The 57,671-nt window shown below is 45.0% G+C and carries 42 protein-coding genes; 22 read left to right on the top strand and 20 right to left on the bottom strand.

What is annotated here, in order from left to right:
• Positions 1–247: 247 nt before the first annotated feature.
• Positions 248–622, top strand: coding sequence for a tetratricopeptide repeat protein (locus LAY57_RS14335; RefSeq protein ID WP_249067457.1), 375 nt, complete (start codon positions 248–250; stop codon positions 620–622).
• 5 nt (positions 623–627) lie between these two features.
• Positions 628–2,001: a sensor histidine kinase gene (locus LAY57_RS14330; protein ID WP_249067456.1), complete on the top strand. Its 1,374-nt coding sequence runs from the start codon at positions 628–630 to the stop codon at positions 1,999–2,001.
• Between the two features lie 2 nt (positions 2,002–2,003).
• Here LAY57_RS14330 and LAY57_RS36250 read toward each other — a convergent pair whose 3' ends face one another.
• Positions 2,004–2,369, bottom strand: a complete 366-nt coding sequence (locus tag LAY57_RS36250) for an S-layer homology domain-containing protein (RefSeq protein ID WP_338022415.1) — start codon at positions 2,367–2,369, stop codon at positions 2,004–2,006.
• Positions 2,370–2,399: 30 nt separating this feature from the next.
• On the opposite strand from LAY57_RS36250, the gene LAY57_RS14320 reads away from it, so the two are divergent.
• Positions 2,400–3,389: a DMT family transporter gene (locus tag LAY57_RS14320; RefSeq protein WP_249067455.1), complete on the top strand. Its 990-nt coding sequence runs from the start codon at positions 2,400–2,402 to the stop codon at positions 3,387–3,389.
• 729 nt (positions 3,390–4,118) lie between these two features.
• On the opposite strand, the gene LAY57_RS14315 is transcribed toward LAY57_RS14320, so the two are convergent.
• Entirely contained in the window at positions 4,119–4,955 is an 837-nt protein-coding gene (locus tag LAY57_RS14315) for a DUF1838 family protein (RefSeq protein ID WP_249067454.1), read from the bottom strand.
• A 118-nt stretch (positions 4,956–5,073) separates the two neighbouring features.
• Here LAY57_RS14315 and LAY57_RS14310 point away from each other — a divergent pair, with 118 nt between their 5' ends.
• The 6 genes from LAY57_RS14310 to LAY57_RS14285 all read left to right on the top strand — a co-directional run bounded on the left by LAY57_RS14310 (position 5,074) and on the right by LAY57_RS14285 (position 10,758).
• Complete coding sequence (locus tag LAY57_RS14310) at positions 5,074–5,616, top strand: sll1618 family protein (protein ID WP_249067453.1); 543 nt, start codon at positions 5,074–5,076, stop codon at positions 5,614–5,616.
• 97 nt (positions 5,617–5,713) lie between these two features.
• The gene (locus LAY57_RS14305; protein WP_249067452.1) at positions 5,714–7,207 is read left to right on the top strand and encodes an aldehyde dehydrogenase family protein; all 1,494 of its coding nucleotides are present in this window, start codon (positions 5,714–5,716) and stop codon (positions 7,205–7,207) included.
• A gap of 24 nt (positions 7,208–7,231) precedes the next feature.
• A complete protein-coding gene (locus tag LAY57_RS14300) occupies positions 7,232–7,699 on the top strand; it encodes a DUF29 domain-containing protein (protein WP_249067451.1) in 468 nt (155 codons plus the stop codon).
• Between the two features lie 4 nt (positions 7,700–7,703).
• The gene (locus LAY57_RS14295; RefSeq protein WP_249067450.1) at positions 7,704–8,162 is read left to right on the top strand and encodes a DUF29 domain-containing protein; all 459 of its coding nucleotides are present in this window, start codon (positions 7,704–7,706) and stop codon (positions 8,160–8,162) included.
• Between the two features lie 353 nt (positions 8,163–8,515).
• Positions 8,516–9,832, top strand: coding sequence for an acetyl ornithine aminotransferase family protein (locus tag LAY57_RS14290; protein WP_249067449.1), 1,317 nt, complete (start codon positions 8,516–8,518; stop codon positions 9,830–9,832).
• Between the two features lie 17 nt (positions 9,833–9,849).
• The gene (locus LAY57_RS14285; protein ID WP_249067448.1) at positions 9,850–10,758 is read left to right on the top strand and encodes a DUF1338 domain-containing protein; all 909 of its coding nucleotides are present in this window, start codon (positions 9,850–9,852) and stop codon (positions 10,756–10,758) included.
• A gap of 9 nt (positions 10,759–10,767) precedes the next feature.
• Here the strand turns inward: LAY57_RS14285 and LAY57_RS14280 are convergent, their stop codons facing one another.
• The 11 genes from LAY57_RS14280 to rbsK form a co-directional block, all read right to left on the bottom strand.
• Entirely contained in the window at positions 10,768–11,562 is a 795-nt protein-coding gene (locus LAY57_RS14280) for an adenylate/guanylate cyclase domain-containing protein (protein ID WP_338022414.1), read from the bottom strand.
• 65 nt (positions 11,563–11,627) lie between these two features.
• Positions 11,628–12,527, bottom strand: a complete 900-nt coding sequence (locus LAY57_RS14275) for a hypothetical protein (protein WP_249067447.1) — start codon at positions 12,525–12,527, stop codon at positions 11,628–11,630.
• A 218-nt stretch (positions 12,528–12,745) separates the two neighbouring features.
• Complete coding sequence (locus LAY57_RS14270; RefSeq protein WP_249067446.1) at positions 12,746–16,024, bottom strand: CHAT domain-containing protein; 3,279 nt, start codon at positions 16,022–16,024, stop codon at positions 12,746–12,748.
• A gap of 20 nt (positions 16,025–16,044) precedes the next feature.
• The gene (locus tag LAY57_RS14265; RefSeq protein ID WP_249067445.1) at positions 16,045–18,066 is read right to left on the bottom strand and encodes a trypsin-like peptidase domain-containing protein; all 2,022 of its coding nucleotides are present in this window, start codon (positions 18,064–18,066) and stop codon (positions 16,045–16,047) included.
• Positions 18,063–19,718, bottom strand: coding sequence for a WD40 domain-containing protein (locus tag LAY57_RS14260; protein WP_249067444.1), 1,656 nt, complete (start codon positions 19,716–19,718; stop codon positions 18,063–18,065). Before LAY57_RS14260 ends, LAY57_RS14265 begins: the two co-directional genes overlap by 4 nt.
• Positions 19,715–21,235, bottom strand: coding sequence for a WD40 repeat domain-containing protein (locus LAY57_RS14255; protein ID WP_249067443.1), 1,521 nt, complete (start codon positions 21,233–21,235; stop codon positions 19,715–19,717). Before LAY57_RS14255 ends, LAY57_RS14260 begins: the two co-directional genes overlap by 4 nt.
• Before the next feature lie 5 nt (positions 21,236–21,240).
• Positions 21,241–21,807, bottom strand: a complete 567-nt coding sequence (locus LAY57_RS14250; RefSeq protein WP_249067442.1) for a COP23 domain-containing protein — start codon at positions 21,805–21,807, stop codon at positions 21,241–21,243.
• A 40-nt stretch (positions 21,808–21,847) separates the two neighbouring features.
• Positions 21,848–24,346, bottom strand: coding sequence for an ATP-binding protein (locus tag LAY57_RS14245; protein WP_249067441.1), 2,499 nt, complete (start codon positions 24,344–24,346; stop codon positions 21,848–21,850).
• 575 nt (positions 24,347–24,921) lie between these two features.
• Positions 24,922–29,409 (bottom strand): alpha-2-macroglobulin family protein, encoded by a 4,488-nt coding sequence (locus LAY57_RS14240; RefSeq protein WP_249067440.1) that lies wholly within the window; start codon positions 29,407–29,409, stop codon positions 24,922–24,924.
• Between the two features lie 57 nt (positions 29,410–29,466).
• Positions 29,467–30,474 carry an ADP-ribosylglycohydrolase family protein gene (locus tag LAY57_RS14235; protein ID WP_249067439.1) on the bottom strand — a complete coding sequence of 336 codons (1,008 nt, stop codon included), beginning with the start codon at positions 30,472–30,474 and terminating at the stop codon, positions 29,467–29,469.
• 114 nt (positions 30,475–30,588) lie between these two features.
• A complete protein-coding gene (gene rbsK / locus LAY57_RS14230; protein ID WP_338022413.1) occupies positions 30,589–31,527 on the bottom strand; it encodes a ribokinase in 939 nt (312 codons plus the stop codon).
• A 230-nt stretch (positions 31,528–31,757) separates the two neighbouring features.
• On the opposite strand from rbsK, the gene LAY57_RS14225 reads away from it, so the two are divergent.
• Positions 31,758–32,132, top strand: coding sequence for a DUF1823 family protein (locus tag LAY57_RS14225; protein ID WP_249067438.1), 375 nt, complete (start codon positions 31,758–31,760; stop codon positions 32,130–32,132).
• A gap of 119 nt (positions 32,133–32,251) precedes the next feature.
• Here the strand turns inward: LAY57_RS14225 and LAY57_RS14220 are convergent, their stop codons facing one another.
• Both LAY57_RS14220 and LAY57_RS14215 read right to left on the bottom strand, forming a co-directional pair.
• Positions 32,252–34,447 carry a putative bifunctional diguanylate cyclase/phosphodiesterase gene (locus LAY57_RS14220; RefSeq protein ID WP_249067437.1) on the bottom strand — a complete coding sequence of 732 codons (2,196 nt, stop codon included), beginning with the start codon at positions 34,445–34,447 and terminating at the stop codon, positions 32,252–32,254.
• Positions 34,448–34,530: 83 nt separating this feature from the next.
• On the bottom strand, positions 34,531–34,695 hold the full coding sequence (locus tag LAY57_RS14215) for a hypothetical protein (protein ID WP_249067436.1): 165 nt from the start codon (positions 34,693–34,695) through the stop codon (positions 34,531–34,533).
• Between LAY57_RS14215 and LAY57_RS14210 the strand changes: the two genes are divergently transcribed.
• Complete coding sequence (locus LAY57_RS14210) at positions 34,694–34,912, top strand: hypothetical protein (protein WP_249067435.1); 219 nt, start codon at positions 34,694–34,696, stop codon at positions 34,910–34,912. The genes LAY57_RS14215 and LAY57_RS14210 overlap by 2 nt on opposite strands.
• A gap of 17 nt (positions 34,913–34,929) precedes the next feature.
• The gene (bioF, locus tag LAY57_RS14205) at positions 34,930–36,096 is read left to right on the top strand and encodes an 8-amino-7-oxononanoate synthase (RefSeq protein WP_249067434.1); all 1,167 of its coding nucleotides are present in this window, start codon (positions 34,930–34,932) and stop codon (positions 36,094–36,096) included.
• Positions 36,097–36,383: 287 nt separating this feature from the next.
• On the opposite strand, the gene LAY57_RS14200 is transcribed toward bioF, so the two are convergent.
• Together LAY57_RS14200 and LAY57_RS14195 are read right to left on the bottom strand one after the other, a co-directional pair.
• On the bottom strand, positions 36,384–36,899 hold the full coding sequence (locus LAY57_RS14200; protein WP_249067433.1) for a BON domain-containing protein: 516 nt from the start codon (positions 36,897–36,899) through the stop codon (positions 36,384–36,386).
• A 130-nt stretch (positions 36,900–37,029) separates the two neighbouring features.
• On the bottom strand, positions 37,030–37,689 hold the full coding sequence (locus tag LAY57_RS14195) for a DUF1269 domain-containing protein (RefSeq protein WP_249067432.1): 660 nt from the start codon (positions 37,687–37,689) through the stop codon (positions 37,030–37,032).
• A gap of 463 nt (positions 37,690–38,152) precedes the next feature.
• On the opposite strand from LAY57_RS14195, the gene LAY57_RS14190 reads away from it, so the two are divergent.
• The 7 genes from LAY57_RS14190 (at position 38,153) to LAY57_RS14160 (ending at position 50,901) form a co-directional block, all read left to right on the top strand.
• Entirely contained in the window at positions 38,153–39,721 is a 1,569-nt protein-coding gene (locus LAY57_RS14190; protein WP_249067431.1) for a sensor histidine kinase, read from the top strand.
• Between the two features lie 555 nt (positions 39,722–40,276).
• On the top strand, positions 40,277–42,937 hold the full coding sequence (locus tag LAY57_RS14185; protein WP_249067430.1) for a CHAT domain-containing protein: 2,661 nt from the start codon (positions 40,277–40,279) through the stop codon (positions 42,935–42,937).
• Between the two features lie 37 nt (positions 42,938–42,974).
• On the top strand, positions 42,975–43,133 hold the full coding sequence (locus LAY57_RS14180) for a hypothetical protein (protein ID WP_249067429.1): 159 nt from the start codon (positions 42,975–42,977) through the stop codon (positions 43,131–43,133).
• A gap of 263 nt (positions 43,134–43,396) precedes the next feature.
• Positions 43,397–45,886: a two-partner secretion domain-containing protein gene (locus LAY57_RS14175; RefSeq protein ID WP_249067428.1), complete on the top strand. Its 2,490-nt coding sequence runs from the start codon at positions 43,397–43,399 to the stop codon at positions 45,884–45,886.
• A gap of 77 nt (positions 45,887–45,963) precedes the next feature.
• Entirely contained in the window at positions 45,964–48,465 is a 2,502-nt protein-coding gene (locus LAY57_RS14170) for a two-partner secretion domain-containing protein (RefSeq protein WP_249067427.1), read from the top strand.
• A gap of 200 nt (positions 48,466–48,665) precedes the next feature.
• Positions 48,666–48,884, top strand: a complete 219-nt coding sequence (locus LAY57_RS14165) for a hypothetical protein (RefSeq protein WP_249067426.1) — start codon at positions 48,666–48,668, stop codon at positions 48,882–48,884.
• Positions 48,885–48,951: 67 nt separating this feature from the next.
• Positions 48,952–50,901: a CHASE2 domain-containing protein gene (locus LAY57_RS14160; protein ID WP_249067425.1), complete on the top strand. Its 1,950-nt coding sequence runs from the start codon at positions 48,952–48,954 to the stop codon at positions 50,899–50,901.
• On the opposite strand, the gene LAY57_RS14155 is transcribed toward LAY57_RS14160, so the two are convergent.
• A complete protein-coding gene (locus tag LAY57_RS14155) occupies positions 50,887–51,111 on the bottom strand; it encodes a hypothetical protein (protein ID WP_249067424.1) in 225 nt (74 codons plus the stop codon). The two genes, LAY57_RS14160 and LAY57_RS14155, sit on opposite strands and share 15 nt — an antisense overlap.
• A 258-nt stretch (positions 51,112–51,369) precedes the next feature.
• Between LAY57_RS14155 and LAY57_RS14150 the strand changes: the two genes are divergently transcribed.
• Positions 51,370–52,173: a DUF928 domain-containing protein gene (locus LAY57_RS14150; RefSeq protein ID WP_249067423.1), complete on the top strand. Its 804-nt coding sequence runs from the start codon at positions 51,370–51,372 to the stop codon at positions 52,171–52,173.
• Positions 52,174–52,265: 92 nt separating this feature from the next.
• Here the strand turns inward: LAY57_RS14150 and LAY57_RS14145 are convergent, their stop codons facing one another.
• Both LAY57_RS14145 and LAY57_RS14140 read right to left on the bottom strand, forming a co-directional pair.
• Positions 52,266–53,744, bottom strand: a complete 1,479-nt coding sequence (locus LAY57_RS14145; protein WP_249067422.1) for a UDP-N-acetylmuramoyl-L-alanyl-D-glutamate--2,6-diaminopimelate ligase — start codon at positions 53,742–53,744, stop codon at positions 52,266–52,268.
• A gap of 87 nt (positions 53,745–53,831) precedes the next feature.
• Positions 53,832–54,113, bottom strand: a complete 282-nt coding sequence (locus tag LAY57_RS14140) for a glutaredoxin family protein (protein ID WP_249067421.1) — start codon at positions 54,111–54,113, stop codon at positions 53,832–53,834.
• 350 nt (positions 54,114–54,463) lie between these two features.
• On the opposite strand from LAY57_RS14140, the gene LAY57_RS14135 reads away from it, so the two are divergent.
• Entirely contained in the window at positions 54,464–56,605 is a 2,142-nt protein-coding gene (locus tag LAY57_RS14135; protein ID WP_249067420.1) for a Calx-beta domain-containing protein, read from the top strand.
• A gap of 253 nt (positions 56,606–56,858) precedes the next feature.
• Positions 56,859–57,590, top strand: a complete 732-nt coding sequence (cysH, locus tag LAY57_RS14130; protein ID WP_249067419.1) for a phosphoadenosine phosphosulfate reductase — start codon at positions 56,859–56,861, stop codon at positions 57,588–57,590.
• The last annotated feature ends 81 nt before the right edge of the window (positions 57,591–57,671 follow it).

Below are 57,671 nucleotides of genomic sequence, written 5' to 3'. Positions count from 1 at the left end.
GTATTGCTGAGCTTTTTTAAACAGGTTAATCAGATGTAGATGCTTTGATTCAGATGAGCCTTGCTCATAGCATACCATTTTCCAACCAGAACTAACTAAAAATATACATTCTCTTAATGTAAGAAAAGCCTTCTGTGTAAACATACCACTGATAAATCCAGAGGCTTGAGCCAGAGGGGTAGAGTCCGCTATAGTGAAGTTCTTACCACTCTACTAAATAATCTTTCACGAAAGCTTACTCATACTAATGGCTAGTCAAACTTCACTTGTTGATGAACTGTCTTGGTGGAACAACTTCATCCGTTCTCACCATTTTGACCCAAAGGCTTACATTCGGCGCGGCGCGGTCAATTTTAAACTCGCTAAAATTGATGAGTCTATTCAAGATTTTGACACAGCAGAAAAGCTCGACCCAAAGGTCGCGCCATACCTGTGGCAGCGGGGCTTGTCCTTCTATTATGCCGAGAAATTTGAGTCAGGTGCCAAGCAGTTTGAGTTAGACTTGAGCGTGAATTCTCAAGACGTGGAGGAGACTGTATGGCGATATCTTTGCATTGCTCGACTTAAGGGTGTAGCCCAAGCGAAAAATTCACTCCTTACGGTAAAAAACGATCGGGAATAGTCTTTATGGCATCCGAAGAGAGGAAGTGGATACTGATTCGCAGGATGAAAGAGGCTCTAGCTAGCAAAGTGCAAGCTATATTTATACAGTTGAAACCTGCCTCGGAGTCAGCAGAATACAAGTTATGGAGACACCGATTTTTGCTAGAACGTCTGCACTTAGGTTTATGGGTAGCATTGATTTGCTTGTTCACATTTATTATCCGCGATCTTTACAACGCTGTATTTCCTCTGAAGGAGTTGCAAAACATTCCCCACGAACTAAAAGATTTTTGGATTGTTTTAGATATTACCATAACGCTGCTCTTACTTACCTGCCTTTTCTTGCTCAGAACTCAGTTCGGTCGTCGTTACCCGATCGCAATTTTTTTGGGATTATCTTGGTCGATCACATTATTACCGCAAGTTCTCGCGACATTTCGGGGTTCGCCGCTTCCCGATCTTCTGGCTTGGACTATGGTTTTCCTGGTTCAAGCGACGCTGATTCCCGTTCGCTGGCGGCTGCATTTGCTGTCGCAGTTGGGTGTATTAGTTTATTATGTGGGCGTCAATTTAGCGCTGGGTTTGACGACTATGCAGGGGAAGCCAATCTACAATGTGACGATTTTTTTGTACTTGTTTTGGTTTTGTTTTGTCTGCGATTTGGCAGTGTATTTGTACGAACGCTTACAACGAGAAGAGTTTGAATCGCGTCGGGAATTACGTGCTTTTTTGCACGCTGTTTCTCACGATTTGCGAAATCCGGTAACGGGAATGTCGATGGTGTTGCAAAACCTGTTGAATAAATCGGACGATCGCATAACTGTTAGACGTTCTATTTTGGAACGGATGCTTCAGGGGAGCGATCGCCAACTCAATTTGATCAATTCGCTGCTGGAAGCTCACAGCAGCGAAGTACAAGGAATTGTGCTGCACTGCGAACCGCTTCATCTCAGTAGTATGGTGCAAGCAGTGTACTCAGATTTGGCACCTATCTTGAATAAAAATCAGGTTAATTTTAGCAATCTGGTAAGTGAGGATTTGCCGCCAGTCAATGCCGATTCAACTCAGTTGTGGCGCGTGTTCGGCAATTTAATTACTAATGCAGTTACACACAATCCACCTGAAATTACTATTACCATCAATGCTGTAGTTGAAGGCAAAATGATTCGCTGTAGCGTTCGAGATAATGGGGTGGGGATGAGTCAAGAGCAATGTCGCCGAATGTTTCAATTGTATGCGCGAGGTTCTCGTTCTCGCTATGTGCCGGGACTCGGTTTGGGGTTGTACCTTTGTCGGCAAATTATCAACGCACACGGCGGACAGATTGATGTTAATAGTAGCGTTGGATCTGGGACAATGTTTTGGTTTACTTTACCCATCTTTGAGAAAAAGCGATAATGTTATTTTTTGTCAGAGTCAAGATTATCTAGGCGATCGCTCAAGTTTTGCAATTCCTGGCGATCGCGGTTTATGCGATCGGTTAGCTCAACTAAGTCTTCTTTTGTGGCCCGATCGGCTGGATTATTTTCCAGTTGCCGATCGATTTGGTTTAGGCAAGCATTCATGGCGGCGGCAAATTCGTAGCGAGTTATGGGGCGATTCCCTTGATAGGTGCCGTTGCTATATCCGCTGATGCAACCGTAATTGGGCCCGGTTGAGGGTGTAGTTTGACCAGTTTCGGCGCTAGGAAGTGCTACAGCCGCTAGAGGACTAATTATTATTGCTGCAAATAGCAATAATATACTTGGTAATCTATTTTTGGACATGGTTAAACTTTCACTCATTTTATTCATGGAATGACCAATCAACTGGAATTACCAGCGCAAAAGTTGTTTAAAGCACCAGCCTTTATGGCTAGCGCCGCTCTATTGGTAGCCAATATTGCCATATCTTTCGCTGCTATTTTGATCAAATTGAGCGAAAAGGAACTTGGCCCCAATGCCACTATATTTTATCGTCTTGCGATCGCTGGTGTAGTTTTCGGACTGTGGAAGGGAGTACTGGCTATACGCTGCCGACTTTCTGAAAACCAATCCGAACAACCCGAACCTTACACCCGTCGGGATATAGGACTATTGCTGGTGGTAGGAATATTTTTCCTTAGCGAGCAAGTGTTTTGGGCTTTGTCTCTCACTCAAACCAGTGCTGCCATTTCTACCCTACTGCACAATTTGATTCCCCTGTTCACCAGCTTAGGGCTGTGGTTGTTATTTCGTCAGCGCTTTGATAGCAAATTCCTTGTCGGGATGGTGGTAGCGATAGGGGGAGCGATCGCGATCGGACTAGAAGATGTGCAAATCGCCTCTGTCCAAGTGCAAGGTGATGCAGTGTCCTTATTATCTGCGCTGTTAGCAGCTGGATACCTGATAGCTTCAGAACAGCTCCGAAGCAAGTTTTCCACTATAACTATTGTGCTTTGGGCTTGTGCTAGCGGGGCTGGGCTGGGTCTACTGATTACCCCGCTCGTCGAAGATAGATTGTTCCCCAATTCTTGGCAAGGGTGGCTGGCAGTCATTTCTTTGGCTCTTATTGCCCAAGTTATAGGTCAAGGACTTCTACTCTATAGCCTTAACTGGTTGTCTTCAGGAGTTGTTGCTCTATCCAATCTGCTCATTCCAGTCCTTACTGCCATTTGGGCTTGGGTAATCTTCTCAGAAACGTTGAGTTTGTCCAAGTGGCTCGCTTTTGCCGCAATTTTGCTGGGCCTATATCTGGGCATATCTAGCAAATATGCCGTTAAGACAGAAATTAGTACTGAGGCAAGTGAGCGTGTCGATGTCGAGTAGATAATGATGGCTGACTAACGCTTTTATCTTTTATTTTGTCAGGATGCGATCGCCTTTAATTTACCCAGTATTTCGCTGATATTTCTTTTAGCGGCGTTACTATAATAACGGCAAGTTGCATTTTTACATTAAGTAGGGTGCGTCAGAGCGATAAAATTAGCGATCATCTTGCAAATTTTTTGGTTCTGACGCACCCTTCAACTGTCAGGATGCGATCGCCTTTGATTCACCGGGCATTTCGCTGATATTTATTTTAGCGGATTTAATATAATAGTCTTTATACGGTACAACCTGTAATTATTTAATACTTTATTTATAAATCACTCTCACTATTAATATTACGGGCTAGGAAACTCCATCTACTGGCTGAATATAATTACGCCTGTAGGACGATCGAATTAAAGCTGGCAAATAGTTATTGTATTGAAAGAAAGAAACAGCACTGGATGGGTGTTATGCCGCTGTAACTCCATGTCAGATCTATAATAAAGCGACTGTAGATTCTGAACAGTGCTTGCCTAATGGCGTAGACGGTGTGGAGTTTTTGTCGCCTACTCCCCTTTATTATCACCCCTGCGAGGCGAAATCCTCAACAGTAGCGGTCTTGGGTGATAAACGTCGAGTGTTCTCATAAAATACATATTCTTAGCACCCAGACCGTCTTGGCTCAGTTTGATTATGACCCAGGACGGATTGGCTGCATCTTGACAAATTCAACTAAATATAATATTACAGGCAAGGCTCATCCTTCATTGGTGCTGGCAAAGGAAATTCCTCGCCTCGTAAGTAAGCATCAAACTGTTCTTCAAAACGACTCCAACTGGTGGCGATCGAACGGTCTAATCTACAAGAAGGAGCTTCGCGAAATAAAGGCATCCTCTCTTCAATTATTGTTTTTATAGTTGGATCTAACTCCTCAAATAGATCTGTTTTGCTACCAGTATAATTCAAAACGAGAAATCCAGGCTTACCCTTCATTTTCATCCAAGGTTCCCACGGCCCCATGCGATAATAAGATAGCGCTACGGAACGATTTTCACTTGGACTAACTTCGGCATCATCAAGCATCTTGGTCGGAAAAATGAATTTGTATGAATCTGACGCTCGCAGATATTCTTCAGGTGAATAATCGGCATATTTAGGATTGTTTGCTAACTGGTTAGGCAGTTTAGCGTTAAAGTCTAGTGATATATAAGAGATTTCGGAAGCTATGTAAGCTATTAATTTTTGGGGAATTTGGAACTCCTGGTAGTCGTAAGAACGGTGCAAGACGTTAAGTGTCTCGCCAGTCCAGGGATTTTGCCAAGACTTTAAAATTGCACCTGTTTGGCGATCGAGATAAAGAGTTATTTTACGACTCACCAAAGTCCAACGCGAAGTCGCCTCATCCTTAATGCAGCGCGAGATATCCACACCGAGAAAATCAAACAAGTGTAGCGGTTCATCATCGTCCATCGGTTGGGCGTACATGGAACCTGTAGCCTCAAAATAGTGAGTTCTACCGTCAGTGCTGCAACGTACCTTGACAAACTGCTCATCAGTAATAGTCGATTTGGCTAAGCTCATATTTTGTACCTGCATATCTTGAAACTATCGCTCAAAATAGACGATTAAGCTGCAAAAAGAAACTTTCTTTGGTTAGAATCTGAAAATAGGGCTGCATTATTGACAATAGGGAGTTGAAATGCTTGAATCTATACAAGTTCCATCAGATGTAACGTTTGAGAAGGCGATCGCACTCTCTGGGTCTTTGCTGAAGAAGATGGAGGCGGGTGAATTATCGCCATCAGAGATAGAAACGATCGTTTCAGATTTAGCTAAAACTCAAAACGGTGCTAGAGGGTTTTTCGTCACCTACTTGACATCTGACCAAACTTTTGCAGACAATCCCTCGCCGGAAGTCGTGCAGGCATTGCGATCGCATTGTGATACGGTAGCAGAACTATTGGCGAAGAATGTAGCGATGTCGGCGGCTATGGCACTTACCCATCGGCGCAATGGGAACGAAGAGATGGCAGAGTCTAGTGAGAGAGTACGCGATCGCACATCCCATCTGATTAAATTGATCGATCGTCCTGGCGTCTACTCCATCTGCCGGGAAATATTGGAAAGTGCCATGACAGGAGAGGGAAACTATAAAGCTTTTCTGGAACGTTGGGGTTACGATACCGAACAACGACTGCTAATGTCTCAGGCATTGCAAAAAGTTATAAGCGATAGGGGCTAAAAAAGTCAAAAGTCAAAAGTCAAAAGTAAGCCTTTTTACTTGCCAGTACCTAATCCCTAGTTTTCCCCAATCCAAAATCTAAAATCCAAAATCCAAAATGACTACTCCAAAAGATTGCCTTAATTACATCAACGGACAGTGGTTGCCAGCGCGATCGAAAGCTACCCTGGAAAGTCGTAACCCAGCCGACTGGCGGCAACTTGTAGCCACATTTCCACGTTCCGAAGCTGCCGACGTGGATGCAGCGGTGGAAGCAGCCCGAAAAGCTTATTCTACTTGGCGTCTTGTGCCAGCGCCAGCGCGTGCCGACTTTATTTATCGGGTGGGAGAGTTGTTACTGGAACGCAAAGAAGAACTCGCCCAACTGATGAGTCGGGAAATGGGGAAAGCGATCGCAGAAGCGCGTGGAGATGTGCAAGAAGGAATAGACTGCGCCTTATATTATGCAGGAGAAGGTCGCCGATTGTTTGGGCAAACAACCACATCAGAAATGCCCAACAAATTCGCCATGACAGTGCGAATGCCCATAGGAGTTTGCGCCTTAATTACTCCGTGGAACTTTCCCCTTGCCATCCCCTGCTGGAAAGCTTTACCAGCTTTGGTGTGCGGCAATACCGTCATCCTCAAACCAGCAGGAGACACCCCCGCCTGTGCTACTTTACTGGTGCAAATATTCCACGATGCAGGTTTGTCAAAAGGAGTAATAAATTTAGTTCATGGCTTTGGTTCAGAAGTAGGAAAAGCCTTAGTCGAACATCCCGGTATTGACTTAGTATCTTTTACCGGATCTTCTGAAACTGGTGCAGAGATAGGTGCTACTTGCGGACGCACCCACAAGCGCGTTTGTCTGGAACTGGGCGGCAAAAATGCTCAAATTGTGATGGAAGATGGGGATTTAGAATTAGCTTTAGAAGGTGCTGTTTGGGGAGCATTTGGCACAACTGGTCAGCGCTGCACAGCTACCAGTCGGCTTATTCTACATCGCGATATCAAAGATAAATTTACCGCCATGCTTTTAGAGCGTACCGCCAAGTTACGTCTCGGTGCTGGCATAGACCCGAATACCGATCTGGGTCCATTAGTAAATGTGGCTCAACTTCAGCGCGTCAGCGGTTATTTGGAAGTAGCTCACGTTGAAGGATCAAAGGTTTTAATCGGTGGAAAAATAGCTAACGATGGAGATTTAAAACACGGTTTCTTTTTTCAGCCGACTATCCTCGACAATGTTACCCCAAATATGAGTATTGCCCGCGAAGAAATTTTTGGGCCTGTAGTATCTTTGATTAAAGTTAACTCGTTTGAAGAAGCAATTAAAGTAGTTAACGACACGCCATACGGTTTATCTTCCTCGGTTTATACTCGCGATGTGAACCGCGCTTTCCAAGCGATGCGCGATATCGAAGCGGGGATTACTTATATTAATGGCCCGACGATCGGTGCAGAAGTGCATTTACCTTTTGGTGGTGTGAAGCAAACGGGTAACGGACATCGGGAGGCGGGTAGTGCTGCGTTGGATGTGTTTACAGAATGGAAGAGTGTTTATGTAGATTTTTCGGGTCGTTTGCAACGCGCACAAATTGATAACCATTAAATAGCTTATAGGAGGCATTGCGATATGACGGTATCTCAGTCGGAAAATCAAACTTCCAAACTTTACGATCGCGATTACTATTTATGGACGGAAGAAACTGCTAAAATATTGTGCCAATGCAGATTTGCAGATTTAGATGTGAAAAATTTGCTCCTCGAAATTGAAGAGATGGGAAAGCGTGAGAAGCGGGCAGTTGAAAGTAACTTGGTTGTGGTTTTGATCCACCTACTTAAATACAAATATCAAGCCGAAAAACGTTCTGGTAGTTGGGAGGGAAGTATCCGAGAACATCGGCGACGATTAAATCGAGAATTAGACGATAGCCCCAGTTTAAGGCCATATTTAGAAACGATTTTTGATAGCTGCTTTCAAAATGCTAGAGAGCAAGCAAAAGACGAAACACAACTGCCTCTCGAAACCTTTCCTTTGAGTTCTCCATTTACTCTTGAAGAGAGCCTGAATCCGGATTTTTTACCCGAAGTTGAGGATTAGTCTTATGGCAGTAAGCTATAGAAATACCAATATTGGCGAATTATACGAGCGAGACTTCTACTTGTGGATTGAAGAAACTGCTAGGTTACTGCGCGATGGCAAATTTTCTGAGCTAGATACTGAAAATTTAGTCGATGAAGTTGAGAGTTTAGGGAGATGGAAAAAACGGGAATTAGATGAGAGTCTTTTGGCAATTATGCGGCATTTGCTCAAGTACCAATACTGTCCAAAGCAGCGGCTAGATGAATGGCGTACTACAATAGGAGAACATCGCATCCGCCTAGAGAAAATTTTGACACACAGCCCTAGTTTAAGCTCCTTATTGCTCGATAAATTTGCTCAAACTTATCAAGATGCTAAAAAATTAGTTGAACTGGAAATGGAATTAAGATCAGATACTTTACCTAGTGAGTCGCCTTTTAAGCCAGCACAAATTATTGACGAAAATTTCTTTCCGGAATAGTTAATTTCGCTGTGATTGAAGCACTCCCCATGCGATCGCATCACGAAAACAACCCCACCCTAACCCCCCCCGTTAACGGAGAGGGAAGAGGACTGGGGTTGGGTAGCGACTTCAACTGATTGGGAAAACTGGGTTTTTGACGAGGACATAGGCATCGATCGACTTATTCCTCAAGCGAGGAGAAACATATCCAACTAACTATGTTACAAAACTTAACACTATTTTGCTTGTGTCGATCGCCTTCAGTTAATTAGATTTTAAATTTCGGATCGGGGAATTCTAGATATGGAATCACAAACTACAGACAAAAGCGATAAATCGTTTATTCTCTTATCCAAAAATCTTGAGTGAAAATGCTTAGTATTTCAACCGATCGTACTTTACCCAGCATTCCGCGCCTTGTCACCCCCCTACCTGGGCCACGCGCCCGCGCTTTGGTCGATCGCGATCGCGCTGTCACTTCCCCATCCTACACCCGTAGCTACCCGTTAGTAGCTGCCCGTGGCGAAGGCTGTATGTTAGAGGATGTGGATGGCAATGTGTTTTTAGACTTAACCGCAGGAATTGCAGTCACTAATACCGGACACGCGCATCCAGAGGTTGTGCAAGCAATTCAAGCACAATCTGCCTGTCTTATCCATTTTTCGGGTACTGATTTTTACTATGAACCGATGATAGAATTGGCGGAAAAATTGGTAGCGGTTGCGCCTTTTCCCAACGGTGCTAAAGTGTTTTTCACCAACTCTGGTGCCGAATCGAACGAAGGAGCGATTAAACTAGCTCGTTATTATACTGGTAGATCTTTAATAGTAGCATTTCTGGGAGCATTCCACGGGCGCACTTATGGTGCGATGTCGCTGACTGGTTCCAAAGCTGTGCAGCGCAAAAATTTCGGCCCTTTGTTACCTGGAGTAACTCATATTCCCTACGGTACTCACGAGGGTTTAGATTATTTGGAACAAAAGCTTTTTCCTACAGTATTGCCGCCTACAGAAATTGCGGCGATTGTGGTGGAAGCGATTCAAGGGGAAGGCGGTTATATTGTGCCGGAGGATGGTTTTTTGGAGAGGATTAGGAGGATATGCGATCGCTACAATATCCTCATGGTAGTCGATGAGGTGCAATCGGGCATGGGTCGGACGGGTAAGCTGTTTGCGATCGAACATTGGGGAATCATGCCGGATATCATTACTTTAGCTAAAGGCATCGCCAGCGGTTTACCATTAGGCGCAATCTTATCCCGACCCGAATTAATGACATGGCCTCCCGGTTCCCACGCTACCACATTTGGCGGCAATCCCGTTGCCTGTGCTGCTGCTAACGTAACCTTGCGACTTTTGGAAAATGGACTGATGGATAATGCTCAGAAAATGGGAGAGTTATTACAGGCAGGTTTAACTGAATTATCGCAGCAGTTTAAGCAAGTTTCGCCGCCTAGAGGTAAAGGTTTGATGGTGGCAATTGATTTGCTGGATGAGGAGGGGAATTTTGATGTTCGGTTAAGGGATAAGATTGTGGATGAGGCTTTCTACAAAGGCTTGTTGCTGTTAGGATGCGGTAAATCTGCAATTCGTTTTTGTCCGCCTTTAGTTATCGATCGCGACCAAATTCAGGTTGCTTTGCAAATTCTCACCGAATTGATTGCCGACCAAATTAATAAAAAGATCTAAAAGATTTTTTACTAAACATGAACTACACTAAAATTGCCCTTAATCTTTGGCATAAACTCTGGGAAAACTATAGCGCCAGAGTGAATTATGCTCAAGTCTATCAACAAATGATAACCGAAGCAGGTGGTACTGTTGCCAACGACCATATTGCCTTCCGTTCTCTGCGTCTTAATATCAACGATATCGACCTGGGAATTCCTTATTTAGAAGGCATCGTTAAAGATTTGGGTTACTCGGCAGCAGGGGAATATATTTTCCCCGATAAACATCTGTATGCGCGTCACTATCGCCATCCGAAACAAGATGCTTTTGATTTGCCGAAATTGTTTATCAGCGAGTTAATTGTGGATGAGTTACCGGATGCAACTGCCCAACAAATTTATCAAACAGTTAAGTCAATTAATTCTATCAGTTATCCAAACTTATCCGATTTAGAAATAGCAGATATTGAACAAACTGTAGATCGACTGCAAAATTTGTTCGATCGCCCTTGGCAACCCCCTCGTCGTTCTGTTGTTGAAGAGGTAAATAAAGCAACTCAGTATGGAGCCTGGGTACTCCTGCACGGATACGGAGTTAACCACTTTACTGGCTATATCAATCGGCAGAACACTCCCTTGTACCCAGATATTGAAAGCACTGCCAGTGGTTTATCCGAGCGGGGTGTGCCAATGAAAGCCGAGATTGAGGGCAGCATGGATATTGGTTTGCGTCAGACTGCGACTCAGGCAATCACAGAAATGGTGACTGTGCGAGATGATTTCACTGAGAAATTGATAAGTATTCCTTGGACTTACGCTTATTATGAGATTGCCGAGCGCTTTTTTGTCGAAATTGCTCCTGGAGAGAAAGCACTTTTTGATGCGTTTCAAGGAAATAACGCCACACATTTGTTTGAAATGACTCGGAATGTCATCGATCGTTAGTCTTTATACTTATTCGCAGAAAACTTGGTAGATTTTGACTGGCTGTTCGCGTCCTTTGAGCTGTACGCTACCTATAAATTGGGTGGGAAATTTGCCCTGGATATATTGATAAGTTTCTTCGTCGATCAAAATCCGACAAATACCGCCATCGAGAGACTTATCGTAACTTTCCAGTCTAGCTGCCACATTAACGCTGTCTCCGATGATTGTATAATTTAGCCTTTGGCGACTACCCAAACTACCTGCTACCACTGTACCTGTAGCAATTCCGACTCGCATAGCTACAGTTGGACGTTGCTGAACTTGCCATTGCTGATTGAGCGATCGCAATTTAGCTGCCATATCAACAGCGCAAGATACAGCTGACGCCGCATCTTTGGCGATCGCTTCTGGCGCAGTACTGGGAATGGGAACGCCAAACACCGCCATAATCGCATCCCCAATAAATTTATCAATTACTCCATCGCGATCGAGAACAATCTGAGACATAGCACTCATGTAATCATTGAGCCAGAACATCAGAGTTTCTGGATCGGTTTGTTCGGTAATACTGGTGAAGTCTTTTAAATCGGTAAATAGCACCGTTGCAGTCATCTTTTGCCCCAACAACTGTCCTTCTTTGAGCAACTGGTGGCGATCGCGCCAAACAGCTTGGGCAATTTTTGGCGTGACGTGCTGTCCCAATAAATTCATGACAATTTGTCTGTTTTCCCGCTCCTGATAAGCAATGTATGCTGTGATAGTGACCCCAGATCCTGCCAAGGCTAGTAACGGCGGAATCACGGGTATCCACCAACCTGCCAAGAAAGCCAGATAACAGCCTAGAGTGAGAATACTTCCAGCAACTAAAATACTGGCAGCTTTCCATCTTATACGTAGAAACGTGATTCCGGTGATTCCGGTGGTGATTCCGGTGGTGATTCCGGTGGTGATTCCGGTGGTGATGCCGGTGGCGATGCCTTACTGCTGGCGTTGAGAGAGATTTCACCTCCTGCACCGTTTACAGATGATGAGTTTAATATGCCGGATTTTGTGTCGATCGCACCTCCACTTGTAAGCTCGATCGCACCTGCTTTACCAGTCGTAATCTGTGCAGAACAAATAATATTATTTGTCGTGATATTGCCAGCAGCATCAATCCGAACTGCACCGCCATCACCATTACTAGAACTGGCATCGAGTTTGCCAGCACTGGTATCGATATTACCGTCGATAGTATTGTTAAAAGTGAGATTACCGTTATTGGTGCTGCTGAGAGCAACCGTATTAGCTAAAGTGACGATATCGTTGTAAGTTTGGTCGCCAGTAGTAGTGATATCGCCGCTAATTTTGGTAGTACCACCTGCATCTGTGGTGATAGTGGCAGCTTTGACGGTGTTGTTAAAATTGGTGGTAGCAGTGCTATTGGCGATAATGTTGCCAAGGAATTGAGTATTTCCAACTGTTGCATTGAAGGTAATGTTGCCAGTTCCGGAATTGAGGGTAAGATTTTCTGTACCCGCAGTTGTCCCGTCGATGGCGTTATTAAATTGGAGATTACCGTTATTCGTGGTAGTGAGATTGACACTATTACTTAAAATGACGATATCGTTGTAAGTTTGGTTGCCAGCGGTAGTGATATCGCCGTTAATTTTGGTAGTGCCACCTGCATCTGTGGTGATAGTGGCAGCTTTGACGGTGCTGTTAAAAGTTGTGCTGGCATTGCTATTGGCAGTAATATTACCAAGAGATTGCGTCGAGTGAGGCATAATTATTAAGCTAAGACGCATCTAATTTTTCAAGTCGAACACCGCACAGTAAGGTTTTCAGGCTCCAAAAAGTACAATTTAGATGCGTAGCAGCTTAGTACCTACGGCATTAAACCAATTATTGTTAAAACCCCTTTTTGATGACCGAGGGTAATATTGGATAATTTTTTACCTATAATCTGTCATAACACACGGATCGAGATTGTCAAAATAGGGACGGGCATAGCGGTGATGCCCAGCTAAAATCCATTGCCAATTAAAATGAATGGTGCCCAGTAAAAGGGATGATTGAGGCGATTGGTAAGCGTCCTGGACACACTACCATCAGGACGCGCACGCACGGCGATGCCTCGCTGTTCGTCTCCTACTGTGGAGTTGTTGGTAATTAAAGCGATTTGAGCTTCGCGCAAAGCTTCGGCTTTTGTAATGTTGCCCTTTCTCAATGCTGCGTAAAAGGTATCCATCAACACTTGAGTGCCACCATCTGAAACTGACCACAATGAAGCTATAGCTGCCTTAGCGCCAGCTTGTTGCATTTGGTAACCAAAGCCTAAAATCTCTTTTCCATTACCCAGCTGACCTCCGACACCAGTTTCGCAAGCACTTAGCACTACTAAATCTACATTTGGTAATGACCAACTTTCGACATCGCGGAGACTAACGCGACTACCATCGCCAAACAGAATAAAAGATTCTTCCGGTTGACCTGTGACGAAGGCAGCATGAGTCGCAAAATGAACTATGTTGTAATCATTCAATCGGGGAATAACTGCTTCGCGATTAAAGGCATTATCTAATAATATAAGTGTGTTGTCAATCTTCGCTGCCAGATTGTTTACTTCCCGACCGGCAAAGGGTAGTCCAGCGAAAGAAAATTCATTATTTCCAACTGGAAAGTTGTAATTACCTCTGGTAAAAGCACCGGCTAAAACGTTGGGAGTATGTTTGGGTGCGGGGGTTAAGTTTGTCAAACTGGCGGCGGTGATGTTGTTAATTGCATAACGCTGCACTAGCCATTGTTTGCCATCAAAAAGTGCAGCTAAAGGAATGTAGCGTAATTGTCCATCTGGGGCATATATTATTGTTTGAGCTTTGGCATTGGATATGTCTTTTTCTATTGGTTTAATCAATAAATTATATAACTGACGTGCTGGTATTCTAGCATCGGAGGAGGGGTTTTGTAAAGCTTGGCGAAATTGTGCGATCGCTTGTTTTACTACCTGCCGTTTTACAGGGGCCGATCGATGTATTGGCGCTGAATTAGGAGTCACCAGTACCAATTCGATTCGGTCTTCTAAAATTAACGGATAAAGCAATACCGCTGGTTTTTCCAACTGCCGCAAGTTCTCCTGTACGCGATTTAAATTGGGCAGATTTAAATTTTCTCCCTTAGATTTCTGATTCAACTGCTGCACCAACGCCACAACATCTGGACTGCGGACAAACTCATTCAATTCTGGCTTTTCTTGCTGCTGCATTCTCTCCAATTCGGCAATCCTTTGTTGCTGAGTCTGTGTGCGTTGGCTATCTGGAATGTTGCGTAATTGTGCCAATTCTTTACCTAATTGCACCGCTTGGGAGTATTTTTCAGAAATCTGTTGTTCTTGCGGCAAAAAATCAACGCCTTTTGCTGTTTTCTCATTTCCCCGCACATTTCGCAGATACTCATCTACCTCTTGAACTTTCAGTAAATCCAAAACTTGTTGTGCTTCTGACACCCGATTCTGTTTTAGTAACAAATCGGCTAAACGTCGATAGGTATCGGCAACAGTATCTGTAAAAGATTTCTGTTGTTCTAGAGAAAGTACTTTTAAATCTTTGCGGATAGATTCTGTAAGATTAACAGCTTGTTTGTAGAAAAGAATTGCCAAGGTTGGCTGAGTTTGTTTTTCTAACAAATAACCGATGTTGCCGAGGGCGATACTTTCTCCAGTTTTGTCGCCTACTTCTTGCAGAATAACTAAAGATTTTTGTAAAAATTCCAGGGCTTTGGGATACTGACGTAAACTGTAATAAACGCCGCCAATACTGTTAATAGTGCGACCTTCTCCCGCTTTGTCGCCAATTTTTTGACGAATTGCCAATGCTTGTTGTAAAAACTCTTGTCCTTGGGAATATTGTCCCAAATTAGAAGAGACGCCGCCAATGTGATCCAGTGCATCTCCCTCAGCAGCTTTATCGCCAATTTGTTGGGAAATTGCTAAAGCTTGTTGATAATATTCCCGTGCTTTGTTATAATCTTTAAGACGATCGTAAATAATGCCGATCGCATCCAAAGCTCGACCTTCCCCCGCCTTATCTCCTATTTCTTTACGAATCGCCAGCGCTTGCTGCAATAATTCTAATGCTTGGGGATATTGACCTAAATTATAGTAAACGCCGCCAATATTATTGAGAGAGTTTCCCACGCCAGCGCGATCGCCAATTTGTTTGCGAATTGCTATGGCTTGCTGATAATATTCCAGCGCTTGAGGATATTTTCCGAGACTATAAGAAATACCGCCCACATTATCGAGGGTGTTGCCAATACCAACTTTGTCACCAATCTCTTTGGCAATTTCCAAAGATTGCTGATAAGCTTCTAAAGCTTTATCGTATTGACCTAAATTTTCATAAATGACACCTATGCCATTGATGGTGCTACCAACGCTGGCCCGATCGCCAATTTCTTGGAGAATTGGTAAAGCTTGTTGATAGTATTCAAGCGCTTTGGGATACTGACTTAGTTGGCGATAAACTAATCCAATATTGCTGAGGAGGCGTCCGATACCAGCTTGATCTTTGATAGTTTGACGAATCGCTAAAGCTTGCTGATAGTATTCCAGCGCTTGATTATATTCTGCCAAACTAGAGTAGACGCCGCCGATATTATTAAGGGTGCGTCCTTCGTCGCGTTTGTCGCCTACTTCTTTGCGAATTACTAAAGCTTGTTGATATAATTCTAATGCTTTGTCATAATCACCTTGTGCGGCGTAAACGGCAGCTATATTGTGCAGCGCTTCTCCGACAATTGCACGTTTACCGATTTGTTTAGCAATTTCCAAAGCTTGTTGATGTAATTCTAATGCTTTGGGATAATCGCCTAATAAGCGATGAACATAACCAATATTATTGAGAGTTTCGCCAACACCAGCTTTTTCGTTAATTTCTTGACGAATAGTCAAAGATTGTTGCAAAATTTCTAAAGCTTTATCGTATTCGCCAAGACTGGTGTAAACTTCGCCGATGTTGTCGAGAGTTTCGGCAATACCTGGTTTATCTTTGAGAGTTTGGCGAATACTTAGGACTTGTTGATAACTTTGGAGTGCGGGTTGAAATTGACCGGAACGAAATTGTGCGATACCTTGTTGAAATAGTCGGTCTGCTTCAGGTTTTGTATTTGTGATAGAGATCTGTGCCGTGACACTTCCATTGTGAGTCAACGGTGTCACCGGGATGGCAAACAGCAGGGTGGAAGCGATCGGGATTAGGTAATGAAGGCGGAGGTGCATTTGGTTAATTAAAAAAAACTGTACCATATTTTCCATTGCCAGAAAAATTAGCGATCGGGCCAATGCCAAATCCAAATTTTCTTGTCATATGCACTAGCTAAAGTTTTACCATCCGAACTGATGGCAATCATCTTCTGGCGATTATCTGCGTAACTGTTTCCATAGAGGATGCGCTGCAATTTTCCGGTGGTGACATCCCAGAATTTGAAGGTGTTATCAAAATTTTGAGTGATCATAGTCTTGCCATTCGTTAATAACGATGCAAAATAGTTAGGGCTATTGTTTTCTATGGTGGTTATAACCTGTTGCGTCCTAATATTTAAAAATTCAATATTGTCGCCTGTCCTTCTAGCTAGAGTTTGACCATCTGCGCTAAAACCGACAAATAAAAACATAGGGATCGATCGTCGGCCCGATCGACTATTTATGGTACTGTTAATTTGTCTTGTTTTCACGTTCCACAGGTTGATATTTCCGCGTCCATTGACGCTAGCTAAAGTTTGACCATCTGGGCTAAACGCGATCGAATTGACTGGTGTTTTATCACCTGTGAAAGTAGTTTGGAGTTGACCCTTGCCAACATCCCACAGCTTCACCGTAGTGTCACCAGCACTTGCTAAAGTCTGACTATCTGGACTGAAAACAATAGAAACAATGCCAGCTGAATGTCCAGTAAGAGTGCTTTTCAATTCTCCTGTGCGAAGGTTCCACAATTTGATGCTAGAATCACTACTTCCACCCGCTAATATCTGACCATCTGGACTGATGGTTAAGGCAGAAAGAGTGGCAGAAAGTCCTGTGAGGGTAGTTTTCAATTCGCCTGTGCTGACATTCCACAATTTGATCGTTTTGTCAGGATGGGCAGTTGCCAAAGTTTGACCGTCGGTAGTAATAGCAACTGCATATACTTTAGAGGAAGTTTCAATTGTTTTGCTAGGGAATAATTCGGGCATCATTTTTTTTGTATCTGCCAGCAAGCGATCGCCCCAAAGTTCTTTTTTCAAATTCTCAACTTCGATTAAATATTGATGGGGTTTATCGAGCTTATTCATTATTTCCAAACAACCTTGCCGATCGCCCTTTCCATAGGTTGCTACCGCTAGCGCTAATTGCATTAACTGGATGCGATATACATATTTACCATAATTTGCGTTCCGATCGACTGTTTGCCAGGAACTAATTGCTCCTTGCACATCTCCTAGTTCGTATTTAGCTAACCCTAAAAAGAAAGAAGCAGATCCTAACTTTGCATCCTGTAAAAGCGCTTTTTGATAGTAATCTGCGGCTATTTTAATTTGGTTTTCTTTGTGTATTTTTTCTCCCCAAGCTAATAGAAGAGGAGCTAAACTAGAGTTGGGGGGAGTATCTGTTATAGCTGAAACTTCCAAAAAACTTTTAATCGGAATTGCCAAATTAAACCCGGATTTTATATCAATTGTTTGGCCATTTTCGGGATCGACGATCGGCACTCCTTCCGCCCGTCCGTGAATGCCAACAACCCGCCCTTGGGCATCCAAAACCGGGCCACCACTCATTCCAGAACGAGTGATATTGGTATAAATCAACGCATAGCCATCTTCTAAAGGTTTGCGCGATCGGCCCGAAATCCGCCCTGCCGTCATCTGATAAATGCGTTCCGTGATGGCGCGTCCGGGATGAGGCCAACCAGAAGTATAAACGGTTGCACCTTCCGTAGTTGTATCCGAATCGGCTATTTCGGCAACTCGGTAATTTTGGCTACTGGTAAATTGCACCAATGCCAAATCTACCCCAGACAGTTTTTTCACCGTGCCATAGTTGAGGGCGTGTTTTGTACCGTCAGGAGTCAAAATTTCATACTCATCTTGCGTAGCAACAACGTGCTTAGCAGTTAGCACATAATAAGTATTATCTTTCTTGCCAATAATTACCCCACTGCCGGGATTTTGACCGTTAATAACAACAGTTATTTCTTTGCCGAGAGATGCGATCGCTTGTTCGTCTAATGCTTGCGGCACTACAAATTGCGGTTGCATTACCACAATTGCCGTACCAATTATTGCTGCCGATAATCCACTGTAAAATTTCATCGCTTCACCTGCCAAATCCTTATACCCACATCAGCATTACTAATAAGTATTTGCCCATCACCGCTGAAAGCTAAAGAATTTACTGACACGAGTTGCCTTTGAGAATTACGCGCTTCCAGGGTACGCACCAGTTGACCCGTATGCAGACTCCAAATTTTGATTGTACCATCATCGCTACCACTAGCGAGGATATGTGCGTAAGGGTCAATCGCAATAGACCTCACTATCGCAGAATGTCCTTCTAAGGTACGCAATAATTCTCCTGTATTTGCGTTCCAAATTTTGATAGTATTGTCAGCACTACCGCTGGCGACAATTTGTCCAAAACGACTGATGGCGATGCTGATAATTCCATTTGAATGTCCGGTGAAAGTACGCAGCAATTCTCCCGTGTTCGGATTCCAAATTTTGATAGTTTTATCAGAACTGCCGCTGGCGAGAATCTTACCATCCGCACTAAAGGCAACAGAATTAACAAAATCCAGATGTCCGGTGAGAGTCCGCAACTCTTTGCCAGTGCTTTTATTCCAAATCTTGATGATATTTCTTTGAGGCGCGTAACCGCCACTAGCGAAAGTTTGGCTATCTGGACTGAAGGCGACAGAACTAACGGTTGAGTTAGATGTTGATTCCCCATTATTGATGCTTTGCAGCAGTTGTCCGGTGCTTAGATTCCATATCTTAATGGTTGCGTCATTACTGCTACTCGCGAGAGTCTGACCGTCTGGGCCGATCGCAAGTTTCCAAATGGGTTTGGAATGTCCGCTGAGAGTACGTAACTCTTTGCCAGTAGTTGTGTTCCAAATTTTAATAGTGTTGTCGGAACTGCCACTTGCTAATGTTTGACCATCTGGGCTGATAGCGACACTCTGAACCGATTTTGTATGCCCGGAGAGGACTTTCTCTGGAGAAAAGTTGTCTCCTAAGTAAGATAAGTTAATTCCTGATTGTGGCGCTGCTTTCAGAAATGTGCTAATAGGAATTGCCAAATTAAATCCTGATTTAACATCAACTGTCGCTCCAGTTTCTGGATTAAAAACAGGTTCTCCTTCTGCCCTTCCGTGAATGCCAACCAAGCGCCCTTGTCCGTCCAATACAGGGCCACCACTCATGCCTGCACGAGTGATGTTGGTATAAACTAAGCCATAGCCGTCTTCTAATGCTTGCAGTGGACGACCGGAAATGCTACCTTTGGTCATTTGGTAAATGGCTTGCGCGATCGCACGTCCGGGACGGGGCCAACCGGCAATATAAACTGTAGCGCCTTCAGTTATTTGGTCGGAATCGCCTAATTCGGCAACGCGATAGTTTTGGTCGCTGGTGAACTGGACTAGGGCTAAGTCAATCCCAGGCAATTTTTTGACGGTACTATAGTTCAAGGGATGTGTCTTGGCATCAGAAGTGACGATTTCATATTGATCTTGGGTTGCCACAACGTGCTTGGCAGTGAGGGCGTAGTAATTGTTGCCTTGCTTGGAAATAATTACGCCCGAACCAGGATTTTGGCCGTTAATCAGAACTGTAACATCTTTAGCCATTTCGCCAATGGCTTTATCATCTAATGTTTGTTGTTGCGGCACTACAACTTGAGGTTGCACTATTACAATTGCCGCACCAATTAACGCCGCCGATAATCCAGATGAAAATTTCATCGATCCACCTGCCAAATTTCGATTATTCCGTCATTATTACCGCTGGCGACTGCGTTACCTTCAGGACTAAAAGCAACAGTTTCACCTTTGATAATCACATTGCTTTTGTGTGCTTGCAAGTCGCCCAAAAATTCGCCAGTACGCAAATCCCATAATTTAACAGTGTTGTCCCAACTGCCCTCGACGCTGGCTAAAATTTTGCCATCGGCACTAATGGCGATGTCGGGCACCAGGTCGGAATGGCCTTTGAGAGTATTTTGCAGTTTGCCGGTGCGTAAGTTCCATAATTTAATAGTTTTGTCATAACCAGCACTTACCAAGGTTTTACCATCTGGACTGATGGCAACGCACAACACGAAGTTGGTATGTTCGGTGAGGGTATTTTGCAATTGTCCGGTGCGTAGGTTCCACAGTTTAACGGTTTTGTCATTGCTAGCGCTGGCTAAGGTTGTACCGTCGGGACTAAAAGCAACGGAATGCACTGGGGCGGAATGTGCGGTAAGGGTATGCAGCAGTTTTCCGCTGTGCAGATCCCAAATTTTGATGGTGTTGTCAAAACTGGCACTGGCTAAGGTTTTTCCATCGTGACTGATGGCGACGGAGGATACCCAGTCGGAATGTCCGGTGAGGGTGCGTAGCAGTTGGCCGTTATTGGGGTTCCACAGCTTGATGGTTTTGTCATGGCTGCCGGAAGCTAATATTTTGCCATCGGGACTGATTGCGATCGCACGCACCTCGTCTGTATGTCCTTTGAGAGTGCGTAGCAGTTGGCCGTTGTCTAGGTTCCACAGCTTGATGGTGCCTTCCCGACCGTCTCTGCTGATGTCATCATATCCACCACTGGCAAGGATGTTGCGGCGCGGGATGAAGGCGACGGCATTGACAGGATAGCGCGAATGCCTGAGAGTTTTGGTGGAAGTGGAGGAGGCTATGACTTTGGGCAAAGCCTGGGTGGGAATTAATGATGCTGTTGGCTTTGCCTGGGTGGGAATTAATGATGCTGTTGGCTTTGCCTGGGTGGGAATTAATGATCCGATTGGCTTTGCCCGCCTGGAAATCAATTCCCCGTACAAAGCCCGCCTGGGAATCAATTCCCCGTACAAAGCCCGCCTGGGAATCAATTCCCCGTACAAAGCCCGCCTGGGAATCAATTCCCAGGCTAATAGCGAAAGTCCACTGAAGTGGACTGTAGAAAGATATTCAGTCCACTTTAGTGGACTTTCGCTATCAGCCTGGGGTTTTAACCCCAGGCGTTCGTGGACTGTAGAAAGATATTCAGTCCACTTTAGTGGACTTTCGCTATCAGCCTGGGGTTTTAACCCCAGGCGTCCGTGGACTGTAGAAAGATATTCAGTCCACTTTAGTGGACTTTCGCTATCAGCCTGGGAATTGATTCCCAGGCGGGTGAGTGGTTGACCAGAGATCTCAGAATTACCACGGGCATAGCGGTAATTCTGGTTACAGCTCAACTGCAACACAGCAGATAAAATCATTGCACCGCAGCTGAGCCGAGTCATAGCCATCACTGCCGCCGATCGGAACTTTCAGGTTTAGAACGGTTGGAAGCGCTTCCCATAGGCGTATACTGACCGTTTAAAAATTTATCTAGACTGATGTAGACAGGCAGGGTGGATTCGCTGATAGGGGCCGCAGAAGCAACGCGGATGCGAAATATCCTTTGCAGACTGTCTCTGGGAGTGCTGCCATTAGAATTGAGGGCGAATAACGGTTCGCCGCTGCAAGACCCATTCTCTTCCTGGGCAACGCACACAACTGTTTGACCGTTCCTAAATCCAGTAGTGAAATATTTTAGCGTGCCGTTGTTGTAGTAAGTCTGGAGTCTGCTAGATACTTCCTCACAACTTTTTTGAGGGGTATCGCCTGAACTGACGAGATTTGGCGAATTCCAGAGAATCATCGGCACTTCTCCTTGTGGCGTGCGGGCAATGGTCGCCGGGACGCCGTTGCTGGTGCCGCAAAAGAAGTTGGTGGTGCTGCTTTGGGCACGGCTGGGAGGAGTTATGGTAGATGCACTCAAGAGTGCGATCGCTAACGCCGAGTATATCTGAGCTTCGGAGCGCTTTTTCATAGTTATTCTGTTACTCAAGCGAAAAAGACCTGTACTGTCTCTAGCTTAGCCTTGGTTTGATGGGAAGCTCAACAATAAATTCTGCACCCTGTCCCGGCGCTGAGACACAAGTCAAGTTACCGCCGTGTTTCTCCACCACAACGGAATGGCTAATCGCCAGCCCAATCCCAGTACCTTTGCGGGCAGATTTGGTGGTAAAAAACGGGTCAAACAACCGACGCTGCACTTTCTCTGAGATACCGGGGCCGTTATCTGCAATGCTAATAACCACGCGGTTTTTATCTGCAAGGTAAGTGCGAATTCGGATAGTAGGATGCAGGCGCGTTAAGACTTGGGACTGCCCATTCCGAATTCCCGACTCATCAAAAGCATCGATCGCATTTGCCAGTATATTCATAAATACCTGATTTAGCTGACCCGCGTAACACTCTACTTTAGGTAGTTTGCCATACTCTTCGATCACCTGAATAGCGCGACGATTGGAGCTTGCTTTGAACCGATTGCCTAAAATTAACAGCGTGCTATCTATCCCTTCGTGAATGTCTACCGCCTTCATTTCGCTTTCATCAATGCGCGAGAAGGTTCGCAGTGCCTGAACAATCTCCCGAATGCGATCGGCCCCCACTTTCATCGAACCCAACAGCTTGGGCAAGTCTTCAATCATAAATTCTAAGTCTATTTCCTCTGTTATTTCGGTAATCTCATCTCCCGGTGACGGAAAATTCTGGCGATATAAGTTTAGTAAGTCAAGCAAGTCTCTGGTATAGTCATCTGCATAAACCAGATTTCCATAGATAAAGTTGATGGGATTATTGATCTCATGAGCAACACCAGCTACCATTTGTCCCAAACTAGACATTTTTTCGTTCTGCACCAGTTGAGTTTGGGTGTGTTGCAGTTCTAAAAGAGCTACTTCTAACTGAGACGCTTTTTCTCTTTCTCGCGCTTCCGATTCTTGCAAAGCTGCATTTAATTTAGCAATCTCATCCGCTTGACGCAACACAATACTGATAATAGCGTTTCTTAGTTCGTATGCAGCATCAATTTCGCACTGTTTCCAAGGCAAAGACTTTAAACTAACAATTTCTTTCCACAATTCAAACGATTTGCGAGGAGACAAACGTAAAATCCCATCCAGCATTCTTTCCTTTATTTGAGCCGGTTCATTGGGATTACCTGCCCAATTCACTGTTTGAATCACTTCTGGCCGAAACCACAAAACATAATTACTCCTCGTTTGAGAAATTGAAATTCCTATTAACCCACTTCCTACATCTTTAAAATCTTCTGCTTCTGGATAAATTTTCGCCAAATAATCGGTATAAAATACATCCTGTTTAAACCTATTATCTATCCATTTAATTAACCCTTTAATCTCTACCTCCGAAGGCGTTTTGCCGATAATTTTGTAATCTCCGTCAATACAGACTGCGGCTCCTTCAGCGCTGACCAAATCTAGTAAGTTTGGGTAATACTTAACCAAGCCATCACCAAAGTTTTTTTCTTTAGACATATATTCAATAAACTTAGCAATAATCGATTTTAATTGCAGCTTATAATCATAATCTTGATTATTTTCTTTTGCTTCCAGTTCTACAGACATGACTTGTCCCAGGAATTTGCAAGCTGTCCGCACTTCATAAGAAACATACTTGGGTGAATAGTGATGGCAAGCAACAACTCCCCAAAGTTTCCGGTCTTTAATTAAAGATATAGACATACAAGCGGTAACACCCATATTTTGCAGGTATTCTATATGAAGGGGTGATACGCTTCTTAAGACAGAAAAACTTAGATTGAGCGAGTTATTGATAACAGGATTATTAGCTGGTATAATTTCAACGGGTTGGTAATTCACATCGGCAATTAACCTCAGCCAATTTAAACAATATAATTTTCTGGAGGATTGAGGAATATCTGTCGCCGGGTAATTTAGCCCTAAAAAAGCAGCTAAATATTCTCGTTTATCTTCGGCAATTACAGAGCCATGTCCTTCCGAGTTAAATTTATATACCATAACTCTGTCAAAATCAGTAATTTTTCGGATTTCCTGCGCGATCGCTTGACATAACTCCTCTAAATTGGATGTATCTTGAAGCTTAGATACAGCCCCTCTTATATGATGATAAAAGCTTAAAAATAGATTATTTTCTTGATGGATAGCTGGTTCTAACTCCAGGATTAAGACACCATCAATTCTATGGACGATACCATCAAAGAAGCGATCGGCCCCAGCCGTTTTGATCGATAATTTAACCGGATTTATGGTTTCCAGATCTTCATTAGTCAATAAACATTGCTTCAGATGCTCCAATTGAGAATTATCGAGCAATTCCCCCAAATTCTTTCTAATTAATTTTTCCACAGGAATACCGAAAAATTCAAACGTATTGTTGCTCACTTGTAAAATTGTCAAATGAGGCTCCCTCAATACCAAAAGTACACCATGAGGCTGAATGGAACCAGGCAGGTGAATCGCTTCTCTTTCACAGTTAGTTAAATCCGTTTCTTCAGCTGTTATAATTTCGTTTCTACTCATGTTCTTGACTTTCCTTTCTAGAACTGGTTAAATCCTTTCCGAAGACTTAGCCCCGATACCAGTCTCTCCCTGAGAGTCATATATCATAGCAGCTAATGCCTCCCGCACGCTACACAAAAGCGCCATTCGGTTTTAATAGGTTGATGAGATGCGTCGATAGTAGTGACCCTGCTTTTACTCCCAAGGATAAACCTTACAGATCTTATCAATAGAAGTAGCTGATTATAAGATGCCCATAAAAACTAATTTATTTCCAGTTTTTTTAAGTTTATGTAATATTTTTTAATAAATTAGAAATATCCCTTGACATATCAAAAATTGTAATTTTACCAATCGTCGAAACCGATAACGCGAATGGCCCGATCGAGTTTGAGTAAAGATTCGAGTTTCATGTCTTACTCATGTTGGCCGAAGATGTGAGTTTTTGCAAAGGTGCGATCGGATTATTTTTTAACGCAAAGGACGCAAAGGTCTCCGCAAAGGTACGCAGAGGTTTGTTTTTGCTTAAATGCCTAGATTAAGTAGGGTGTGTCAGAACCTTAAAATTATAGCTGTCTGACGCACTCTACAGACTACTATTTAACAACCAAATTACTGCTACTGCTTAGCGTTATCAAATCCGGTTTGTACATTTGGTAAACGCGGATGGGATTCACCTGTACTTCTCCCGGTAATTCGCCGTGGAAACGTGCTTTTACCTGAATCTGTTCGTTGAGATTGGAGGCAAATAAAGCCACTTTATTTTGGTTAACCTCCAGATGGTCAAATTGCTGCGGTACTTCCATCAAATCTGACTGTTGATTGAAGGTTACTCCAGCAGGAATCGGAATTTCAATCATCAGCGCTTCCAGACTTTGATTGGGTGTGAATTGCAAACTCAAATCTGTATATTCGCCGATCGCAAATTGCTGCTGACTCCATTGGATATCCAGATTGCCTATACTCTGTACCTTGTTTGTACTTACAGATTGTCGATAAGTATGCAGTTCAATCAAAACGTGAGCGTTAAAACCTCCTGAAGAATTGAAAGATATTTTATTCTTACCATTCTGGAATTTATCCAAATAGATTCGTCGTGCTTGATAAAGTAAATCGATTTGTTCTATACCTTCAGCTTTGGAAAAATCAAAAGCTTTAATAGGTTGATTGTTGAGAGAAATGCTGACTTTTCCCTCAACATCAGATTCTGTCCAAGCTAAGTGACCGACTTCTCCAATTGCCCAAGAAGCATAGAGAGTATCGCGAGTCGAATACCAACCTGTAGAACGGCGATTTGCTAATAAATAATCTAATCCTTTTTTAATTGATTTTCGCACGTTCATATCGGCTGAAAAAGCGTGACCTAATGCCATCATGCAGTATGCTGTAGTTTCGATCGGGCCAGTCAGACTGCTTTTACCAATCCAAGTACCATTTTGCTGTTGTGCGTTCAACAAAATATCCTTGAGTTGTGCCATGAATTGCTTTTCTGTTTCTTGGTATGCCTCAACTCGCGTTAAACCATCTAATACTAAAGATAGGCAAGTTTCATCATCTTGATAACTCGACAAGTTTTGTTTTAGCCATTTTAAAGTTTCCGGTAAAGATATTTTTGCTAAGCTAGCACCGTGAAAGATAAAGGATGTGTTACCCGCTTCGGAAAGCGTCGAAGGGAAAGGTGTTTCTAAGCTGCGTTGCGGTTCCCAACTGCCAGATGGTTGGCGATAATTTTGCAGGTAAGAAACAGCTTTATCCAATACTTCTTGGTTGACATCCACGATTTGACCGATTAATGCTAACAAGCTGAATGCTAAGGAAGTATGGAAGATGGAAGTGTTTTCGCCACTCCACAAACCGAAGCCACCTGTGTTAGGATTGCGGAAGATGGTCAGGTAGCGATCGCGTCCTGCTTGCAAATTTTCTGTTAGCTTTTTGGCAAATGCAGGTGTTAGTTTATTATGCCGTTCCAAATATCTGTAAAGAATGTAATTCGGCAAAGTGGAAGCATAAGTTTGTTCGCAACATCCATAAGGATATCCCGCTAGAGATTCCACGCCTTCAATTACAGCAGCTTGTACGTTTGGCATCAGCGAGAGAATCCCTAAAGTAAATATTTCATCTCCCGCTAATTCAAATTCCCATTCTACAGGTTTGGCGGGTGATAAAGGTGCAGTAAATCGGTCAATTTCTGGTTCTCCAGGTGGTTGCACTCGCAGCGGTGTATCTAGTTGGGAAATTTCGCGGAAATTCTTCGTTTCTAAAGATAATAAAACGTTGGCATTGCCTACTTCTATTGCTTCAATTCCCCAATTTACCAATACGCTTTGTTTGGGTGGCAATAATGTAATTGCCTGTTCTGTTAAGGAAGCGCGAATTTTTTCCGTTTGCAGTTTGAGGGTAACGTCGGTAAATTCTCGATCGGATAAATTTTGAACGATTGTTCTAATCGTACTTTTATCTCCCCAAATCATTTCCGGGGGATTTTTGATCGTAGTAAATAGGGGATTTCGGACAGTTACGCGATGAGTTGCTGTGCCGAAGTTCGACTCGCCAATAATAAAAATGACGATATCGTATTCGGTGATAGCATCGCTACCTTTAAAGTTAATTGTTGCCGAACTTGCACCGCTTTTGATATCGATCGGGCCGATACATTCAACTTCAATAAAGTCTTCTCTCACCACCAGGGAAGGCATCTGAACAGATTCAATTTCACACTCATCATTCTTCTTTGCACCAAACGAACAAGCAAGTTCTATATCAGATAAGTCTGGTGGCATTCCCCCCATTTCTTCTGGCGGCATAAATCCTCCCGCAGGTGCTGACATCGGCATCATTCGCGCCATTGGCCCCCCCCTACGAACCTGCATAAATTCAGGTGTGTCATCTTGGTTAAAATTATTGGCTATTCTCCTTACAGAACCTCTGGTTTGCGCTATCTGAATTAACTGATAGAACGCTTTCGACCTTAATTCATTATCGCTAATGTTTGTGGGTGATTTTGAAGGTTTTGCCCATTGGAATTCAAGATTAAAACCTCTTGCATATAACTCTACGCGGTAGATTTGAAATTCTTCGATCAATCCGAAACTTTGCAGCACCTGGGATACATCTTTAACCTGGTAGGCGCTACACAGCAATGTGCGGATGAATTGTTTTTTTTCTTCGATCCAATTTTCACTTGATGAACCAAATAACTTTTTGAACCAACTTTCTTCGGTTAAACGAACTAAAATCAGTCTACCTTGATAATTCTGGTCAACATACGCAAAACTATGCCATGAAACTCCGGCTAAATTTACTTCACATACCCTTGCTTCTTGCTGGATTCTCGACCATTCCTGAATATTGATAGAGGAAAAACGTTTTAAATCTCTGGTAGCTGCTTCCCTGGTAAAGCGAGTAGCTAAAACATCATCTTTTGTCGATCGCGGAATTCGACGATCGATTAACCAGGCGACAAGTTTGGCATCCTCAGTCAGCGGTTGGGGGAAATTAACTTTTACTTGAATTGCTTCCCCTGTGGGAACTTCCTTTAGTCCTTCCGTGGTAGCTTTCCAAAGTGGTGAATTATCGCTATTTTGTGACACTCTTACTGGCAATGGAATATCCCGTTTTTGAAATTCAGGGAAATCTTTTAATATACTGACTTTGAGATTTAGTGGCGAAGTTACTTGTTTTGGCAGTTTAAATGTAACTTGTCCGGCTCCATCTGTTAATCTGAAATCGAGCGATCGCACTACCACATCACCAATTACTTCTGCCGAACCTACTGTCATTTTTTCAATAATTTCAGGTCGTCCTTTAACTCGGATATCTGCGGTAACAATTTCACCCGGTTGGTATTCCGACTTGTCGAAAGAAGCATCCAACCAAATATCTTGAGACATCCAAGGCATCACCCGGATACTTTCTTCTATTTGTTGCGCGATACCTTCAATTGTCGCTGATGCTTTCAGCTTAAATGTCATCGGGTCATCAACATCTTTGAACTTCACTTTGATGACAACTTTGCCATTAGCAGCAGTAACTAAATTAGGCTGTTCCAAATATTCCCAACATTCATCATCTCCTTGGATGGAAAACTGAATCGGAATTGACTGGATTGGTGTGCCAAGTGGGTCGGCGATTTTAAATTCGATCGTGACCGGGATGTCTGGTTTGGGAGGATTAAAAGCCGATATAGTATTGATGGAAATATCAAAAGGTTGAGCGACAACACTATAACTGCCCTGACAAGTGCCTGTGCGAGATTGGGGGTCTTCTATTTCTAATTCCCATTCATAGTTCCCCGTTTCGCCAGATTCCAAGTTAAGCTGATAAGCACCAGCAGGCAGTTGCAGATGATCGAGTACAATCTCTTTAGCAAGAACTTTGTCCCCGTTTTGCATAACTCGGTGCAATAGGAACTGTCCGCGTTTGACTTGTTCTACTGGTTCCCCAAAGAAATAACGAACTTTTGCAGATTGCGAAATTTGGGAACCTACCAAAAACCAACCGGGTAAGTCATGTTGAATTTCGATTTCCGGTTTCTCGAAACGAATTACTTCTACAGTTGCTTCCTCAATTTGAAGTTCTTCCTGTTTGAGGACAAGTTTCCATTCTCCGGTAGGGTCGTGTTCTGATATTTCTAGGCGAAATAGCGATAGCAAACATCCCGCTTTTACTTCAATTGCTCTTCTTTCCAAACCGCTGGGGTCAACAAGCGTTAAACTTATCGGTTTTTGCGATAGTTGAATTGTGCCATTTTCTGATAAATCGCGATGTAGGACAAATCCCTGAATATCAGCACCGGGTCGCACTTTGGCAGTTGGCAACCAAATTAATGCTTTTGTCTCTAACTGTGGTTTATGTAAGTGAATCAAACATTGTTCTAAAATGCCGTTTTCTTCTGTCCAAAATCTGAGAAAAGTGGGTAATTCTTCGGGAATATAAAGTAATTCGCGGGTATCGTTGACTACCCAGCGTTCTTTCAATTTGAAGGAATCTTCTATATTAATGGTGCCTTTTTGCTCTACCCAAACGCGATAGTAAGATCCTCTATCTTGAGGTAGATTTTCCAATCCCCAAATTTCAAATTTCATATTTTTTACCTAGTTTTTTATTATTAAACCCAGCATAGCTGCTGGGGTTTCGATCGGCTACTCATCCCACAGTTCGCCCAGCGCGGCCAACCTGTCGCGATACTCGATCCGACTCGTCCAGTCTTTTGGCCACGCCGCCATCCCCAGATAAGCACCTGCAAAAGCACCAGTCAAACAGGCGATCGAATCTGAATCCCCTGAAGTAACTGCCGCACGACGCAACGCCGCAAGTGGTTCTTCAGGAAATAACAGAAAACACAACAAACCAGTCGCAAAAGCTTCCTCTGCGACCCATCCCTCACCCGTAGCTTCGCAGGGGTCGCGATCGCGCTTCGGTTCCGCCAATGCAGCATCGAGACGATCGAGTACCGACAGACATTCATCCCAACCACGGCTGATGAATTCCTCTGGTGTGTCGGTGTCAGGACGTTTCCAGAGTGGGCCTAGCCAGTCGCTGTGGTAGACTGTGCGCTGAGATAAAGCGTAGGCGCGGAGTCGCAGGGGGAGTTCTTCTGGAGTCCCATCGGCGGCTAGATCGGCGATCGCATAAGCAGTCAAATCTGAAGCTGCAAGGGCGGTAGGATGACCGTGGGTTAATGCTGCTTGGAATTGTGCGATCGCACCCCGAATCGAACTATCTCTCTCCAGTGGCAGCAGACCCACAGGCGCGACACGCATATTCGCACCGCAACCCTTGGATTCGGCTACAGTCGCCTGATACCAAGGGCGACCGGCTGCCAAGTTCGCACAGGCACTCAAGCAGGTTCTACCGGGGGCGCGGTTGTTGTCAGGGCTAAGCCACCAAGCGACGAAAGCACGCCGCAGTGTAGGTTCCAGGCTGGCGGCGCTGTATCTTCTACCCGCTTCAACCAGCGCCTCTCCGACAGATAAAGCCATCTGCGTGTCATCGGTGACAAGTGCGGGATCTCCTGTTGGTTCCTGCGGCCCGTCGGGTGGGAAGCGGCGGAGAATTTCTTCAACGCTCAAAAACTCGGTCTTAGCACCAAGGGCATCGCCCAAACCCAGGCCAAATAAGCATCCAGAGGCATAACGCTTTGACTCCACAATCCCCCCTTTAAATTTTAGATTTTAGATTTTAGATTGAAGAATTGCTATTGGTCATTAGTCGTTGGTCATTAGTCAATAGTGTAAAGTTTTTTATTAATGACTAATGAAAATCTAAAATTCCCCAGTCCGCCATTCTTTAATAAGAAATGTGTCGAACGTGGCGCGATCGCACATCGAAGACATCGCACCAGATTTTGTTGTAGAAATAGCGCCAGCAGCAGCGCCCCAAACCACCGCCTCATGAAGCGTCTGCCCCTCAGCAAGGGCTGCTGCCAAACCACCGTTGAAGGCATCCCCAGCTCCCACTGTATCAACCGCCTGCACTGGAAAAGCTGGCACAAAAAATGTTGACTCTGCCGTCGCACAGCAAACACCTTGTGCGCCCAATTTGACGATCGCAGTTCCCACACCCTTTTGGCGCAACACAGACGCCGCTTTCGCTGCCGTTTCAAAATTATTTACCGGAAAACCAACCAATTGCCCAGCCTCAATTTCATTCGGCGTGATAATATCAACAAGTGGATAAAGCTCATCCGGGACATCTACTTGAGCCGGTGCTGGGTCGAGAATTACCCTGACACCGGCATTTTGAGCGGCTTTGGCAGCTGAGAGTACCGCCGTTAAAGGAATCTCGAACTGAAGCAGCAATACAGCAGCGTTATCCAAAAGATTAATCAAATTTTCTACATCTGTCTCATTCACGCGCCCGTTAGCGCCGGGAACAACGATAATATGATTTTGCCCCGTGTCGTCTACGGCAATAATTGCGACGCCAGTATGAGCCGTTTCATCTACTAAAATACGGTCTGTCTGCACCCCAAATGTTTGAAGATTTGTGAGGGCCGATCGGCCAAAGTTATCATTACCAACGCGCCCAACTAACTGGGTAGGAATACCCAAACGCGCCGCTGCTACCGCCTGATTTGCGCCTTTCCCACCAGGCGCGGTAAAAAAATCGCGACCCAGCACAGTTTCCCCAGGAACGGGCAAACGAGGCGATCGCGCCACCAAATCCATATTAATACTGCCAAAGACGGTAATCTTTTTCACTTTTAATCTAACCACGTATCCACATCTTTGCGGCTGAAATTCTTAAAAGGCGTATAGTCGTCATTATATTTGTTGTAGTGTTCTTCTTTAGCCTCGTTAGGTGGCTGTTTGTAGTAATCTTTACCGTTTGATGGGGATGGTTGCGATCGGGCCTGGTTTACGATCGTACTTCAACGTAGTTTAGTATATGTTAAAAAATTACTATTATTTTGTTTTTCCAGATTTTTGCCATGTCTAACCTACCGCCGCTGAATACCGAAACGATTTGGGCTATTCTCAACGACACTATTGATGATCCCACCGTGAATCAACTGGTTTGGCACTGCTTGGGTTATCGCTACGACGAAGCAACTGGAAAATGGGATACCGCTGGCGTTGCAGATCAATGGCGGGATGAGTATCCAGAACCGCCTAATTTTATCGAAAGTCGTCCGCCAACGGTGAAGCTAACTCGTTCTATTCCTGCTGAAAATAAACAATTGTTGAAGGAAAAGTTGGGTTTTAAAGGTTATAAAGTAGGTGAATTTGGGCCAAGGCAGACTCGGCGGGCAACGGCAGCTAATTGGCTGTTAGGTTATCTGCAAGATGCTGCTTCAACAAGTTAGAAAGAAACATAAAGCGGCTTTGCAGTCGAATGAAGTATACCCCAGAAACCCGGTTTATTTGAGAAACCGGGTTTCCATCTACCTCACTCACCTGAAAAGCGCTGTAGTGGGCCGAGAAATCAATTAATTTTGACTGTATGCAATTGAAATTTTCTGAGGAGTGCGATCGCATCCTTATCTGGTAAAGGCTTGCTGAAAAGGTAACCCTGCATCTCTTCGCATCCGAGTTTGTGCAAACATTCTAATTGCTCTACAGTTTCCACACCTTCTGCCACAACGCTCATATTGAAGCTTTTTCCTAGCGCCACCACCGCCGAAGCGATCGCCACATCATAAGGGTCAACTGCCATATCGCGGACAAAAGAGCGGTCAATTTTGATAGTGTGTATAGGAAAGTTTTTCAAATAATTTAACGAAGAATATCCCGTCCCGAAATCATCTATAGATATGCGGACTCCCATTCTATTTAACTCTCTCAAAATTTCCTTGGTAAAGTCAACATTCTGCATAGCAGTAGTTTCGGTAATTTCCAGCTCCAAAAACCGAGGTTCCAGATTTGTTTCGGCCAAAATCTGCGCCACCATTTCGACTAAATCGGGTTGCTGAAGCTGTCGAGCCGAAAGATTAACTGCCATTAGGATTGGTGATAATCCAGCATCGAGCCAAGCTTTACTTTGTGTACAAGCAGTCCGCAGCACCCACGCACCAATTGGTACGATCAGTCCGTTTTCTTCAGCTATCGGAATAAATTTTCCTGGAGAAACAAAACCCAATTCAGGAGACTGCCAACGCACCAGAGCCTCCATTCCAGTAATTTTTCCCGTATTTACATTTACTTTGGGTTGGTAATAAACGAGAAATTCTCCCCGCTCCCAGGCATGGTGCAGTCGATTTTCCAAAAATAGCAATTCAGAGGCTTGTTCGTTGATATTACGAGTATAAAACTGATAATTATTGCGCCCCTTGGCTTTAGCACTGTATAACGCCGCATCGGCATTTTTAATTAGCGTTTCTGCATCTTCACCGTCGTCTGGATAAAGCGCAATGCCAATGCTGCTGGTGATATGAAAGTAGTTATTACTTAGAAAAAAAGGTGGCTTCAAAGTATCTAAAATTTTTTGTGCAATCTCAGCACTACACTCAGCACCGCTAATATTGGGTAGTAACAGAGTAAATTCATCTCCTCCCCAACGAGCGAGTATGTCCGTATCCCGAATACAGCTAGTGAGTCGCAGAGCAACAACTTTTAATAAGCGATCGCCAACTTCGTGTCCCAGGGTATCGTTGATTTTCTTGAAGCGGTCTAAATCCAGAAACATAACAGCCAATTTTTCTCTGTTTGAACGAGCATTTGCTAACGAAATTAACAGCCGCTCATTAAATAGTATCCGGTTAGGCAAACCTGTCAGCAAGTCATGTAAAGCTTGATAATCTACCGCGCCCAAAGTTCTGGCATTCCACCAAATCACAGTGGCTAAAAAGACAATATTCAACACGCAAAAAAGCGCCATTCCAACATCGCTTTCGTATAAGTGCGAGCGTTCGCCCAGCAAAATTAACCAGCACAAAATGGGCGGTATTCCAATTACAGGCGCAGACAAACGCCGGATCATAATTCCGCCTGCCAGTTCGCTTGTAGCGATCGCGATAAACCCCCTATCTGGACAGGCAAACAAAATACTAAAAGAGAGCAGGATAAAAGCTACGCTTGTATGCAAGGCCATTCCGGTGTAGGAGCCAATGCCGTAAAAAGAGGTGATGTCGTAGAGGTAACCCAACAAACCCAGAAAAGCCACCAAAAATGCAATTAGGCTAAAGCTTTGAGCCGGAGAGTACAACTTTTTAGTCAACAGCAGCACGGCAAAGCCAAGCAGGATAAAACTAGCGGCAGTACTTGGAGCCATTCGTCCTGGAGCGTAGGTGTGAACTGCGTTTGCGTCTTCTTTGAAAAAGAATTGATCGATACCTATGTTGAAGTCAAAGCCATACTGAATCAGCGTCAGCAGACCGATGAGTATGACAAAATAAGGCAAAAGGTAAAAGACAAAAGTAAAAAGAGAATTCTTTTTTTTGCCTTTTGTCCTCGTTTCTTGGTAGAGCCTGGTAACGCTTTTTACTTGCTGCTTGTGCAACAACCACAGGGAAGCACCGCTGAGCAAAAAGCCAATGGCTGTGTTGGCTTTCATGGTCACGAGTCTCGGCAAAACGCTCTTGAGCATGGTAATGTCGAACATCCACCCCATAATGACGACAAAGCCAATCAGGAAGACCGCAATACTGGCCGATTTGGATAAATCTTGCAGGAAAGCGATCAACTTTGAGTTCTTAGGAATTTTTATGTTCGGGTTTGGATAAGAACGTTCCAAGGTAGGAATGATAGTAAATGGCGTTTTGATTATCAACTAACTACAGATATAATTTCTGTGCCTAATTTGGCAGTTTTGGCAACTTTAATACGTAAGTACCCGGAGGTGGATGCTCTCAAGGCCCGATCGCACCCTGTATGCCAGTACAACTGCCACAATTGAGTAATATTGAGATTGTCGTGGGAGAATTTAGTCATGGGACTGGAGCGAAAAATGTTCAGAGGGGTGTTTGCCCCCGGCGAGGTAGTTCAGCTAAAGCAATACTGTTTTACTCCAGGGCGGGTGTTTGAGCCTGGAAAGTATATCGTTGGTGAATTGCCGGATATCGCCTTTGAAATGGGCTTAGTCGAGCAACTGCCGCCAGTTAAGGGCAAGAGTGCTGAAATTAAAAATACCGAAACTCCCCCAGAATAGGAGCGATCGCATTTCTGATGGCCACCGATCCTTACGCTTGGCTCTCTAAATCCCTCGCTACGATTCATCGGGCTGATTGGTATCGTTCTGTGCAAACTATCCAAAGTATGCCTGGTGCGATCGTACAGCTACAGGGTCAACCTGCGATCAATTTTGCCAGTAATGATTATCTGGGTTTGGCAGGAGATCGACGTTCGATCGACGCTGCAACTGCTGCTGTGAAGAAATTCGGCACTGGTAGCACGGGTTCCCGCTTGCTAAGCGGACATCGGGAACTGCATCGACAGTTGGAGGAGGCGATCGCATCCCTCAAACAAACTGAAGACGCCTTAGTATTCAGTTCCGGTTATCTGGCGAACTTGGGAGCGATCGCATCTCTCGTAGGAAAACGGGATTTAATTCTGTGCGATCGATACAATCACTCTAGCCTCAAAAACGGAGCAATTCTCAGCAGTGCCACCATCATCGAATACACACACTGCGATATTCAGGACTTGCAAAATCAGTTAAATAAACATCGGGAAAAATATCGCCGTTGCCTAATTATTACCGATAGCGTTTTTAGCATGGATGGCGACTTATGTCCATTACCGGAATTATTAAATTTAGCTGAAAAATTCATCTGCATGGTATTAGTTGATGAAGCCCACGCCACCGGAGTTTTCGGCGCAAACGGTGCTGGTTGTGTCGAACATTTTAACTGTACTGGATACCCCCTCATTCAAATTGGCACCCTCAGCAAAGCGTTAGGTAGTTTAGGCGGATATGTCGCCGGTTCATCTGCCTTAATCGACTTCCTGCGTAACCGCGCCCAGAGTTGGATTTACACCACCGCTTTAACCCCTGCCGATACAGCAGCCGCATTGGAGGCAATTAATATCGTCAAACAAGAACCTCAACGTCGCACCCAATTGTGGCGCAATGTAGATTATTTAAAGCAGCTGATTGCCCAAGATCTCCCGCACCTAAAACTACTGCCTTCTGAGTCGCCCATTCTCTGCTTTCATATAGACAATGCCAAGGCAGCGTTAATCGTTGGGCGTCAGTTGAAAACATCAGGTATTTTTGCCCCCGCTATTCGTCCTCCTACCGTGCCTACAAGTCGGATTCGCATCTCCGTCATGGCAATTCACGAACCAGCCCATATTCAGAAATTGGTGTCAGTTTTAAAAGCAATTTTATGAAAAGTAGAGACGTTTCATGAAACGTCTCTACAGCCGAACGAACCCTTGATTCTAAACCCTTCTGACCCTAGTCCCTAGCTATATATAGCTAGGGACTAGGGACTAGGGGCTAGGGGCTAGGGAAGAGGGAAGAGGGAAAAGCTTACTCCGTAAAGGATTATGAACCATAGGTAAGAGTTGGAGTTGCCCTAACCGACGAGAGCGGTTGCTATATCACAAAGGGAAACCGGGTTTCTTCAAGAAACCCGGTTTCTAGACTACACTTGAGGCAAGTGAAAACCGCTGTATTACTGGCCTGACTTTTGTGTTGCGGTCGCAACTGTAGTCTTCACAGTCACGCTCTTGACACCTTTAATTTGCTTTGCCAAACCTTCAATCTTAGCTAAGTCTTGCTGGGTAGGAACCGTTCCCGCTACTGTTACAGCGCCATCTTCAGCGTCAACAGTTATCTGACCTTTTGGTATATTTACCTCTAGCTTACTGCGAACTTCGCTTGCCAGATCGCCATTAGCTCTGTCGGCGTCGCCCCCAGTAAGATTGTTGCGCTGCTCTCGTGCGCGAATATCAGAATTCGCTTGCGCCTTGCGAACCTCACTTTGCGCGTCCTGCTGGGTTGCTTTGACAGAATCTGCCTCTGGAGCTTTGTTAGTCTGGTCAGAGGTATTGGTAGCACTGGGATTTGTGTTACTATTTCTTGTTTCGCCAGCGTTATTAGGAGCATCAGCACTTGTCTTAGAGCTTTGGCAAGCAACTCCGCCAAACATGAGGACGCCGCTGAGGATAAATAGAGTTAGCTTTTTCATTTTTTTCTTCCGTTTTGGAACTACTAAAGATTTATGTTCGGGTATTGTCAAATTGAGAATTCAATTCTGCAACTACATCGCTAAATGACTGACAAAATTGTGTCAGTCAATCAGCAGGCACTTTGTCAGACTAAAGAACTTCGTTCCGACGATCGACAACTACTACTCGGTCGTCGATATTGCCAAGATTATCGCGACGGTCAACTGTGCCAGTAGTGTAGGCGGTGTGGTCGGTATCAACGCCGGGATAATCGTAGATACCCCATTCCTGAATGCCCCTGCGACTTAGAATTGTTTCAGCGCGACGGATCTCGTCGTCCGTGCCATCTACCATTACTAAATAGTCGCCGCGAGAGACGCGATCGCTATAAACTCTAGCTCTATCTTCAGGAATTCCCAAGCCAATTAAGCCACCAATCAAGCCGCCAGCAGCTGCACCGATCGCACCGCCAGAAAGGGCTGTCGCCAGAGCCGTTGCAGTAGCTCCCGCTAGCATAACAGGGCCTATACCGGGGATTGCTAGCGCACCAAGACCGACAAGTAAGCCGGTTAAACCGCCGACTGCACCGCCTGCTAAAGCACCTTTTTTAGCGCCATCGTCAGCTTTGTTGTCATGGTCGATATCTCGCACGTTGGCGTCACTAAAGCGATCGTCGCCATCTACGTTTTTGGCAATTAAAGATACCTTATCCATCTGAAAACCTGCATCTCTCAATTCCTCGAGAGCATATTCCGCATCGCGACGATTGGAAAATACACCAACTGCACGTTTGTTGTGACCTAGAACCATTTTTCCTCCATACGCGAGCTTCTATAAGGGACTTAAAAAGCCAGCGTAAATATAAATCTGTTTTTTTTATTTGTCCCAATTTCAACTATAGGTTTTTTAGCTTAAATAACCATCCGCCGCTAGGTGTAAGTTACTCTCTATCAATGGAGGGATAAGGTTGATTTTAGATTTTAGATTTTAGATTTTAGATTTCAGATTTTAGATTTTAGATTTTAAATTGCTATTTGTCATTTTTTTGGTAATGACCAACGATCGATGAATAATGACTAATGACCAATGACCCATGACCCATGACCAATTACCCTATTTAATAGCGGAGATTACGAACTATAAGTTCGGTTATACTACCCTGGTCGGATGACAAATGCCGATAACCTCATAATTAGTAGAGCTGTTTAACGTCCGGCTCCACTATTGTTGTAATTACTGCTGGTTACTTGCAGTCGTTGTGGGTGGATATTCCGTGTATAAGTGGTTACTGCCAACGCTAAGTGAAGTTTTAGCCCAAAGTACAGAAAATGGGGCTCAAGATGCTGTATCTCAGACAAGCTGGAAGGCTGCAACCGAAACTGACACTCAGCAGCCCTCCAAGGGTCGAATTGCTTTACAGCGCTTGAAATCAGAACAAGAATGGTGCGGTGCTAGAGCCGCCTTGGAGGATTTGCTGCGATCGACTTTAACATCCAGTCATAGCGGCGATGCAGATGAGGCGATGCCCCAGGGATTAATTTTAGCTGGCCCTGTGGCCGTTTTGAGCGATCCAGCGATAAATTCTGGCTTCCAAACTTGGATTTTCAGCACCCAGCTGGCTAATCCCGGCGTTTGGATGCCGTTTCAGCTGCCTCCCGCTCAAGAGGACGACCTCAAGAAACACAATTATGGTAATTTGCTACCTTTGCTGCCAGTCGATCCTCTGGCGGCTGAACAGTTTTGTTTGATATTAACTGCTAGTTTCAGCTTGGTGATGGTGTTGGGAGAAGATCCCACTTATCAACCGGCTTTTATGTTTTCTTTCGATCCAGAGGTTGTCCAGCGGGCGTGGGTATCGCTGAGGAATCGAATATTGCTGACTTGTCCCCATTACATCAATCAACTGGATGGGTTTTCTCTACAGTTCCCTCCCACCGCACCGGATTACCGAACAGTGATGGAGTTTACACGGCTGTTGCTAAAGCATCTACCGCAAGATGAGGTGGGACATGGAGAACAGAGGACTAAGGGAACGAGTAGCCCTGGGGAAATTCCTAGTGTCCACTACTCACGCAGCGATCGCCATTCGGACGATGTGGAGTTGTTGCAGGCATTTGCTCATGAAGTCAGAACGCCTCTGACAACGATTCGCACCCTGACGCGACTGCTGCTCAGACGCAAAGATTTGGCTTCTGACATAATCAAGCGCTTGGAAATTATCGATCGCGAATGTACCGAGCAAATCGATCGCATGGAGTTGCTTTTCCAAGCGGCAGAATTAGAAACATCAACAAAAGAAACTCATCCCATTCACCTGACGCCGATGTCCCTTGCCCAGGTTTTCCAGCAAAGCTTGCCACGCTGGGAAAAACAGGCTTCAAGGCGCAATCAGACCCTGGATGCGATCTTACCTCAATATATGCCCCAGGTAGTCAGCGATCCGACAATGCTCGATCGCGTTCTCACCGGCTTGATCGAGAATTTCACCCGCAACCTCCCTGCCGGTAGCCATATCCAAGTCGAGGTGACGCCTGCGGGCGATCGTCTGAAGTTGCGACTTCAGCCACATAGTGGCGGCGTCAGTTCTGAGTGCGAAAATACTCTAGTGCCACAAGCAGCAGACTCTCAACTAACGCGGAAGTCGATCGGTCAACTACTGATATTCCAACCAGAAACAGGCAGCCTGAGTCTCAACCACACGGTTACCAAAAATCTCTTTCAGGCGCTGGGGGGCAAACTGATTGTACGCCAGCGACCCCAGCAGGGCGAAGTGCTGACCATTTTCTTGCCTTTGTCACCTACCAGTACAGACATCCGGTGGCAACGCGAAAGTTATAGCTAGGGACTAGGGGCTAGGGGCTAGGGACTAGGGAAGAGGGAAGAGGTTACTCCGTAAGGGATTATGGACTTCATGTAACAGTTGGATTTGGCTTAATCGCCCTGGCGGTTGCTATATAATGATCTCCCGTGCTAAAACCCACTCCCTTTAGGGATGGGATACAGCGCGGCCAGCACCTAATGGTGCAGTCAGGATTGAAAACAATTGCATTGTTGTGGAATTAATGTTATGTTACTGTAAATCTAATCTCCAGTTTCACACCAGCGTAAAGACTTTGCCACAAAATTGGCAAGGTGCGTAATGAAATCTAGCGATTTCGTGGTTTGAAAATATAGAACTGATAAGTACACAACAAATACGGTAGGGCATACCGAAATTAACGCTTGTGGAGAGAAGACCCTCTACTTAAACCTGGAAACAGTTCTTGAAGCTTGCGTCACTCGTTGAAGCAATAATCCTACCGCCTTTAGGGGTGGGAGTGTCAAGAAAAGAAACATATTCAGTAAGTCAAGTGTTAGCGGTTAATATAGAATTTAACTGACTATTAACCGCTAACAAATGAAAATTTTACAGCGTCTGCTTAATTGGAATTTATTATTTTTAGCAGGTTTCCTGCTTTGTATTTTACTAGATACAACTGGTTCGCCATTGCAGGTAAAAGCTGGAGATGTTGAAAAAACGCCAGTTTCAGATTTAAGCTCTCAGCAAATTAGAGAATTTAATCTAAAATCTGACATCTCCAACGTGCAATTTTCTGTAAGCCAGTTGGTAGAGCGGGGAGAGCAGCTTTATGAGGCTGGCAAATATACTGAAGCCATTACCCTTTGGCAACAAGCCCTTGCCGGGATTTCAACCGCACAGGAGCGAGCAGGGGTTCGCCGCAACCTGGCTGCTGCTTTTAGGCAAATTGGACAAATAGAGCCAGCGATCGACCAGTGGGAGCAAGCAATTAAAATTTATCGGCAAGCAGGCTCTAGCACTGCTCGCATCGAACTAGGTAGATCGATCGCAGAGCAGGGACAAGCTTACAGCGAACTGGGACAGCACAAACGCGCCATTAACCTTTTGCAATCTGCTCTCCAAATTGCACAGCACAATCAAGATAAGCTCGCTGAAGCAGCGGCGATGGGAGGTTTAGCCAATACCTATTTTGCGCTCGGAGACTACGAAAAAGCACTCTCTTTTCAAGAAAATAGCCTGAAAATAGCTCGTGAATTGGATCGAGGGAGCAGGATAGAGGGGGAGAACTACAAAATTTCCCAGTCAAGAGTCCCCAATTACATCCAAACTGCGCTGAACAATTTGGGGAATGTTTATGCAAAGCGAGCCGATCGATATCGTTATCAAGCTAATGTAGCTGAGTTAGAAGGCGATGAGCGAGAAAAAACTCGATTGCTCGATTTAGCACAACAGGATATTGCTGCTGCCAAAGCAGCATTTGAACAAAGCATTCAACTAAAAACAACTGATGCCGTAACAGTACAAGGTTTGCTGAATTTGAATCGCTTGCTACAGCGAAATGCGAAGGTGTTTAATCCACAAGTGACGCCCTCAGTTAATTCAGATATCATTACTAGCAATCGTGCCCAAGCTTTAGCGTTGCTCGAAAAAATGCCTGAGTCGCGGGATAAAGCTTATTCCTTAATTAATTTAGCAGTAGATGCAGATTCAGCGAAAGCTGCAAAACTATTGGCTAATGCGATCGCAGTGACGAGAAATATTGGCGATACTAGAGCAGAATCCTTTGGTTTAGGTAGCCTAGCACAGGTGTACGAGAAAGCCAATCAATATAAGGAAGCATTAGATTTGAATCGCCAAGCTCAATTTGCCGCCCAAAAAGTGAACGCTGTTGATAGTTTATATCGGTGGCAATGGCAGGCAGGGCGTATTCTGAGAGCAACTGGTGAAACCGATAAAGCAATTTTGTATTACGAACAAGCGATCGCCTCACTTCAGAGCATTCGCAGCGATATTCTGGCCGCTAATAAAGACTTGCAATTTGACTTTCGCGATTCAGTCGAACCAGTTTATCGGCAAATGATGGGGCTGCTGTTGCAACCTACAAATAACAGGGAGATTTACACTAAAAACTTAAGTAAGGTTTTAAATACTTTAGAGTTACTTAAGTTAGCAGAACTGCAAAACTTCTTTGGCGATGAATGCGTACAAGTAGCCAAAGATAATGCCGCAGCGGATGGGAACATAGCAGACACTGGCGCAGCAGTAATTTACTCAATTATTCTAGACGATCGCACAGAAATGATTATGCGATCGCCCAATGGTCAGCTAAAAGGTTATCCTGTAGCGATGGGGCAAGATATCCTCCAGCAAGAAATTGACAAATTGCGCCTGTTGTTAGAAAGTCGAGCTACCGAAGAATATCTTCCTCAATCCCAAAAAATTTACGACTTACTAATTCGTCCGATCGAGAAAGATTTGGAATTAGCAAAGCCGAAAACACTTGTATTTATTAACGATGGCGTATTGCGAAAAGTGCCAATGGCAGCATTGCACGACGGGCAGAAATTTTTAATCCAAAAATATGCGATCGCCACAACACCTAGCCTAAGTCTAACTGCCAGCAAAGCAGTAGAACGAGGCGAACTAAAAGTTTTAAGTGTCGGCTTAACAGTTGAGCGTCCACCATTTGCTGCCCTGTTAAATGTAGCGGCTGAAGTAAACGAAGTTCAAAAAATTTTGGGAGGAACTAAACTCCTAGATAAAGATTTTACCATAGCTCGCTTAGAAACAGAATTGCGCCAGAATAATTTTCCAATTATTCATATTGCTACCCACGGCAAATTCGGTGCAGATGCAGCAAGTACTTTTCTAGTAGGATTTGACGATCGAATCAGCATCGATCAAATTGATAATTTATTGCGATTTACCGGAAGAAATAGAGCGAGGATAACAAACAAAAAAACCGTAGAACTGCTAACATTAAGTGCCTGTCAAACAGCAGCAGGAGACAATCGCTCCGCTTTGGGAATTGCTGGCGTCGCCGTTCGCGCCGGAGTCAAAAGTGCCCTTGCCAGTCTGTGGTTTATTAACGATGAAGCTACCGTACCGCTGATTGAAGAATTTTACACGCAGCTGCGTCAACCTAATATTACGAAAGCAGAAGCATTGCAAAAAGCACAACTAAAATTGATTGCTTCAGATGACTACAACCACCCAAGCGTTTGGTCGCCATTTATTCTAATTGGAAATTGGCTATAGAGAAGAAAAATTAACCGATCTCTAACAACTTTAAACTATGACACAGCTTCGTCACCTATTTTGGATTGCTGGGGGTATTTACCTCCTGAATGCGATCGCATTTGTGGGACAGGCTCAAATTGTCCCAGACAGCACTCTACCCATAAATTCGATTATCACCACTAATGGCAGCACAAAGCGCGATCGCCAATGCTAAAGATTTAATTTGTCATTAGTAATTAGCGATCTGTCAAAAGTCATTAGTAATCGGTTATTGGCAACCAACTTTTGAAAAATGACTATTGACAGATAAAAAATAATATCATTTCCCGTAACATCGGTTAGCTAAAAAATTCGTGTTCTTATCTGTGTTCATCTGTGTTCATCCGTCTTCATCTGTGGTAAAATTTTAACCAACGATTACAACAGACAATTTGACGATATCACTAATATACTAACGATGCTAACGGACTTGATATCATGCAATTAGTAATCAAGAAATTAAACCTTTTTATTTTACCATTAGCTTTTTTCATTTTTAATCCAACAGTTCAAGCGCAAATTGTCCCCGACGCCACTTTGCCAGTGAATTCTATAGTTACTCCACAGGGCGATACCAGCTTAATTGAAGGAGGCACAAAAGCTGGCAGTAATCTATTTCAGAGTTTTCAACAATTTTCCGTTCCCACTGGCGGCACCGCATTTTTCAATAACCCTCTAGATATTCAGAATATCTTCACTCGCATTACTGGGGGAGCGATTTCTAATATTGATGGCATTATCAAAGCTAACGGCACCGCTAACTTATTTTTGCTTAATCCCAATGGGATTATTTTTGGCCCTAATGCCCAACTGAATATCGGCGGTTCTTTCCTTGCTAGTACCGCAAGTGCGATTGGCTTTGCCGATGGTACAATATTGAGTGCTACATCTACTCAAAACACACCTTTATTAACAATAAGTGTACCAATTGGCTTACAATTTAGTGCCAATACCCAGTCAGCATCTATTCTCGTTCAAGGAGCGAATCTCTCAGTAGAAACTGGCAAAACCTTAGTCTTATTAGGCGGTAATATCACAATTTTTGGTAGCACAAATCCTCTTTATAGAGGTCTAACTGCGGGTGGAATTCCTTTAGCCATAGTGGCAGGAAATCCAGTCGCGACGACACCAGGAGGACGTATTGAAATAGGCAGCGTGAATGAAGGTAATATAAGTTTAACAGCTACTCAACTTGGTTTGGCTTTAGATTACGCAGGCATCGAAAATTTTGGTAATATCCAAATGTCTGGTGGCGCTACAGTTGATACCAGCGGGACTGGCGGGGGTGAAATCCAGATTGCAGCACGTAATTTGCGACTCAACGAAGGATCTCGCATTACATCTATTACCTTGGGTAGCGATGCAGGCAGAACTATGACGGTGAACGCTTCCGAGTCTGTGGAAATAACTGGAACAGGAGAATACGAGCGAAATGTGCTAGATTTTGTGGCTGGAAGTGTTAGTTCCGATAATCTTCGCAACGGCTTCTTTACTCTCAGTTTCGGTTCGGGATCGGCTGGTAATATCTTAATTAATACTCGCCAGTTTAATGCCAACAACGGCACATTTGTAGCTACTTCAACTTTTGGCTCAGGTAAAGGGGGAGATGTCACCATAAATGCTAAAGATTCAGTAGACTTGAGGGCATCTTTTGTCGCAACGGGGACTGGCGTTGGTGATGCGGGTGCGGCGGGAAATTTGACGATTAATACCCGCAATTTTAGAGGGCGAGATAACGCCGTAGCGACAACTTCTAGTATTGGGGCAGGTAAGGGAGGACAACTGACGGTAAATGCAACGGATGCTATAGAATTGATTGGTAGCAATCCGATTCCGCTTGCACCGGGTGTCCGGGTTTTTACTGGCTTTTTTACAAGTGGTTTGGGGACTGGAGATGCTGGTGAGTTGCAGGTGAATACTGGGCGGTTAACGGTGCTATCTGGGGCGGGATTATCAGCGAGTTCGTTTTTTCAGGGACGGGGTGGTAATATTATTATTGATGCGCCGGAAGCAGTGGAATTAATTGGGAGTTCGCCTGATGGTACGGCTCTCAGTTCTATTGCGGCGGTAACTGAGTCAGGATCGACAGGTAACGGCGGAAATCTCACATTAAATACGGTCAGGTTGATTCTTCAGGATGGGGGGAGACTCAGCGTTCGCAGTCGAGGTATGGGAAGGACAGGCAATTTAAATGTGACAGCTGACCTGATTTTTATGAGTAACGAAGGGGGATTGGAAGGAACGGCTGTATCGGGTGAGGGTGCAGATATCACTGTGCGATCGCGTTCTTTGCAAATGTCGGACAATAGTTTTATCTCCGCTACCGCAGCTACTGAAGACAGTACGGGCAATGGTGGCAATATTATTATCACCACAGATACATTAGTAGCACTGAGAAATAGCAATATTACTGCCAATGCTTTCAAGGGAAACGGGGGTAATATCCAAATTAATACTCAAGGCATCTTTAATACTCCAGATAGCTCCATCACCGCTAGCTCCTCAAGTGGCGTCAGTGGCGTTGTAGAAGTTAGAACCCCCGATTCTAAGCTACAAAATGCTTTAGCACCCCTTTTGACTAATTTTGTGGTTCCCGATACTCTCTTAACCAACGGTTGTCTCGTTGGTGGCGGTAGAGGAGAGGGAAACTTCATCGTCACTGGCACTGGGGGTTTACCTAGCAACCCCTACGATTCCCTCAGCAGTCGGTATAATCTAGTGGGACTCTCTGGGATGGGGAGCGTGGGAGAGGGGGAGAGGGGGAGAGTGGGAGAGTGGGAGAGGGGGAGATTGGGAGAACAATCGCCGATCGCCATTGAGGAAGCACAAGGTATAGTTGTGACGCCAGATGGACGGACTTTGCTGGTAACGGGGACGCAAAAAAGCGCGATCGCTAATGCACAAGATTTAATTTGTAGGTCAAATTAGATACTGCAAAGAATAGATGGGCTAAATTATCAGAAGACAGATATCTTTGACCGTAGCATTTGAATCATTATATTTAGATGAGTGCTTTGAGAAAGTCTTGGAGTTGGACGATCGGATTGGCGAGTGTATCTCTGCTTGGGGGATCGATCGCAATTTCTGCCTTTGCAGCTCAAGCCCAAGTTATCCCCGATACCACCTTGGGATCGGAAAACACTCGCCTCACAACGACAAACGGCAATTATCAAATCGATGGGGGTGCGACGCGGGGACAAAACTTGTTCCACAGCTTCAGCCAATTCTCCATCCCCACAGGTTCTGGTGCTTACTTCAACAACGATGCCGTCAATATCCTCAATATTATTAGTCGCGTCACCGGGGGATCTATTTCCCATATTGACGGTTTGATTAGAGCTAACGGCACTGCTAACTTATTTTTAATTAATCCTAGTGGAATTATCTTTGGCCCTAATGCCTCATTGAATATCGGCGGCTCATTTATTGGCAGTACCGCCAGCAGCATCAAGTTTAGCGATGGCAGCTTTTTTGGCGCCACCAATCCCTCTGCACCGCCACTACTGACGATTAATACACCGATCGGCTTAGCATTTGGGCCTAATCCGGGAAATATTCTCGTGCGGGGTGCGGGTAACAATCTCAGCTTCGATGCCGTTACTTATACGATCGAGACAAAAAACCGACCCGTCGGACTAATGGTGCCACTCGGTCAAACTTTAGCCCTAGTAGGCGGTGACGTGATTTTGGAGGGAGGAAATCTCACCGCATTTAGAGGACGAATCGAATTAGGCAGCGTTGGCGCAGGCAGTTTGGTGACGCTGACTCCACTCCCCCCAACCTCCCCGTCAACTCGCGGCAGTATGTGGGCGTTGGATTACGCTGGAGTTGAGAATTTTCAGGATATCCGTCTAGCAATGGCGGCATCTGCCGATGCCAGTGGAGAAGGTGGCGGCAATATTCAGGTTGCCGGACGGCGTGTCATGCTGACCGATGGCTCAGCTATTTTGGCACTCACCCAAGGTGCAGAAGCGGGGGGAACACTTAGCGTCCGCGCATCAGAGGTGGAAGCTCTAGGTTCTGCTAGCGATCGTCTGTTTGCCAGCGGCTTTTTTACTTCCGTCCAAGCAGGAGGCACAGGCAAGGCGGGCAATTTAACAATTGAAACCGATCGCTTGCTCTTAGCTGATGGGGCAGGGTTAGTAGCTGATACCTTTGGCGCTGGGGATGCTGGCAATTTGACGGTCAGAGCAACCGACATTGTGGAACTGATTGGCACTATACCAGGCGATCGGCTTCCCAGCGGCTTGTTTGCTTCAGTCAATCCAGGAGCTACAGGCAATGGGGGCAATCTGACGGTGGAAACAGCTCGCTTGCGGGTTGTCGATGGAGCAGCGGTAGCAACTGGTAGTTTTGGCTCTGGAAAAGCCGGTTCTGTTACAGTGCGGGCAACCGACACGGTGGAACTGATCGGCACCTCTCCTAACGGTTTCTACTCCAGCGGCTTGTTTACTTCAGTCCTACCGGAAGCCACAGGCGATGGGGGTAATTTGACGGTGGAAACAGCTCGCTTGCGGGTTGTCGATGGGGCGCAGGTATCATCTGAAACAACTGGTTTTGGAAAAGCCGGAGATTTGACCGTCAGAGCAACGGATACAGTGGAATTGATTGGTACTTCCCCTCAAGGTCAGTTTAAGAGCGGTTTGCGTGCTTTATCTACAAGCGACTTGGCGGCGGGTTCTTTGAGGATTGAGACTCTTAGTTTGACAATCGAAAATGGTGCTGAAGTAACTGTCAGCACTACAGGACTAGGAACAGCAGGCAAACTGACTGTCTATGCCGACTCTATCCTACTTTCCAACTCTAGCAGCTTATCAGCTGAAACCAAAGCGGGCGGGGGTGATATTAACTTGTTCGCTTCTTCCTTAATCTTGCGTCAACGCAGTAATATTACAACAAACGCCCAAGGCACGGCCACAGGCGGCAATATCACTATCAACGCAGACACCTTAGTCGCTTTGGAAAATAGCGATATCAATGCCAATGCACAAGACGCCAGCGGCGGTAAAGTTACCATCAACACACAAGGCATCTTTGGCACCCAGTATCGCCCCGCATCGATTTTAGATACTCCAGAGAGTGACATCACCGCTTCTTCTGCACGAGGAGCCGAGTTTAGCGGCACTGTCACCATCAACACTCCTGATGTAAACCGCGCTTCTCGATTAGTCGAATCATCCCCAAATCTGGTAGATACCACCGGACTGATTAACCAAACTTGTTCCGTAAGATGGCAACAAAGTCGCTTTGCATTTACCGGCAGCGGTGGCTTACCGAACAACCCTTACGACGCTCTGGGCGGCTGGTATTCTCTGGCAGGAGTCTCTGGGATGGGGGGTGTGGGAAAGCAAACTTTACCAGTCCCCAGTTCTCCCCTGTCTTCCCCTGTCACTATTGAAGAAGCACAAGGTATCGTGGTCACGCCAGATGGACGCACTATGCTGGTAACATCAAACCAGATGAGTGCGATCGCATCTGCCAATAACTTAATTTGTCATTCACCTTGATATATTAGGATAACTAATTTTTTAATTTATTTTGTTTTGAAATTTCAATCAATAGTGCCGATCGCCTCGAAAAATACTTGAGAATTTGTTTCATCTATTGACGAATCTGCGTCATTTGAGCTATATTGACAAAAATAATAATTGGCCTAACTATATCAAAAATCAAAATTTATCTATTTAAATAGTCTGAAACCCTTGTATTGTCTAGTTCGATCTCCCAGACATCCCTAAAAAATCCAAAATTTCACTGCGATCGCGTCACTTCTTTTCGGCAGTCTATTGAACAAATTTGGAGAGGTAGCTTGACAAGACTGCTATTTTATGCACCGAATGATATGATGTCCGGTTGCATCGGTAGCGTAAGCGTGATGCGAGAAATTGTCTGTTGTCATCGAGAGTTAAATTTTTACCACAGATGAAGACAGATGAACACAGATAAACACAGATAAGAGAGTTATTTTTTTTAGACAACCGATGCCATTGTTAATGAATGTTAGCAAAAATCCAACGGCTAAACTGAAACGGAAAATTTCGGAGTGGCGCGGCGTTTTATTTACAGCCCCCACGGTAACAGGGCTAATTATTATCCTGCGCTTAACAGGCTTGTTGCAATCTTTGGAATGGGCAGCGCTTGACCAATTTTATCGTCGGCGTCCAGCCGAGGCGATCGATGACCGAATTGTTATAGTCGGCATTAATGAGTCCGATCTTAAAAGGATTGGCAAGTGGCCGATTTCAGATGAAATACTGACTAAATTGCTCTTGAAGATCAAAGCACAGCAGCCAAGAGCGATCGCTTTGGATCTGTATCGAGATTTGCCAGTCGAATCCGGTCATCAAGAATTGGTGAAAGTGTTTGAATCTACACCAAACTTGATTGGAATTGAGAAAGTCGTGGGAAATGAGAGTGGTTTGGCTATTTCTCCGTCGCCGGTATTGAGTCGCCTGGGTAGGGTGGCAGCTAATGATGTGGTGCTAGATTCGGATGGGAAAATTCGTCGGGGCGTACTATTTCTGACACCGGAGAATAAAAACCCGATACCCAGTTTGGGGTTGAGTCTGGCAATGATTTATCTGCAAGCTGAAGGTATTACCCCCCAGTCGGCAGAGAATGGTTCTCTAAAGCTTGGTAAGACGGTGTTTGTCCCGTTTGAAGCGTCTGATGGCAGCTATGTAGGTGCGGATGCGGGTGGCTACCAAATATTGTTGAATTTTCGGGGGCGGAGTGGGAATTTCCCTACTGTTTCGATGATGGATATCTTGGCAAATCGCATACCCGCAGATTTGGTGCGCGATCGCGCATCCGCGCCGCTTCGCGATCGCATTGTCTTAATCGGTCCTACCGCCGCCAGCCTGAACGATTTCTTTTATACTCCCTACAGCGGCGGTCTCCGCGATTCAGTGCAACGCATGACAGGGGTGGAAATTCACGCTCATTTAACCAGCCAAATCCTCAGTGCAGCAATAGAAGGACGTTCCTTGATTAAAACTTGGCCCGATCCGCTGGAGTATGGGTGGATTTTTTTGTGGTCTTGCGTTGGTGCCGTTTTGAGTTGGCAGCTGCAAAGCTGGCGGTGGACGGCTGGATCTGCACTGGTTGCTATTTCTGGTTTGCTGGGCGGTTCTTTTTTAGCGTTTTTGAATAGTTGGTGGATACCAGTGATTCCACCAATATTGAGTTTTTCAAGTTCTACTGTGGCGATCGTAGCTTACATTGCTCAGATAGAGCGACAAGACCGAAAAACTGTGATGAATCTGTTTGGACGTCACGTCAATCCCCAAATTGCTGAAGCAATCTGGCGCGATCGCGACCAGTTTCTCAATGACGGACGCCTTAAAGGACAAAGACTAACAGCAACGGTGCTGTTTACCGACCTGAAAGATTTTAGTACTATTGCCGAGAATCTTGAGCCGGAAGTGCTGATGTCTTGGCTGAACGAATATATGGAGGCAATGTCCCAGTTGGTTTTAGCGAATGGTGGCGTGGTCGATAAATTTATCGGCGATGCAGTTATGGCTGTTTTCGGCGTTCCCATTCCCAGTACCACAGAAGATGCGATCGCCAATGACGCTAAAGCAGCTGTTCATTGCGCTTTGCAAATGGGGGCTACCTTAGAATTACTGAATGAACTGTGGAAAACTCAGGGACGCCCCATAGTTGCCATGCGCGTAGGCATTGCCACCGGCACAGTCGTTACCGGCAGTCTCGGCAGTTCCCAAAGGCTAGACTACACAACAATTGGCGATAGCGTTAATGTGGCAGCCCGGCTAGAAAGTTACGATAAATCCATTGATGGTGGCCTCTGCCGGATTTTGATCAATGAAGAAACTTATCAGTATATTCACGGTTCTTTTGTCACCAAGTTGATCGCTAGTGTACAACTCAAAGGACGGGAACAGATGACACCCATTTACCAAGTCCTACTTGAGTGCTGAGCGGGGAGTGCTGAGTGCTGAGTGGGGAGTGGGGAGTGGAGAGTGGGGAGTGCTGAGTGCTGAGCGGGGAGTGCTGAGTGGAGAGTGGGGAGTGGAGAGTGGGGAGTGCTGAGTGCTGAGCGGGGAGTGCTGAGTGCTGAGTGGGGAGTGGAGAGTGGGGAGTGGGGAGTGGGGAGTGGGGAGTGCTGAGTGTAAAGACAGTCCACGCAAGGCGGGGAATAACTCAATACTGTCCTAACATATCTGACTGTGGCTATATCACTGCGTATTACATTAACTTTATATGGTTGATCATAATTTTCGTTAAATGTTTATATATGGCTATCTATAAACTGTTATACTCTTTAAGTAAAGTAGAATACCCTATTCTGAAATACATAAAAAATACAATATAGAATAGGGTCAGGCTTTCTAGGATGCCTAATCCTCCGTAACATCAAATACAATTCTTAAAGTCAAGAGTGGGATATGTTAGATACGTTTGTTAAAGCTCGCAAATTAGCCACAGTAGTAGGGGGAGCAGCATCAATCTTCTTGATGCCAGCGATCGGCTCATGGGATGCCGCTTTAAATCAAACTTTCAGGTATCCCTCAGCCAATCTGGGTTTAAGCTCTGTAGCTTGGGCAGATACTCCTGTTCAATACGTTCCGCCCAGTCGGGGAACGCCCAAAACTAGCGTAGGTGCTGGTTCGCGGGGATGTCCTCAGTCTGTCCCTGTCACCGTAGCTTTGTTGGTTCCTAACGACCACAACGGACAAACTGTATCGGGTCATCCCACGTTTTCATGGTATGTCTCTGATAAAACATCGGTGCCGGTCGAGTTTGCCTTAGTAGAACCGGGGGTAGCGGAACCCGTGTTCGTCAAACAAATGCAGGTATCCCAAGCCGGGATTATACAGGTGCAATTACCCAAAGAATTACCAGAACTCGCTGCCGGGAAAAAATATCGCTGGTCGGTCTCCCTAATTTGTGATTCTAATCGCCCCTCTAACAATGTCTTTGTGCAAAGTTGGATTGAGCGCCGATCTCCTAATCCGGAACTTGCTCAAAAACTGGCGACAGTAAAAACAGACGATTCTTCTCCACAGGCAGTACGAGAAAATGCCAGAATTTACGCTCAAGCAGGATTGTGGTACGATGCTCTGCAAGCGCTTTCAACTGGCTATACTGCTAATCCCAACGATCCATCTATCAAGGCTGATTTTCTCGCCCTGCTGACTCAGGGTGGATTGAGTCAGATTTCAGGAATAGAACGCTTAGCGCAACTTTAGGCGAAGAGAATTTCAGATTTCAGATTTAAGATTTCAGATTTAAAATTCAAAACAAATTTTAAATCTAAAATCTGAAATTCTTTGATGACTACTCAGCACTCAGACAGGACTGCGCGTGCTTGTTCTCGATCGTCAAAGTGAATTTTTTCGGTGCCGAGAATTTGATAATCTTCGTGACCTTTCCCAGCAATCAGAACGCCATCTCCAGGTTGAGCTTCTAGAATAGCGGTGCGAATGGCCAAGGCCCGATCGCATATCACTGTCAGATTAACTGACTTTGGAATACCAGCAAGGATATCTTGGAGAATCTTCTCTGCATCTTCCGTGCGCGGGTTATCCGAAGTAACGACTATTTTATCAGCCAAGTGAGCGGCGATACCACCCATTTTAGGACGTTTAGTGCGATCGCGATCGCCTCCGCAACCAAACACGCAAATCATCTTTCCCGGTATAAAAGGTCGCGCCGCTTTCAGTAAATTTTCCAAGCTATCCGGCGTATGGGCGTAATCTACAATTACACTGATATCTTGGTCTGGACTAATTTGTACCCGTTCCATCCGTCCTGGTACGCCAGGGAATTCCGGTATCAAAGATACCACAAATTCTAAATCCAAACCAAGATGTAAAACTGTTCCCACTGCTGCGAGTAAATTCGCTAAATTAAACTGACCTACCAGCGGCGAACGGAAAGCAATTTCCCCTTTGGGAGTATGCAGTTTACCGCTAACACCAGTTGGTTCATAAGTTAAATCGCTTGTCCACAAATCTGCGGTAGAATTAGTGACGCTATAACTCCAAACCTGGTCTGGCTTTAACTGAGAAATCAATCGCTGACCGTAAGGATCGTCCAAATTAATGATTGCACGACCTTTGAGATAATCGGAATTAAACAGTAAAGCTTTGGCGCTAAAGTAATCTTCCATATCTTTATGGAAGTCCAGGTGATCCTGAGTCAAGTTAGTAAAAACAGCGACATCAAAAGAACAACCCATTACTCGTCCTTGGGATAAGGCGTGGGAACTAACTTCCATCACTGCCTTTTGACATCCATCTGCGATCGCTGATGCTAGTTGTGCTTGTAATTCTACCGCAAAAGGTGTCGTGTGAGTTGCTGTTTGCTCAAATCCCGGCCAACGCGCATAAAGCGTTCCCATTAAAGCAGTAGGTTGCTGGGCTTTATTGAGGAAAAATTCAATTAAATGGGTGGTTGTGGTTTTGCCGTTAGTGCCCGTAACCCCAATCATATTCAACTTTTGGCTGGGATAATCGTAAAAAGCATTTGCCACTTGGGCACAAGCTTTAATCATATCATCAGCCGGGATAACGAGAGATTCTCCCGCTGCTTTCTGGGCTGCTTGGGGAGAAACGAGGGCGGCGACAGCACCAGATGCGATCGCACTGGGCCAAAAATCTCCGCCATCTACCCGCGTCCCTGGCATTCCGATAAAAAGATCTCCAGGTTTGCAAGCATGGGAATTAGTCTTCAAACCAGTCACTTCCAAGTCTGGAGCCGGTTCCTTGGGCAATTCTATTATACTGGAAACCTTTGCCAATATATCTCGCAGCTTCATATCAACAACTCCTCACATAACTAACTCTTCTGGGATGGATATCTTACCCGTCCCTCTCTACCAGCGGGCTCGACGCCAGATCCACGCTTATTCTGAATCATTATTCACCAGATATTTCTGTAGCATTTGCTCCAACTGCCGCACCGTGGCGCGAGGCGAAGGACGCGGTAGCGGTTCTTCAATCGTCTTACGCTCAACTCGAACTCTAAACAGGACAGGGATTTCATATTGAAAAGCTTCAAACCAATCTTCGCGGGTAGTGATATCGCGGACTTCTAGTTCAAAATCTATATTTTGCACTTGTTCCAGCTTTTCTTGCAAGCCTTCGCACAAGTGACAACCAGGCTTGCCGTACAGAATTAATCGCATTTGCGCTAGCAATCACAAGGATAAATTTTATGGTAATCGGTCGTGAGTATTAAGCGGGAGGTAAACTTTATTTTGGTTGCTATACGATCGGGACTTATGTAGCCAAACGCCATCATGAGGGATTACAGATGCAAAGCCTATCCACACCTGGCTAAAATTCTCATTGCTACGTAGGCAGACGAGAGTTCGCGTAGCCCACTCACTATGATAGGGTAACGCCTCTTTGCCTAAATCAATCATATGTGGTTTGCGTAAACAAGTTTCTGACAGATGTATGGGTTTGAGGCAGGCATACATAGAGACTACAATGCGATCGCAAATAGCTCTAACTGTGATGAGGCAGATCGAAAATGGCAGATTTGTTCGGTACAGCAGGGAACGATACACTTACTGGCACCCCAGAAGCAGATTTTATTTTAGGTTCAGCAGGCAATGACAGCCTTTTAGGCAATCAAGGTGCAGATGTAATTAATGGCAATCAGGAAAATGATACCGTTTCTGGTGGCGATGGCAATGACCTAGTGCAGGGAGGCAAAGGCAATGACCTAGTTTTAGGCGAACTTGGTTTCGATACTCTGTTTGGCGATATTGGCGATGACTTACTTTTTGGTAACTCTGAGGATGATGTCATCAATGGCAATATTGGCAATGATACTATTTCAGGGGGACAAGGCAACGATATAGTCCGAGGCGGTCAAGACAATGACCTGGTTTCGGGTGACCTTGGTGATGATTTTATTTATGGCGACAAAGGAATAGATACTTTAACTGGAGGAGATGGGTTAGATACTTTCTTTCTCCGTAAAGGAATTGGCGGTGCGACTGTAGCTGAGGCGGATATTATTACCGATTACGTGCATGGTGCAGATAATATTAGGTTAATCGAAGGGTTAAGTTTGTCAATTCTGAATGTCTTTCAAGGTACTGGCAATAATGCCGCTGATACGATTATTCAGGATGCTGCGAACGGACAGTTTTTGGCGGTTTTGAAGGGCGTTAATCGCAGCCTTATCGACGCGACTGATTTTGTTAGTCCGAGTACTTTGGCGTTTGGTGCTACGACTTTCCGGGTGAATGAGGATGGCACGCCAGTGACGGCAGTAACGGTGACGCGCACGGATAGCTCTGATGGTGCTGTGAGCGTGATGGTGACTTCTTACGATCGTGGGACGAGCGGGTTTTGGGACTATGATGATACGCCAGTTGTGGTGAATTTTGCGGCAGGGGAGACGAGTAAGGTGATAACAATTCCGATCATGAATGATGTTGAAGGCGAGTACACCGAGAAGATTCGTTTGCGCTTGGAAAATGCCACTGGTGACGCCACAATCGGAGGGCAGATTACCGCAGTTTTAGAGATTGTGGATGATGATTCCATCTCTATTCCAACTCGGACTTTCCGCAACCCAACGCCAAACCCCAGCCAAGCATTTGGCGCATCGATGGCAGTAGCGGATAACAAAATCCTCATCGGCGCACCTGGTATAGACTTTGCTGATGTTCCTGGATCTGCATATTTATTTGACGGCACTACAGGTGCTATGTTGCGAACCTTCCTTAATCCGACGCCTAATGGGAATGATTATTTCGGTAATTCGGTAGCGTTCGTAGGTAACAACGTTCTTATCGGCGCATTTGGTGACGATACGGGTGGTACAGACGTTGGAGCGGCATACCTGTTCGACGGCAATACGGGTACGCTCTTGCAAACTTTCCTGAATCCAAGTCGCCTTAACGACTTGGGTGGTGGTTTTGGCTCAGCAGTGGCAGCACTGGGCGATAATGTCCTGATTGGGGCATCTGGTAACAGCACGATCGAGACAAGCTTAACTGGGGAAGCGTATCTGTTCAATAGTACTACGGGTGCGCTTTTGCAAACGTTCCGCAACCCGACACCGGATAGCTTTGAACTTTTTGGCTTATCGGTGCTAGCACTGGGGAACCATGCCCTGGTTTGGGCAATCGATCGTCAAAGGTCTAAAGCCCAAGGTGCTTATCTGTTTGATAGTACCACTGGTTCCCTACTGCGGGACTTCTTTGACCCGACACCAAATAGATTTGGTTATTTACTAGGTTCAAATTCACTGGCAGTAGTAGGCAATAACGTTCTTGTTGGGGCATCAGCCGACGATACGGGCTTATCAGACGACAGTTCTGCCGCATCTGGAGCAGCATACCTGTTCGACGGCATCACTGGATCGCTATTGCAAAGCTTTTTTAATCCAGCTCCAGGCGATAAAGATGGGTTCGGTAACGCTGTAGCGGCCGTAGGCAACAACGTTCTCATCGGGGCAGTAGTCGACAACGTAGGCTTTGTTCCCAGGAATGGAGTGGCATACTTGTTCAACGCTACAGGGACACTTCTCCAGACTTTCCTAAACCCGACACCCAGGGCAGATAGTAATTTCGGTACAACGGTAGAGAGTATTGGCAACAATATCCTGATTGGAGCGCCTGGTGCGGAAGGCGGCGGGGCAGTCTATTTGTTCTAGCTAACCGTGAGGGATGTTTGGTGCCGCCCACTGTTCGTCTCCGGTGCGATCGCATCACAGACCACATAGGAGAGAAAGGCGATCGCCCTTAAAGATCTGTTCAAATTCTAAAGATATGATAAAATCCTGACAGATGAGCATTAATACTCATCCTAATTTGCATCAAATAAATCCCAATACCCGATCGGGTTATGTGGATTTAGGGTAGAATAGATTTAAGAAAACATTAAGGAAAGTGAAGTCGAAAGGTAGCATGGTTTACTCTCTAGAAACTCCGGTACAAATTGACAATCTTGACCTGGATGAACTCAACCAACGCTTTGAAGGAGCGCATCCCAGGGAAATTCTGGCTTGGTGTGTGGCGAATATCCCCACCAAATTCGTCCAAACCAGTGCTTTTAACGTCGATGACTTGGTAATCACGGATATTCTCTACCGCGAACTCAAGCCTAAAAAGCCTGTACCCGTGATGTTTCTAGACACGCTGCACCATTTTCCCCAAACCCTAGAGCTAGTAGAAAAAGCGATTAAACTCTACAATCTGGATCTCAGAACTTATAAGGTTCCCGACATTGACTCTCGCGAAGCCTTTGCAGCAGCTTTTGGCGATGCGCTTTGGGACAGAGACATTCAAAAATTCCACTATGTGACCAAAATCGAACCCCTACAACGGGGTTTGGCAGAATTAGAAGCTGTGGCGTGGATAACTGGTCGTCGCCGCGACCAAGCTGTAACTCGCGCCAATATGCCCATATTTGAACACGATATCAAGCACCGGATCAAGGTAAATCCGATCGCAGCTTGGACTCGCAAGGAAAGCTGGGCCTATGTGGCTGAGCATAAAATGATATACAATCCTCTGCACGACCAAGGTTATCCCAGCATCGGCGATGAACCTATCACCACAAAAGTTGCCCAAGGTGAAGACGAACGCGCCGGACGCTGGCGGGGAACTGGTAAAACTGAGTGTGGAATTCACATTTAATTTGGTCAGTGGTCAGTGGTCAGTGGTCAGTGGTCAGTGGTCAGTGGTCAGTGGTCAGTGGTCAGTGGTCAGTGGTCAGTG

The organism is Argonema antarcticum A004/B2 (assembly GCF_023333585.1).
GTDB classification, from domain to species: domain Bacteria; phylum Cyanobacteriota; class Cyanobacteriia; order Cyanobacteriales; family Aerosakkonemataceae; genus Argonema; species Argonema antarcticum.
The sequence above is the reverse complement of the archived record's forward strand: the minus strand, read 5'-3'. Positions and strand labels throughout refer to the sequence as shown.

Bases quoted from the DNA above. Each gene is read 5' to 3' on its own strand.
- LAY57_RS14195 (WP_249067432.1), bottom strand. From the start codon at position 37,689: ATGGTTCTAGGTCACAACAAACGTGCAGTTGGTGTATTTTCCAATCGT.
- LAY57_RS14255 (WP_249067443.1), bottom strand. From the start codon at position 21,235: ATGACTCGGCTCAGCTGCGGTGCAATGATTTTATCTGCTGTGTTGCAG.
- LAY57_RS14320 (WP_249067455.1), top strand. From the start codon at position 2,400: ATGACCAATCAACTGGAATTACCAGCGCAAAAGTTGTTTAAAGCACCA.
- LAY57_RS14310 (WP_249067453.1), top strand. From the start codon at position 5,074: ATGCTTGAATCTATACAAGTTCCATCAGATGTAACGTTTGAGAAGGCG.
- LAY57_RS36250 (WP_338022415.1), bottom strand. From the start codon at position 2,369: ATGTCCAAAAATAGATTACCAAGTATATTATTGCTATTTGCAGCAATA.
- LAY57_RS14210 (WP_249067435.1), top strand. From the start codon at position 34,694: ATGGGACTGGAGCGAAAAATGTTCAGAGGGGTGTTTGCCCCCGGCGAG.
- bioF (WP_249067434.1), top strand. From the start codon at position 34,930: ATGGCCACCGATCCTTACGCTTGGCTCTCTAAATCCCTCGCTACGATT.
- LAY57_RS14175 (WP_249067428.1), top strand. From the start codon at position 43,397: ATGCAATTAGTAATCAAGAAATTAAACCTTTTTATTTTACCATTAGCT.
- LAY57_RS14250 (WP_249067442.1), bottom strand. From the start codon at position 21,807: ATGAAAAAGCGCTCCGAAGCTCAGATATACTCGGCGTTAGCGATCGCA.
- LAY57_RS14315 (WP_249067454.1), bottom strand. From the start codon at position 4,955: ATGAGCTTAGCCAAATCGACTATTACTGATGAGCAGTTTGTCAAGGTA.
- LAY57_RS14180 (WP_249067429.1), top strand. From the start codon at position 42,975: ATGACACAGCTTCGTCACCTATTTTGGATTGCTGGGGGTATTTACCTC.
- LAY57_RS14265 (WP_249067445.1), bottom strand. From the start codon at position 18,066: ATGAAATTTTACAGTGGATTATCGGCAGCAATAATTGGTACGGCAATT.
- LAY57_RS14225 (WP_249067438.1), top strand. From the start codon at position 31,758: ATGTCTAACCTACCGCCGCTGAATACCGAAACGATTTGGGCTATTCTC.
- LAY57_RS14295 (WP_249067450.1), top strand. From the start codon at position 7,704: ATGGCAGTAAGCTATAGAAATACCAATATTGGCGAATTATACGAGCGA.
- LAY57_RS14185 (WP_249067430.1), top strand. From the start codon at position 40,277: ATGAAAATTTTACAGCGTCTGCTTAATTGGAATTTATTATTTTTAGCA.
- LAY57_RS14290 (WP_249067449.1), top strand. From the start codon at position 8,516: ATGCTTAGTATTTCAACCGATCGTACTTTACCCAGCATTCCGCGCCTT.
- LAY57_RS14140 (WP_249067421.1), bottom strand. From the start codon at position 54,113: ATGCGATTAATTCTGTACGGCAAGCCTGGTTGTCACTTGTGCGAAGGC.
- LAY57_RS14275 (WP_249067447.1), bottom strand. From the start codon at position 12,527: ATGCGTCTTAGCTTAATAATTATGCCTCACTCGACGCAATCTCTTGGT.
- LAY57_RS14150 (WP_249067423.1), top strand. From the start codon at position 51,370: ATGTTAGATACGTTTGTTAAAGCTCGCAAATTAGCCACAGTAGTAGGG.
- LAY57_RS14270 (WP_249067446.1), bottom strand. From the start codon at position 16,024: ATGGTACAGTTTTTTTTAATTAACCAAATGCACCTCCGCCTTCATTAC.
- LAY57_RS14300 (WP_249067451.1), top strand. From the start codon at position 7,232: ATGACGGTATCTCAGTCGGAAAATCAAACTTCCAAACTTTACGATCGC.
- LAY57_RS14305 (WP_249067452.1), top strand. From the start codon at position 5,714: ATGACTACTCCAAAAGATTGCCTTAATTACATCAACGGACAGTGGTTG.
- LAY57_RS14200 (WP_249067433.1), bottom strand. From the start codon at position 36,899: ATGAAAAAGCTAACTCTATTTATCCTCAGCGGCGTCCTCATGTTTGGC.
- LAY57_RS14285 (WP_249067448.1), top strand. From the start codon at position 9,850: ATGAACTACACTAAAATTGCCCTTAATCTTTGGCATAAACTCTGGGAA.
- LAY57_RS14145 (WP_249067422.1), bottom strand. From the start codon at position 53,744: ATGAAGCTGCGAGATATATTGGCAAAGGTTTCCAGTATAATAGAATTG.
- LAY57_RS14245 (WP_249067441.1), bottom strand. From the start codon at position 24,346: ATGAGTAGAAACGAAATTATAACAGCTGAAGAAACGGATTTAACTAAC.
- LAY57_RS14170 (WP_249067427.1), top strand. From the start codon at position 45,964: ATGAGTGCTTTGAGAAAGTCTTGGAGTTGGACGATCGGATTGGCGAGT.
- LAY57_RS14215 (WP_249067436.1), bottom strand. From the start codon at position 34,695: ATGACTAAATTCTCCCACGACAATCTCAATATTACTCAATTGTGGCAG.
- LAY57_RS14135 (WP_249067420.1), top strand. From the start codon at position 54,464: ATGGCAGATTTGTTCGGTACAGCAGGGAACGATACACTTACTGGCACC.
- LAY57_RS14160 (WP_249067425.1), top strand. From the start codon at position 48,952: ATGAATGTTAGCAAAAATCCAACGGCTAAACTGAAACGGAAAATTTCG.
- LAY57_RS14330 (WP_249067456.1), top strand. From the start codon at position 628: ATGGCATCCGAAGAGAGGAAGTGGATACTGATTCGCAGGATGAAAGAG.
- LAY57_RS14260 (WP_249067444.1), bottom strand. From the start codon at position 19,718: ATGAAATTTTCATCTGGATTATCGGCGGCGTTAATTGGTGCGGCAATT.
- LAY57_RS14335 (WP_249067457.1), top strand. From the start codon at position 248: ATGGCTAGTCAAACTTCACTTGTTGATGAACTGTCTTGGTGGAACAAC.
- LAY57_RS14240 (WP_249067440.1), bottom strand. From the start codon at position 29,409: ATGAAATTTGAAATTTGGGGATTGGAAAATCTACCTCAAGATAGAGGA.
- cysH (WP_249067419.1), top strand. From the start codon at position 56,859: ATGGTTTACTCTCTAGAAACTCCGGTACAAATTGACAATCTTGACCTG.